Annotated in this window: 49 protein-coding genes (2 of these 49 running past the window's edge); 17 read left to right on the top strand and 32 right to left on the bottom strand. The window is 71.0% G+C overall.

What is annotated here, in order from left to right; all coding sequences use genetic code 11:
* The 3 genes in view from ACLBXX_RS07165 to ACLBXX_RS07155 are tightly spaced (each overlapping or abutting the next) and all read right to left on the bottom strand, a layout consistent with a single transcriptional unit that may run on beyond the window.
* A protein-coding gene (locus ACLBXX_RS07165) for a phosphotransferase family protein (protein WP_447657471.1) crosses the window boundary here: on the bottom strand, positions 1-558 show its 5' portion. 531 nt of this gene lie to the left of the window's left edge; the window shows 558 of its 1,089 coding nt (coding positions 1-558); its start codon is at positions 556-558; its stop codon lies beyond the left edge, outside the window.
* The gene (locus ACLBXX_RS07160; RefSeq protein ID WP_447657470.1) at positions 555-1,763 is read right to left on the bottom strand and encodes an acyl-CoA dehydrogenase family protein; all 1,209 of its coding nucleotides are present in this window, start codon (positions 1,761-1,763) and stop codon (positions 555-557) included. Before ACLBXX_RS07160 ends, ACLBXX_RS07165 begins: the two co-directional genes overlap by 4 nt.
* Complete coding sequence (locus ACLBXX_RS07155; RefSeq protein ID WP_447657469.1) at positions 1,760-2,521, bottom strand: SDR family oxidoreductase; 762 nt, start codon at positions 2,519-2,521, stop codon at positions 1,760-1,762. The genes ACLBXX_RS07160 and ACLBXX_RS07155 overlap by 4 nt, the downstream gene beginning before the upstream one ends.
* 193 nt (positions 2,522-2,714) lie before the next feature.
* Between ACLBXX_RS07155 and ACLBXX_RS07150 the strand changes: the two genes are divergently transcribed.
* From ACLBXX_RS07150 to ACLBXX_RS07130, 5 genes are all read left to right on the top strand, one after another.
* Entirely contained in the window at positions 2,715-3,866 is a 1,152-nt protein-coding gene (locus ACLBXX_RS07150) for an acyl-CoA dehydrogenase family protein (protein ID WP_447657468.1), read from the top strand.
* Between the two features lie 11 nt (positions 3,867-3,877).
* Entirely contained in the window at positions 3,878-5,080 is a 1,203-nt protein-coding gene (locus tag ACLBXX_RS07145) for an acetyl-CoA C-acetyltransferase (RefSeq protein WP_447657467.1), read from the top strand.
* A 42-nt stretch (positions 5,081-5,122) separates the two neighbouring features.
* Positions 5,123-7,333 carry a 3-hydroxyacyl-CoA dehydrogenase NAD-binding domain-containing protein gene (locus ACLBXX_RS07140; protein ID WP_447657466.1) on the top strand — a complete coding sequence of 737 codons (2,211 nt, stop codon included), beginning with the start codon at positions 5,123-5,125 and terminating at the stop codon, positions 7,331-7,333.
* Positions 7,326-8,324 (top strand): NAD(P)H-dependent flavin oxidoreductase, encoded by a 999-nt coding sequence (locus tag ACLBXX_RS07135; RefSeq protein ID WP_447657484.1) that lies wholly within the window; start codon positions 7,326-7,328, stop codon positions 8,322-8,324. Before ACLBXX_RS07140 ends, ACLBXX_RS07135 begins: the two co-directional genes overlap by 8 nt.
* A 798-nt stretch (positions 8,325-9,122) precedes the next feature.
* Positions 9,123-9,431 carry an endonuclease domain-containing protein gene (locus ACLBXX_RS07130; RefSeq protein WP_447657465.1) on the top strand — a complete coding sequence of 103 codons (309 nt, stop codon included), beginning with the start codon at positions 9,123-9,125 and terminating at the stop codon, positions 9,429-9,431.
* Between the two features lie 112 nt (positions 9,432-9,543).
* Here the strand turns inward: ACLBXX_RS07130 and ACLBXX_RS07125 are convergent, their stop codons facing one another.
* Entirely contained in the window at positions 9,544-10,155 is a 612-nt protein-coding gene (locus ACLBXX_RS07125; protein WP_447657464.1) for a TetR/AcrR family transcriptional regulator, read from the bottom strand.
* Between the two features lie 150 nt (positions 10,156-10,305).
* Between ACLBXX_RS07125 and ACLBXX_RS07120 the strand changes: the two genes are divergently transcribed.
* Positions 10,306-11,796 carry an aldehyde dehydrogenase family protein gene (locus ACLBXX_RS07120; RefSeq protein ID WP_447657463.1) on the top strand — a complete coding sequence of 497 codons (1,491 nt, stop codon included), beginning with the start codon at positions 10,306-10,308 and terminating at the stop codon, positions 11,794-11,796.
* A gap of 15 nt (positions 11,797-11,811) precedes the next feature.
* Here ACLBXX_RS07120 and ACLBXX_RS07115 read toward each other — a convergent pair whose 3' ends face one another.
* Positions 11,812-13,041, bottom strand: a complete 1,230-nt coding sequence (locus ACLBXX_RS07115) for a TetR/AcrR family transcriptional regulator (RefSeq protein ID WP_447657462.1) — start codon at positions 13,039-13,041, stop codon at positions 11,812-11,814.
* A gap of 195 nt (positions 13,042-13,236) precedes the next feature.
* Between ACLBXX_RS07115 and ACLBXX_RS07110 the strand changes: the two genes are divergently transcribed.
* The 3 genes from ACLBXX_RS07110 to ACLBXX_RS07100 all read left to right on the top strand — a co-directional run bounded on the left by ACLBXX_RS07110 (position 13,237) and on the right by ACLBXX_RS07100 (position 17,342).
* On the top strand, positions 13,237-14,814 hold the full coding sequence (locus tag ACLBXX_RS07110) for a long-chain-fatty-acid--CoA ligase (RefSeq protein WP_447657461.1): 1,578 nt from the start codon (positions 13,237-13,239) through the stop codon (positions 14,812-14,814).
* 3 nt (positions 14,815-14,817) lie between these two features.
* Entirely contained in the window at positions 14,818-16,416 is a 1,599-nt protein-coding gene (locus ACLBXX_RS07105; RefSeq protein WP_447657460.1) for an alcohol dehydrogenase catalytic domain-containing protein, read from the top strand.
* A 113-nt stretch (positions 16,417-16,529) separates the two neighbouring features.
* Positions 16,530-17,342, top strand: a complete 813-nt coding sequence (locus ACLBXX_RS07100) for a hypothetical protein (protein WP_447657459.1) — start codon at positions 16,530-16,532, stop codon at positions 17,340-17,342.
* Positions 17,343-17,506: 164 nt separating this feature from the next.
* Here ACLBXX_RS07100 and ACLBXX_RS07095 read toward each other — a convergent pair whose 3' ends face one another.
* The 9 genes from ACLBXX_RS07095 to ACLBXX_RS07055 form a co-directional block, all read right to left on the bottom strand.
* Positions 17,507-17,962: a hotdog fold thioesterase gene (locus ACLBXX_RS07095; protein ID WP_447657458.1), complete on the bottom strand. Its 456-nt coding sequence runs from the start codon at positions 17,960-17,962 to the stop codon at positions 17,507-17,509.
* Between the two features lie 4 nt (positions 17,963-17,966).
* Positions 17,967-19,157 (bottom strand): bifunctional 2-methylcitrate synthase/citrate synthase, encoded by a 1,191-nt coding sequence (locus ACLBXX_RS07090; protein ID WP_447657457.1) that lies wholly within the window; start codon positions 19,155-19,157, stop codon positions 17,967-17,969.
* A gap of 23 nt (positions 19,158-19,180) precedes the next feature.
* On the bottom strand, positions 19,181-20,080 hold the full coding sequence (gene prpB / locus ACLBXX_RS07085) for a methylisocitrate lyase (protein WP_447657456.1): 900 nt from the start codon (positions 20,078-20,080) through the stop codon (positions 19,181-19,183).
* Complete coding sequence (locus ACLBXX_RS07080; protein ID WP_447657455.1) at positions 20,080-21,606, bottom strand: MmgE/PrpD family protein; 1,527 nt, start codon at positions 21,604-21,606, stop codon at positions 20,080-20,082. Before ACLBXX_RS07080 ends, prpB begins: the two co-directional genes overlap by 1 nt.
* Positions 21,607-21,616: 10 nt before the next feature.
* On the bottom strand, positions 21,617-22,327 hold the full coding sequence (locus tag ACLBXX_RS07075; RefSeq protein WP_447657454.1) for a GntR family transcriptional regulator: 711 nt from the start codon (positions 22,325-22,327) through the stop codon (positions 21,617-21,619).
* Between the two features lie 106 nt (positions 22,328-22,433).
* Positions 22,434-23,240: an ABC transporter ATP-binding protein gene (locus ACLBXX_RS07070; RefSeq protein ID WP_447657453.1), complete on the bottom strand. Its 807-nt coding sequence runs from the start codon at positions 23,238-23,240 to the stop codon at positions 22,434-22,436.
* Positions 23,237-24,220 carry an ABC transporter ATP-binding protein gene (locus ACLBXX_RS07065; protein WP_447657452.1) on the bottom strand — a complete coding sequence of 328 codons (984 nt, stop codon included), beginning with the start codon at positions 24,218-24,220 and terminating at the stop codon, positions 23,237-23,239. The genes ACLBXX_RS07070 and ACLBXX_RS07065 overlap by 4 nt, the downstream gene beginning before the upstream one ends.
* The gene (locus ACLBXX_RS07060; RefSeq protein WP_447657451.1) at positions 24,217-26,988 is read right to left on the bottom strand and encodes an FtsX-like permease family protein; all 2,772 of its coding nucleotides are present in this window, start codon (positions 26,986-26,988) and stop codon (positions 24,217-24,219) included. Before ACLBXX_RS07060 ends, ACLBXX_RS07065 begins: the two co-directional genes overlap by 4 nt.
* The gene (locus tag ACLBXX_RS07055; protein ID WP_447657450.1) at positions 26,985-29,702 is read right to left on the bottom strand and encodes an FtsX-like permease family protein; all 2,718 of its coding nucleotides are present in this window, start codon (positions 29,700-29,702) and stop codon (positions 26,985-26,987) included. The genes ACLBXX_RS07060 and ACLBXX_RS07055 overlap by 4 nt, the downstream gene beginning before the upstream one ends.
* A 234-nt stretch (positions 29,703-29,936) precedes the next feature.
* Here ACLBXX_RS07055 and ACLBXX_RS07050 point away from each other — a divergent pair, with 234 nt between their 5' ends.
* The 5 genes from ACLBXX_RS07050 (at position 29,937) to ACLBXX_RS07030 (ending at position 34,169) form a co-directional block, all read left to right on the top strand.
* Entirely contained in the window at positions 29,937-30,515 is a 579-nt protein-coding gene (locus ACLBXX_RS07050; protein ID WP_447657449.1) for a hypothetical protein, read from the top strand.
* Positions 30,516-30,593: 78 nt separating this feature from the next.
* Complete coding sequence (locus tag ACLBXX_RS07045) at positions 30,594-31,517, top strand: ATP-binding cassette domain-containing protein (RefSeq protein ID WP_447657448.1); 924 nt, start codon at positions 30,594-30,596, stop codon at positions 31,515-31,517.
* Positions 31,514-33,133 carry an ABC transporter permease gene (locus ACLBXX_RS07040; RefSeq protein WP_447657447.1) on the top strand — a complete coding sequence of 540 codons (1,620 nt, stop codon included), beginning with the start codon at positions 31,514-31,516 and terminating at the stop codon, positions 33,131-33,133. Before ACLBXX_RS07045 ends, ACLBXX_RS07040 begins: the two co-directional genes overlap by 4 nt.
* A 9-nt stretch (positions 33,134-33,142) precedes the next feature.
* On the top strand, positions 33,143-33,628 hold the full coding sequence (locus ACLBXX_RS07035) for a GbsR/MarR family transcriptional regulator (protein ID WP_387141175.1): 486 nt from the start codon (positions 33,143-33,145) through the stop codon (positions 33,626-33,628).
* Positions 33,629-33,638: 10 nt separating this feature from the next.
* Complete coding sequence (locus ACLBXX_RS07030) at positions 33,639-34,169, top strand: ribonuclease H family protein (protein WP_387141179.1); 531 nt, start codon at positions 33,639-33,641, stop codon at positions 34,167-34,169.
* Between the two features lie 3 nt (positions 34,170-34,172).
* Here the strand turns inward: ACLBXX_RS07030 and ACLBXX_RS07025 are convergent, their stop codons facing one another.
* Positions 34,173-35,639 carry an aminotransferase-like domain-containing protein gene (locus ACLBXX_RS07025; protein ID WP_447657446.1) on the bottom strand — a complete coding sequence of 489 codons (1,467 nt, stop codon included), beginning with the start codon at positions 35,637-35,639 and terminating at the stop codon, positions 34,173-34,175.
* A 19-nt stretch (positions 35,640-35,658) separates the two neighbouring features.
* On the opposite strand from ACLBXX_RS07025, the gene ACLBXX_RS07020 reads away from it, so the two are divergent.
* Positions 35,659-36,045, top strand: a complete 387-nt coding sequence (locus tag ACLBXX_RS07020; RefSeq protein WP_447657445.1) for a hypothetical protein — start codon at positions 35,659-35,661, stop codon at positions 36,043-36,045.
* Positions 36,046-36,088: 43 nt separating this feature from the next.
* Here the strand turns inward: ACLBXX_RS07020 and ACLBXX_RS07015 are convergent, their stop codons facing one another.
* The 7 genes from ACLBXX_RS07015 to rlmN all read right to left on the bottom strand — a co-directional run bounded on the left by ACLBXX_RS07015 (position 36,089) and on the right by rlmN (position 45,267).
* Positions 36,089-36,451 carry a VOC family protein gene (locus ACLBXX_RS07015; RefSeq protein ID WP_447657444.1) on the bottom strand — a complete coding sequence of 121 codons (363 nt, stop codon included), beginning with the start codon at positions 36,449-36,451 and terminating at the stop codon, positions 36,089-36,091.
* A gap of 149 nt (positions 36,452-36,600) precedes the next feature.
* A complete protein-coding gene (locus ACLBXX_RS07010; protein ID WP_447657443.1) occupies positions 36,601-37,080 on the bottom strand; it encodes an NUDIX domain-containing protein in 480 nt (159 codons plus the stop codon).
* Positions 37,081-37,083: 3 nt separating this feature from the next.
* On the bottom strand, positions 37,084-38,097 hold the full coding sequence (locus ACLBXX_RS07005; RefSeq protein ID WP_447657442.1) for an aldo/keto reductase family protein: 1,014 nt from the start codon (positions 38,095-38,097) through the stop codon (positions 37,084-37,086).
* Positions 38,098-38,151: 54 nt separating this feature from the next.
* A complete protein-coding gene (locus tag ACLBXX_RS07000) occupies positions 38,152-40,275 on the bottom strand; it encodes an ABC transporter ATP-binding protein (RefSeq protein WP_447657441.1) in 2,124 nt (707 codons plus the stop codon).
* Positions 40,272-42,005: an ABC transporter ATP-binding protein gene (locus ACLBXX_RS06995; RefSeq protein ID WP_387141201.1), complete on the bottom strand. Its 1,734-nt coding sequence runs from the start codon at positions 42,003-42,005 to the stop codon at positions 40,272-40,274. Before ACLBXX_RS06995 ends, ACLBXX_RS07000 begins: the two co-directional genes overlap by 4 nt.
* A gap of 242 nt (positions 42,006-42,247) precedes the next feature.
* On the bottom strand, positions 42,248-43,864 hold the full coding sequence (locus tag ACLBXX_RS06990; protein WP_447657440.1) for a DUF4407 domain-containing protein: 1,617 nt from the start codon (positions 43,862-43,864) through the stop codon (positions 42,248-42,250).
* 161 nt (positions 43,865-44,025) lie between these two features.
* Positions 44,026-45,267: a 23S rRNA (adenine(2503)-C(2))-methyltransferase RlmN gene (gene rlmN / locus ACLBXX_RS06985; protein ID WP_447657439.1), complete on the bottom strand. Its 1,242-nt coding sequence runs from the start codon at positions 45,265-45,267 to the stop codon at positions 44,026-44,028.
* Between the two features lie 65 nt (positions 45,268-45,332).
* On the opposite strand from rlmN, the gene ACLBXX_RS06980 reads away from it, so the two are divergent.
* Positions 45,333-45,971 (top strand): LysE family translocator, encoded by a 639-nt coding sequence (locus ACLBXX_RS06980; RefSeq protein WP_447657438.1) that lies wholly within the window; start codon positions 45,333-45,335, stop codon positions 45,969-45,971.
* 1 nt (position 45,972) lies between these two features.
* Positions 45,973-46,848, top strand: a complete 876-nt coding sequence (locus ACLBXX_RS06975; RefSeq protein ID WP_447657437.1) for an HAD family hydrolase — start codon at positions 45,973-45,975, stop codon at positions 46,846-46,848.
* Positions 46,849-46,860: 12 nt separating this feature from the next.
* Here the strand turns inward: ACLBXX_RS06975 and ACLBXX_RS06970 are convergent, their stop codons facing one another.
* The 10 genes from ACLBXX_RS06970 to ACLBXX_RS06925 form a co-directional block, all read right to left on the bottom strand.
* Entirely contained in the window at positions 46,861-47,862 is a 1,002-nt protein-coding gene (locus ACLBXX_RS06970; protein WP_387141216.1) for a LacI family DNA-binding transcriptional regulator, read from the bottom strand.
* 2 nt (positions 47,863-47,864) lie between these two features.
* A complete protein-coding gene (locus ACLBXX_RS06965; RefSeq protein WP_447657436.1) occupies positions 47,865-50,924 on the bottom strand; it encodes a glycoside hydrolase family 2 TIM barrel-domain containing protein in 3,060 nt (1,019 codons plus the stop codon).
* Positions 50,921-51,739, bottom strand: a complete 819-nt coding sequence (locus tag ACLBXX_RS06960; RefSeq protein ID WP_447657435.1) for a carbohydrate ABC transporter permease — start codon at positions 51,737-51,739, stop codon at positions 50,921-50,923. The genes ACLBXX_RS06965 and ACLBXX_RS06960 overlap by 4 nt, the downstream gene beginning before the upstream one ends.
* Positions 51,723-52,694 (bottom strand): carbohydrate ABC transporter permease, encoded by a 972-nt coding sequence (locus tag ACLBXX_RS06955; RefSeq protein WP_447657434.1) that lies wholly within the window; start codon positions 52,692-52,694, stop codon positions 51,723-51,725. Before ACLBXX_RS06955 ends, ACLBXX_RS06960 begins: the two co-directional genes overlap by 17 nt.
* Positions 52,695-52,781: 87 nt before the next feature.
* Positions 52,782-54,083 (bottom strand): ABC transporter substrate-binding protein, encoded by a 1,302-nt coding sequence (locus ACLBXX_RS06950; protein ID WP_447657433.1) that lies wholly within the window; start codon positions 54,081-54,083, stop codon positions 52,782-52,784.
* Positions 54,084-54,450: 367 nt separating this feature from the next.
* Positions 54,451-54,837, bottom strand: a complete 387-nt coding sequence (locus ACLBXX_RS06945) for a VOC family protein (RefSeq protein ID WP_447657432.1) — start codon at positions 54,835-54,837, stop codon at positions 54,451-54,453.
* Between the two features lie 122 nt (positions 54,838-54,959).
* Entirely contained in the window at positions 54,960-55,799 is an 840-nt protein-coding gene (locus ACLBXX_RS06940; protein ID WP_447657431.1) for an SDR family oxidoreductase, read from the bottom strand.
* 24 nt (positions 55,800-55,823) lie between these two features.
* Positions 55,824-56,600, bottom strand: coding sequence for an enoyl-CoA hydratase/isomerase family protein (locus tag ACLBXX_RS06935; RefSeq protein ID WP_447657430.1), 777 nt, complete (start codon positions 56,598-56,600; stop codon positions 55,824-55,826).
* Positions 56,601-56,609: 9 nt separating this feature from the next.
* Positions 56,610-57,371 (bottom strand): SDR family NAD(P)-dependent oxidoreductase, encoded by a 762-nt coding sequence (locus tag ACLBXX_RS06930; RefSeq protein WP_447657429.1) that lies wholly within the window; start codon positions 57,369-57,371, stop codon positions 56,610-56,612.
* Positions 57,372-57,491: 120 nt separating this feature from the next.
* A protein-coding gene (locus ACLBXX_RS06925) for a hypothetical protein (RefSeq protein WP_387141346.1) crosses the window boundary here: on the bottom strand, positions 57,492-57,671 show its 3' end. It continues 336 nt past the right edge of the window; only the last 180 of its 516 coding nucleotides appear in the window; the start codon falls outside the window, past its right edge — the gene reads right to left on this strand; the stop codon is at positions 57,492-57,494.

Genomic DNA, 57,671 nt, shown 5'->3' with positions numbered 1-57,671 from the left:
CGCGAAGCGGCCGACCTGGCGCGCGAGGTAGCCGTCGGGTCGTCCGAGCGCGGCGACCTCGCCGGCGTCGACGGGCACGGCGTGCAGGTCGGCGAGCGCGTCGACGGCGGCGAAGCCGATGCCGCGACGACCGTCGGCGTCGTCGAGTGGTGGGGGCACAGCATCCGTGATGACCTCCCCGTCCACGCGCTCCATGACGTAGAACGGCACGCCCAGCACGGCGGGGTCGTCGCACTCGGCGACGATCACCGGCACCGGCGCGCCCGCCGCGCCGAGCACGCGCTGCACGCGCGCCTCGCGGGCCATGTCGTGGGTGGACGGCGGATGCGGCGGGCGCGGCCCGCGCCGCAGCACGAGGTCGCGGCCCGCGTAGGCGATGGCATACGTGACGTTGGAATGCCCCTCGCCGATCCGCTCCCACGCGAGCGCTCCGTCGCCGAACCCGAGACTCCGCAGGTACTCCTCGACCGCGTCGACCACGAGCAGCGGCGGGCGCTCGAGCCCGGCCGCGTCGGCCCAGGTGTCGACCACTTCGACGCCGTCGGGCACCGCGATCACGGGGTCACCTCGTCGAGCCGGGCCGCGCCCGCCTCGACCTCGCGGGAGCGCGCGGATGCTGCGCGCCGCGCGATCGCCCAGCGGTGGGTCTCGCTCGAGCCGTCGTAGATCCGGAAGGGACGCACCTCGTTCAGGTACTGGATGAGGGGCAGCGCGTCGGTGACGCCGTCGCCGCCGCACAACTGCACCGCCCGGTCGATCACGCGGAACACGGCCTCGGAGCAATGCACCTTGGCGATCGACGACAGCGCCTCTCCCGCGCGGGGGTCGGCGCGCAGCATCCGTGCCGTCTTGTCGATGATCGCGTCGGAGGTCTCGAGGTCGATGACGCTGTCGGCGAGCAGCGCCTGCGCGACGCCGAGGTCGCGCAGACGCGATCCGAAGAGCTCGCGGGCGTTGGCGCGGTCGAGGGCCGTGTCGTGCGCGCGACGCGCGAGGCCGAGCCAGCGCATGCAGTGGGTGAGCCGCGCGGGGCCGAGGCGCACCTGCGCATACCGGAACCCCTGCCCCGGTGCGCCGAGCACGTCGTCGTCGGCAACGAGGCATCCGTCGAAGCTCACGTACGGGTGCCCGCCCGCGATCGCGCCCTCGATCGTGTGGACGTCGGGGCCGACCGTGACGCCCTGCGCGTCGAGTGGGAGCAGGAACATCGTCGCCCCTTCGTCCCAGCCCTCGACCGCCGGCGTGCGCGCCATGACGATCGCGAAGGCTGCGCCGTTCGCCCCGCTGATGAAGCGCTTCTGTCCCGTGATGCGCCAGCCGCCGTCGACCCGCTCCGCAGTGGTCGAGAGCGCGCGAGGGTCTGAGCCGGCACCCGGGTGAGGCTCGGTCATCGCGAAGCTCGAGCGGATGTCGCCGCGCACGAGCGGCGCGAGGTAGCGCTCGTGCTGCGCGGACGTGCCCACCACGTGGAGGAGATGCATGTTGCCTTCGTCGGGCGCCATGATGTTGAGCGCCGCCGGGCCGATGGGCGAGTACCCGGCCTCCTGGAAGATCGGCGACCACTGATCGATCGGGATGCCGCCACCGCCGTACTCGACGGGTGCATGAGGTGCGAACACCCCGGCCTCGCGGGCCTGCGCGCGCAGCCTGTCGAGGGTCGCATCGTCGAGCGGAGCGCCGGGCTTCGGCTCCGCCGGGAGGACGACCTCGCGGATGAAGGCCCGCGTTCGGTCGCGCAGGTCGTCGACTGCCGTCAGGCTCATGCCGTGCCTCCCGCGCCGAGCAGGCCGCCGTCGAGGGTCAGCACCTGGCCGGTGATCCACGAGGCGTCGTCGCCCACCAGGAACGCGACCGCGCCGGCGACGTCCTCGGGAACACCGAGACGCCCGAGCGGATAGCCCGCCGCGACCTGCTCCTCACGCCCCTCGTACAGCGCGCGGGCGAACCGGGTCTTCACCACCGCCGGGGCGACAGCGTTCACGCGCACCCGCGGGGCGAGCTCGACCGACAGCGTCGTCGTCAGGTGCGCGACGGCGGCCTTCGTGACGCCGTACCAGCCGATGCCGGGCGAGGGCATCGCACCCGTCACCGACGAAAGGTTCACGATGCTGCCGCCGTGCGCGCCTTCACCGAGGCCGCGGCGCACCGCCTCCTGCGTCCACGCGAGCGTCGAGACGACGTTGACCTCGAGGATCTTGCGGGCAGCACCGAGATCGAGCTCGGCCAGCGGGCCGTAGACCGGATTGATGCCCGCGTTGTTCACGAGGATGTCGATGCCGCCGAACTCCCGGACGACGCGGTCGAGCGTCTCGGCCCGGTGATCGGGGTCGTCGGCGCCGCCCGCGACGCCGATCGCGGAGCCCGTCGGCAGTGATGCGACGGCCTCCTCGAGCTCCTCGGGGTGGCGGGCCGTCAGGCATACGCGCGCCCCCTCGGCAGCCAGCCGCGACGCGATCGCGAGGCCGATGCCACGGCTCGCCCCCGTCACGATCGCGGTGCGTCCGCTCAGCGGTGTGGTCATCGTCGTCCTCACTCTCGGGCGGCGTCGTCGCCGATGGGGCTACGGCGCCTGCGTTTAATCGTGCGTAAGAAATCTCACCGGCACAACCCTGTGATCCGGCGGGAAGCACCGGGTTGCAGCATCCAATTTCTAATGCATAATAAAAACATGCTTCGCGGCGAGGACGCCGCATCCGCGACACGGAGGTTCGGCGATGACGCTGAAGAGAGACATCTACGACGAGGACCACGAGCAGTTCCGCGAGGTGGTGCGGGCGTTCGTCGAGCAGCACGCGCGACCGAACGCCGACCGCTGGAGCGCCGAGGGCAAGGTGGACCGCTGGCTGTTCACGAAGGCGGCGGAGGCGGGCATCCTGGGCTTCGCCATCCCGGAGGAGTACGGCGGCGGCGGAGCCGATGACTTCCGCTTCCACGCGATCATGGGCGAGGAACTCGCGCACAACCCGGTGTCGGACGGCATGGCGGGCATCGCGCTGTCGAACGACATCGTGATCCCGTACTTCACCGACCTCACGAACGACGAGCAGAAGCAGCGGTGGCTGCCCGGCATCGCGGCCGGCGAGCTCATCGTCGCGGTGGCGATGACCGAGCCCGGCACCGGCAGCGACCTGGCGGGCATCCGCACCTCCGCGGTGCGCGACGGCGATGACTACATCGTCAACGGCACGAAGATCTTCATCTCGAACGGACAGAACGCCGACCTGGTCGTGACCGCTGTGCGCACGAGCGACGACCCCCACCGCGGGCTCAGCCTGCTGGTGATCGAGACCGACGCCCCCGGGTTCTCGCGCGGCCGCAACCTCGAGAAGGTCGGGCTGCATGCCCAGGACACGAGCGAGCTCGTCTTCGAAGACGTCCGTGTGCCGGCCGCGAACCTGCTCGGCGCCGAGGGTGCCGGCTTCATCGGGCTGATGCGCAACCTGCCGCAGGAGCGCCTGTCGATCGCGGCCGCCGCGGTCGCCGCCAGCGAGGGTGTGCTCGAGCGCACGCTCACCTACGTCACCGATCGCAAGGCGTTCGGCAAGCCGATCGGCTCCTTCCAGAACACCCGGTTCGAGCTGGCCGACATGGTGACGGCGACCGACGTCAGCCGCGCGTACATCGACCGCTGCATCCGACTGCACTCCGACGGGCAGCTCTCGGCCGAGGACGCGGCGGCCGCCAAGTTCTGGACCACCGAGCAGCTCGTGCAGGTGGTGAACCGCTGCCTGCAGCTCCACGGCGGCTACGGCTACATGCGGGAGTACCGCATCGCGCGCGACTACGAAGACGCGCGCATCACGACCATCTACGGCGGCACGACCGAGATCATGAAAGAGATCGTCGGCCGGGGCCTCGGACTGTGAGGAGCTCACCCATGCCTGACGCATACATCTACGACGCCGTGCGCACCCCGCGCGGCAAGAACCGCGGCGGCGCGCTGCACGGCACCAAGCCCGTAGACCTCGTCGTGGGGCTCATCCACGCGGTCCTCGAGCGCAACCCCGGGGTCGACCCCGCCCTCATCGACGACATCGTGCTCGGTGTGGTGTCGCCCATCGGCGAGCAGGGCGGCGACATCGCCCGCACGGCCGCGCTCGTCGCGGGACTGCCCGAGACGGTGGCGGGCGTGCAGCTCAACCGCTTCTGCGCGTCGGGCCTCGAGGCCGTCAACGTGGCGGCGCAGAAGGTCGCCTCCGGCTTCGAGGACCTCGTGCTCGCCGGCGGCGTCGAGTCCATGTCGCGCGTGCCGATCGGCTCGGACGGCGGTGCCTACGCGCAGGACCCGACCACCAACTACGACCTCTACTTCGTGCCGCAGGGCATCGGCGCCGACCTCATCGCCACCCTCGAGGGCTTCTCGCGCGACGACGTCGACGCGTACGCCGCCGAGTCGCAGCGCCGTGCCGACACCGCATGGCGCGAGGGGCGGTTCGAAGGATCCGTCGTGCCGGTGCGGGACCAGAACGGCGTGACGCTGCTCGACACCGACGAGCACCGCCGCCCCGACACGTCCGGGCTGGGCAACCTGCCCGCCGCCTTCGCGGCTCTCGGCGAGAGCGCCGGCTTCGACGCCGTCGCGACGCAGAAGTACCACGCCGTCGAGCGCATCGACCACGTCCACACCGCGGGCAACTCGTCGGGCATCGTCGACGGCGCCGCGCTCATGCTCATCGGCAGCAAGGAGGCCGGCGAGCGGCTCGGACTGACTCCGCGTGCGCGCATCGTGTCGACCGCCGTCACCGGCTCGGAGCCGACGATCATGCTCACCGGCCCGACGCCGGCGACGCTCAAGGCGCTCGAGCGGGCGGGGCTCGCAGCATCCGATATCGATCTCTTCGAACTCAACGAGGCGTTCGCCGCCGTCGTCATGAAGTGGATGAAGGACCTCGACATCCCGCACGACAAGGTCAACGTCAACGGCGGGGCGATCGCGCTCGGCCACCCCCTGGGTGCGACCGGCGCCATGATCCTCGGCACCCTCCTCGACGAGCTCGAGCGCCGCGACCAGAAGCGCGGTCTCGCGACGCTGTGCGTCGGCGCCGGCATGGGCATCGCCACCGTCATCGAGCGGGTCTGAGCCCGCGGCATCCGTCTGAACCGACTTGAGAAGAGAACACCTATGAGCACCACGATCGACGACACGACCGTGTACCAGGGGTACGCGTGGGAGCAGGATGCCGACGGCGACGTCGTCATCACCCTCGACGACCCCGGCAGCAGCGTCAACACCATGAACCCGCACTTCGTGGCGGCGCTGAAGGCGACGGCCGACCGGCTCGAAGCGGAGCGCGACGACATCCGCGGGGTCATCCTGGTGTCGGCGAAGAAGAGCTGGTTCGCCGGCGGCGACCTCAACCTGCTGCGGGCCGCCGACCCCTCCCGGGCAGCGGAGGAGACGGCCCACATCGACGCCGTCAAGGCCGACATGCGCCGGCTCGAGGTGCTCGGCAAGCCCGTGGTCGCGGCCATGAACGGCACGGCGCTCGGCGGCGGCCTCGAGGTCGCCCTCGCGGCGCACCACCGCATCGCCGCCGACGTGCGCGGCGCGCAGTTCGGCGTGCCCGAGGTGTCGCTCGGCCTCCTGCCGGGCGGCGGCGGCATCACACGCCTGGTGCGCATGCTCGGACTGCAGAAGGCACTGACCGACGTCATCCTGCCGGCGACGAAGTTCTCGCCGTCGGACGCCCTCGCGGTGGGCATCGTCGACGAGCTCGTGCCGACGACTTCGGACCTCGTCGCCGCCGCGAAGCTGTGGATCGCCGCGAACCCCGCACCCGTGAAGCCGTGGGATGTGAAGGGCTTCCGCATCCCCGGCGGTGCGCCGAACTCGCCGTCACTCGCGAGCGCGTTGCCGGCGTTCCCGGCCTCGCTGCGCAAGCAGCTGAAGGGCGCGCCGCTGCCCGCGCCGCGCGCGGCGATGGCCGCGGCGGTCGAGGGCGCCTACGTCGATTTCGAGACAGCGTCGAAGGTCGAGACCCGCTACCTCGTCGAGCTCACCCACGGCCAGGTCGCGAAGAACATGATCAAGGCGTTCTTCTTCGATCTGGGGCACATCAACGCCGGGGGGTCGCGCCCTTCGACGAGCTCAGGGACCGGGCAGCCGCTCCCGAAGTACCAGGCGAAGAAGGTCGGCGTGATCGGCGCGGGCATGATGGGCGCCGCGATCGCGTACGTGTCGGCGAAGGCCGGCATCGAGGTGGTCCTGAAGGACGTCACGCTCGAGGCCGCGGAGAAGGGGAAGGACTACTCCCGGGCACTGGAGGACAAGGCGCTCGCGCGAGGGCGCACGACGGCCGCGAAGTCAGAGGCGCTGCTGGCGCGCATCACGCCGACCGCCGACCCCGCCGACTTCGCCGGCGTGGACTTCGTGATCGAGGCCGTGTTCGAATCGGTGCCCGTCAAGCAGGGCGTGTTCCAGGAGATCCAGCACCTCGTCGAGCCCGACGCGGTGCTCGGCTCGAACACCTCGACGCTGCCGATCACGCTGCTCGCCGAGGGCGTCGAGCGCACCGACGATTTCATCGGCATCCACTTCTTCTCCCCCGTCGACAAGATGCCGCTCGTCGAGATCGTCCGCGGCGAGCGCACCAGCGACGAGGTGCTCGCCAAGACGTTCGACTACGTCCAGCAGATCCGCAAGACGCCGATCGTCGTCAACGACGCCCGCGGCTTCTTCACGTCCCGCGTCATCGGCCGGTTCATCGCCGAGGCGGTGGCCGCGGTCGGCGAAGGCGTCGAGCCCGCGTCGGTCGAGCAGGCGGCGCTGCAGGCCGGATACCCGGCGGGCGCGCTGCAGCTCCTCGACGAGCTGACCATCTCGCTCTCGCGCAAGATCCGCCTCGAGACGCGCGCCGCCGAAGAGGCCGAGGGCGGCACCTGGGTCGAGCACCCGTCGGAGGCCGTCATGGACTGGATGGTCGTCGACGCCGAACGCCCCGGGCGGCGCGCCGGCGGCGGCTTCTACGAGTACGACGAGTCGGGCAGGCGAGTGGGCATCTGGCCCGGCCTGCGCGAGAAGTACGGCTCGGGGCGCACGGTGCTCCCCTTCGAGGACCTGCAGGAACGGATGCTGTTCGCCGAGGCCCTCGACACCATCGCGTGCCTCGACGCCGGCGTGCTCACGTCGGTGCCCGACGCCAACATCGGGTCGATCTACGGCATCGGGTTCCCGGCGTGGACAGGAGGCGTGCTGCAGTACATCAATCAGTACGAGGGCGGGCTGGACGGCTTCATCGCCCGGTCCCGCGAGCTCGCCGAGCGGTACGGCGACCGGTTCCTGCCGCCGGCATCGCTCATCGCCAAGGCGGAGGCGGGTGAGACGTATGAGTGAGTCGACGGTGGCGACAGCCCCGAAGCTGCGGACGCGGTTCACCGAGGCGCTCGGCATCGAGCACCCGGTCGTGCAGGGCGGCATGATGTGGGTCGGCCGCGCCGAACTCGCCGCCGCGGTCTCGGAAGCGGGCGGCCTCGGCATGATCACCGCCCTGACCCAGCCGACGCCGGCCGATCTCGTGCACGAGATCGAGCGCGCGCGGACGCTGACCGACAAGCCGTTCGGCGTGAACCTCACCATCCTGCCGTCGATCAGCCCGCCGCCGTACGACGAGTACCGCCGCGCCATCATCGACGCGGGCGTGATGATCGTCGAGACGGCGGGCGCCAACCCCGAGCCGCACATGGACATGTTCCGCGAACACGGAGTGCGGGTGATCCACAAGTGCACGTCGGTGCGGCACGCCCTCAAGGCCGAGAAGGTCGGGGTCACGGCGGTCTCCATCGACGGGTTCGAGTGCGCCGGACATCCTGGTGAAGACGATGTGCCGGGACTCGTGCTGATCCCGGCCGCGGCCGATGCCCTCAGCATCCCGTTCATCGCCTCCGGAGGGTTCGCCGACGGCCGGGGTCTCGCGGCGGCGCTCGTGCTCGGTGCGGACGGCGTGAACATGGGCTCGCGGTTCATGTGCACCGAGGAGTCGCCCGTGTCGCAGGCGGTGAAGGAGCGCATCGTCGAGGCGAGCGAGCTCGACACGAACCTCATCTTCCGGTCGCTGCGCAACACCGCGCGCGTCGCGAAGAACTCCGTGTCGGACGAAGTGGTGCGCATCCTCGCCGACGGCGGCCAGTTCCCCGACGTGCGCGAGCTCGTCGCCGGTGCCCGCGGCCGCAAGGTCTTCGAGAACGGCGACCTCGACGCCGGCATCTGGACCGTGGGCCAGGTGCAGGGCCTGATCCACGACGTCCCGCCCGCCGGCGAGGTCGTCCGCCGCACGGTGTCGCAGGCCCACGAGGTCCTCTCGCAGCGCCTGTCGCTGTTCGCCTGACGGCGGAATCCCCCGGGGGACGGATGCCTCGACCCGAGGCATCCGTCCCGCCCGCCTGTCCCGATCCGTGTCTCCCACCGCGCGGACCGGGGCAGGCGACGATCGGAGATCCCGGGAAGATCGGACGGATGCCGCGTCCCCGGCCGAATCTCGCGGGAACTCCGCGTCTCACCACCGACACAGTCACGCTGGCCTGTCCTCCCCGGGCCGCCCTCACGACGATCTGTTCACAGATGCGGCGACACACCGCGCGCGGCCGGGCCGGACGCATCAGGCTCGCATCGTGCATCAGGCCGTGGAGATCCTTCGTTCCCTGGGCGGGATAGCCCGCACTAGCACCTTGGAGACGCACGGCATCAGCGAGCACACGCGCTCGCGTCTGGTGGCGGGCGGTGTGCTCGAGCGGGTCGGCCGCAGCTGGCTGGCTCTTCCCGGGACGGATCCAGAACTGTGCGCTGCCGCCGAGGCGGGAGCAGTGCTCACCTGCATCACGGCCGCGCGACGGCTCGGGCTCTGGCAGGTCGCCGAGCTCATGCCGCACCTCGCGGTGCCGGCGGGTGGGCGACGCCGCATCGCGCGGGCTCACCTGCACTGGGCGAGCCCCGCTGTGCCGAGGCATCCGGATACCCTCATCGACACGATCGAGAACGTCCTGGTGCTCGTCGCGCAGTGCCGGCCGTACGAGGAAGCGCTGGCGATCTGGGAGTCCGCGCTGCGGCGTGGAGTGGCCGCGAAGCAGGCTCTGGAGAGGCTGGCACTGCCGCCCGCCGCGCGGAGGCTGTGTGCCGAAGCGAGCGCGTGGTCGGATTCGGGGCTCGAGTCGCCGTCATCCCCCGATTGCGCTGGTTGCGGCTGCCCATCCGGCAGCAGATCTGGATCGCCGGCCACCGGGTGGACTTCCTCATCGGCGACCGCCTCGTCCTGCAGGTCGACGGCGGCACTCACGTCGGCCCGCAGCGCGAGGAGGACATCCGCCACGACGCCGAACTCGCCTTGCTGGGCTACCACGTGATCCGCGTCGGCCGCGGGCAGGTCGTGAACCGCTGGCATGAAGTGCAGGACCTGATCATGCGGGCCGTCGCCCAGGGGCTGCACCTGGTCGCGTGAGAGTCGGAAATTCCGCGGAAGCCGGATGGATGCTGCGCATCCGGCCGATTCTCGCGGGATCTCCGATCCTCGCGGCGAGGTCGACGAAGGGCTGCGAGGACGACGGGGCGGGTCAGGCGCCGGCGCCGTGGCGGACGAGGTCCTGGGTCTGGCGGACGAGGTCGTCGAGGCTGCGGGTGCGGGGATTCCACCACTCCACGGCCCAGTTCATCGAGCCCAGCAGCAGCAGGCGGAAGATGTTGATGTCGAGGTCGGCGCGGAGCTGGCCGGCATCTTGGGCGGCGTGGAAGAGGTCGCGCCAGATGCGGCTGTAGGACGCCTCTTCGGCAGCGGGGCGCACACGGAGGTGCTCGGGCACCTGCCCGGCGTTGCGGACGGATGCCGTCGTGTAGTCGGAGATCTGCAGCTCGTAGCGCAGGTGCGCGTCGACCGCGGCGAGGATGCGGTCGAGGGCCGTGGCGTCGTCGGGCAGCGCCGCGATCACCTCTTCGACGTGCACGCGCACGCGGTGCGCGCCGGCCCACATGACCTCTTCGACGAGGTCGTCGCGCGAGCCGAAGTAGTAGTAGATCGCGGGGGCCTGCACGCCGGCGACGTCGGCGACGTCGGTGAGCCGCGTGCCGGCGTAGCCCTTGCGGCTGAGCACCTGGGCGGCGGCGTCGAGGATGCGCTGACGCGTGCGCTGCGATTTCGCCGTCGCGCCGTCCTCGCTGCTCTGCGACACCCGGACCCCTCTCGTTCCTCACATTCTAACCAGGATTCGAAAATCTTCGCGCGGACCCTTGCGGCGCGAACACGGCGGCGATACTGTGAATCACCATTCACTTCCCGCCCTCAATGACGAGTCTCGGCGACGAGATGGAAATGGCCCGACATGACCCTCCTGCACGACGACAGCACGTCCGTCCTCACCACCACCGATCCCCGCGACGGCAGCCCGATCGCCTCGTACCCCGTGGCGTCCACCGACGACGTGCGGCGCACCGTCGATCGCGCCCGCGAAGCAGGGGCGTGGTGGGCGGGTCTCTCGTTCTCCGAGCGCCGGCGCGTGCTGATCGCGTTCAAGGCCGCCATCGCGCGCGACGCGAAAGCGCTGGCCGGGATGATCGCGCGCGAGACCGGCAAGCCCGACGGCGATGCCCTCCTCGAGGTGATGCTCACGCTCGGCCACCTCGACTGGGCGGCGAAGAACGCGGAGCCGGTGCTCAAGAGGCGCAAGGTCAAGGCGGGGCTCGTCAACTACAACCAGCACGCGACGCTCGGGTACGTGCCTTACGGCGTGGTCGGCGTGATCGGCCCGTGGAACTACCCGTTCTACACGCCGATGGGCTCGATCTCGTACGCGCTCGCAGCGGGCAACGCCGTCGTCTTCAAGCCGAGCGAGCTGACGCCCGGCACCGCCGTGTGGGTCGCCGACAAGTGGCGCGAGGTGTGCGACCGCCCGGTGCTCCAGGTCGTGACCGGCGGCCGGGCGACCGGCGCCGATCTGGTGCGGTCCGGCGTCGACAAGGTCGCGTTCACCGGCTCGACCGCCAGCGCGAAGAAGGTCATGGCCGCGTGCTCCGAGACTCTCACCCCCCTGGTCGCCGAGTGCGGCGGCAAGGACGCGCTGATCGTCGCGACGGATGCCGACCTCGACGCCGCGGCCGACTTCATCGCGTTCGGCGCTCTCGGCAACGCGGGTCAGACGTGCGTGGGCGTCGAGCGCGTCTACGTCGAGCAGCGGGTGCGCGATGCGCTCGTCGACAAGGTCGTCGAGCGAGCGAAGCGCATCGTCGTCACCGGCGACGCCCCGACGTACGGGCCGATGACCCTCGCCACGCAGACGGATGTCGTCTCCGCCCACGTCGAGGACGCCCTCGCGCGCGGCGGCACGGCGGTGTTCGGCGGCCCCGAGTCGGTCGCCGACCGCACGGTGTCGCCGATCGTGCTCGTCGACGTCCCCGAGGACTCCGACGCCGTGCAGAGCGAGACCTTCGGACCGACCGTGGTCATCAACGCCGTCGCCGACCTCGACGAAGCCGTCGCCCGCGCCAACGCGACCGAGTACGGACTCGGCGCCGCCGTCTTCACGAAGCACGCGAAGAAGGGCGAGCGCATCGCGGCGCAGCTGCGCGCCGGCGTCGTCACGATCAACTCCGTGCTCGGCTTCGCGGCGATCGGCGCCCTCCCGTTCGGCGGCGTCAAGGGGTCAGGCTTCGGCCGCATCCACGGCGCCGACGGCCTGCGCGAGTTCAGTGTGCCGAAGTCGATCGCGCGCCAGACCCGCAAGGCGGCCCTCAACCTCCTGACGCTCGAGCGCTCCCCCAAGGACATGCACATGGTCGAGCGCATGATCCCGATGCTCCACGGCAAGGCGCGCTGACCCCACCGCGGGGCGTCAGCGTGCGTCGATGCCCAGCACGATCTCGACCAGGCGCGTCAGCCGCGCTGCCGCCGCGTCGTCGCGCACCGTGAGCAGCGGCGCCTGGTCGGCGACCACGCCCAGCCCGGCATGCACGAGGACGGATGCCTCGCGCCCGCCGAGTTCGGGACGCACGGCCTGCAGCAGCGCCGCCCAGTCCGCGATGTGCGCCCGCTGCATCGCGCGCAGGCGCCGCTGCTCCTCGGGCGCGAGGTTGCCGATCTCGGAGAAGTAGATGCGCATCAGCGCGAGGTGCGAGAACGTGTGGTCGACGTACGCGCGGCAGAGGCGGCGCAGCGCATCCTCGGGCGACGAGGCCGACTCCCGTGCGTGCAGCGCTGCGCGCTCGAGCTCCACCGCGGCCCGATCGCACGCGGCCAGCAGCAGCGCGGACTTGCCGTCGAAGTGGCGGTAGACGCCCGACGGCGTGAGGTCGACCTCGACCGCGACGTCCTCGATGGTGACCTCGTTGTAGCCGCGCGCGGCGAACTGGCGGATCGCGGCGTCGATGAGGCGCGCCCGGCGGCCCTGCTCGGAGGCGGTCTCGTCGTCGGGCGGAGGCGGGGGCGCAGCATCCGTCGCCGTCACCGCGTCGGGAGCCGGAAGCGAGCCGTCGAGCGCGCGCCACGCGGCCCCCGCCAGGAGGCTGCGCAAGGCCCTGGCGCCGACCACCGTGCGATGCGCGGTGATGCTCGCGACCGCGCTCAGTGCCCCGAGGACGAGGAGCCGGCGGTCGGTCTCGTCGACGTCGGGTCGGTAGACGACGTGCGCCGCCTCGAACCGCTGACGGAGCAGGCGGAACTCGGAGGTGAGCAGCTCGCGGTCGTCGTGCTCGAGGTAGCGCCCCTCCCACCGGTAGATCCCGCCCGTCGCGCGGAGCTCGACGGTGGTCGCGATGACCGCGTCGACGAGGGCGTCGAGGGCCGCGTGCGCCTCGTCGGGCGAGTCGAGCGGGAGCGCGGCGGCCGCGTCGGTGTCTTCGATGAGGCGATGCGCGATGGTGAACGCGGTCTGCACGAACAGCGCGTACTTGTTCGGGAAGTGCCGGTACAGGGCGGGCGCCGAGATGCCGACGGCCGCCGCGATGTCCTGCATGGCGACGGCGTGATAGCCGTTCTGCGCGAAGGCGATGGCGGCGGCCTCCTCGATGCGGCGCTTGCGGTCCCGCGGCCTCGTGCGTGAGGCGGGTGGCGCGGCAGCGGGCATGCGGACAGCCTACTCGCGGGCTTCAGCGGGCGGCCTCGATTGCGACGCTCCGTTCACTTCCGACGCAGCGCACGATGTGAATTTCGGTTAACAAAAGCCGTGACATCCGGCGCCGCGCCTGCCATACTCGACACGAGCCACCGGTGCCGCAGGGTCGCGGCATCCGTTGACGATGACGTGACGAGAGGCCACCCGATGAACGACTCCGCCCCCACCGCGATCCCCGCCTCCGCGCGGCGCAACCACTGGATGAACCAGGTCGCGACGCACGCCGAGATGAAGCCGGAGGCCGCAGCCTTCCGCTTCCTCGGCGAGACGACCACCTGGCGCCAGGCCGCGGAGCGCATGGACGCGTTCGCCGCCGCTCTCGCGCGACGCGGCGTCGGCTTCGGCGACCGCGTGCTGCTGCTGACCCTGAACCGGCCCGAGGTCGTGCTCTCGGTGTTCGGCGTCAACCGCCTCGGCGCCATCGCCGTGCCGATCAACATCCGCCTCACACCGCCCGAGATCGCCTACATCGTCGACGACGCCGACGCCGACGTGCTCATCGTCGAGGCACCCCTGGCTCCCCTCGTCGGGGCGGTCGCCCAGATCACCGACCGCATCAAGAAGGTCATCGTGATCGGCGACGCCGGCGAGGGCCAGGAGTCCTGGGCCGACCTCGTCGCCGAGGACCCGGCCGGCTTCGAGGCTCCCGACGTGCCCGAAGACACCACCTGCCTGATCATGTACACGTCCGGCACCACGGGCCGCCCGAAGGGCGCGATGCTCGATCACGTCAACCTCTTCGCGCAGAGTCTCACCCTGCTGCGCGTGAACCAGGTGTTCGGCGAAGACGACATCTCGTTCATGACCGCCCCGCTGTTCCACATCGCGGGCCTCGGGTCGATCGCGCCGAACTTCGTCATCGGCATCGTCACCGTGATCCACCCGCTCGGTGCGTTCAACCCGACGGAACTGCTCGACGCGTGGGAGCAGGAGAAGGCCACGATCGTCTTCAACGTGCCGCAGCAGTGGCAGGTGATCTGCGCCGACCCGACGATCGCCGACCGCGACCTGCACCTGCGCATCATCAGCTGGGGCGCGGCGCCCGCCTCCGACACCCTGCTGCGCCAGATGAGCGACAGCTTCCCACGAGCGATCAACGTCGCGGTGTTCGGCCAGACCGAGATGACCCCCATCACCTGCGCGCTCAGCGGCGAGGACTCGCTGCGCAAGCTCGGATCCGTCGGCCGGCCGATCCCGACGCTGCAGTACCGCGTCGTCGACGACGAGATGAACGACGTCGAACGCGGCGAGGTGGGCGAGATCCTGTACCGCGGGCCCAACCTGATGAAGGGCTACTGGCGCAAGCCCGCCGAGACCGCGGAGGCCTTCGAGGGCGGCTGGTTCCACTCCGGCGACCTCGTCCGCCAGGACGAAGAAGGCTTCGTCTGGGTCGTCGACCGCAAGAAGGACATGATCATCTCCGGCGGCGAGAACATCTACTGCGCCGAGGTCGAGAACGTGCTGTTCGCCCACCCGAAGATCCTCGACGCCGCGATCTACGGTCGCGCCGACGAGCGCTGGGGCGAGGTCCCGGTCGCGGCGGTCGCGCTGGCACCGGGCGAGGAGCTCACGATCGACGAGCTGCAGGCGTGGCTGAGCGACAAGCTCGCGCGCTTCAAGCAGCCCAAGGCGCTGGTCGTCGTGCCGGCCCTCCCCCGCAACGCCGGCGGCAAGGTCAACAAGGTCGCGCTGCGCGCGGCCGACCGCGAGCTGACCCCCGCGTAGGCCATGACAGCTGCTGTGGCCGCGCTCGTCCGTGAGCGCGGCGGATCCGTCGCGCTCGCGGACGTCACCCTGCGATCCCCCGACCCGCGCGAACTCGTCGTCCGGGTGATGGCTTCCGGCGTCTGCCCGACCGACCTGTTCGGCATCGACGGCGGGGCAGGCGACCGCTTCCCCGCGGTCTTCGGCCACGAGGGCGCGGGCGTCGTCGAAGCCGTCGGCGCGGAAGTCACGCGCGTGCGGCCCGGCGACCGGGTCGTGCTCGGCTTCGGCTCGTGCGGCGCGTGCGGCCCGTGCCGCGACGGCCACTCCGCGTACTGCGACCGCTTCGCCGAGCTCAACTACGCCCCGCGCTCCGATGCGGCCGCCGAAGGCGGCGAGCGCGTCACCACCGGGTGGATGGCCCAGTCCTCCTGGGCGACCCGCGTCGTCGTGCACGAGTCGAGCGCGGTGCCGATCGGCGACGACGTGCCCTGGGCGGTGGCCGCGACGCTGGGCTGCGGCATCCTGACCGGCGCCGGCACCGTGCTCAACGTGCTGCGCCCGGCCCCCGGCGATGCGCTTCTCGTGCTGGGCGCCGGCACCACCGGGCTCGCGGCGGTCATGGCTGCGGCGCACCAGGGCGTCACGCGCATCGTCGTGAGCGACCCGGTCGAGGCGCGCCGCGTCCTCGCCCTCGAGGTGGGCGCGACCGAGGCGCTCTCCCCCCATGACCTCGCGGCGCAGCGTCCCGCCCCGTCGTTCAGCCACGTGCTCGACACCGCCGGCACGCAGTCGTCGATCGACGCCGCTCTCGCCCTCGTCGCTCCGCGCGGCATCGCCGCCACCGTCGCGCTCAAGCCGGGCGCCAACCCGGTGACCGTGTCGCAGTCGCGCCTGCTGTGGGGTCGCACTCTCACCGGCGTGATCGAGGGCGACGCCGACGTCGCCCGCGACGTGCCGCTGCTGGCGGCGCTGTGGCGCGCGGGCCGGCTCCCGGTCGAGCGTCTCATCGGCACGTACGCGTTCGCCGACGCGCAGGCGGCGATTGCCGACGCCCGCGCGGGACGCGTCATCAAGCCCGTGCTCGAGATGGAGATGGTGACGGATGCTGCGGCCTCAGCATCCGTCCGTCCTCTGGTCGAGCGGCTCCGCGACGGCGTGCCCGACGACGACCTCGCGGCGCTGTGGCGTTCGCTCCCCCCGGTCCGGACGGCGGAGCTGCGCGGGCTCTGGCGCGGCTGGGCCACGACCCGCGACCATCGCGCCGGGCGACTGCTCGAGCGCGGCCGGTGGTACGGCAAGCTCTTCCGCTCGGACGACGACGTCGCGCCCATCGTGTGCGAGACCGACGACGGTGCCCTCGTCGCCGACGCAGGCCTCGCCCGCGGCGGCGCGACGCTGCGCACCATCGTGCACGACGGCGTCACCACGGCGTCGATGGTCTACGACGGCCAGCCGATCATCGACCACTTCGTGCGGCTCGGGCCCGACACGGTGCTCGGCGTCATGACCGGCCGCGACACCGACGATCGCGGCCGCGCCTTCTACTTCGTCCTCGAGCACGTCGAGGACCTTCCCGTCGCTGAGCGCGACACCACTCCCGCAACAACACACAGCACCTGACGCATTCGAGGAGGAATGCTGCGCGCCCGGCTGGCGCCGTCACGCACGCGTTGATTGTCGATACTCGACAGAGATCTGGCCGCCTCGGTCGACGGCACGACAGAATCGGGCCGATGATCGACCGCAGCCCCGGCACTCCCGGTTCGCCGACCACACCGGCCACTGCGCAGCGAGCGCGCGCCTCCGCCGTCCTCGCGGTCGGGCTGTCGATCGCGCTCGCCGGCTGCGCCGCGGAGCCGACGAGCAGTGGCGATACCCGCGCCCAGCACGCCGCGGAAGCAGCCGCGGCCGAGATCGGGTCGCACTCCGCCAACTCGCCCGAGATCACGCTGCTCGAGATGGTCGCGTGGTGGGTGCCGGAAGGAGCTGTGCCGGCCGGCTCCGGCACCGCCGTCGTCGAACCGCTCGCCTGGTCGGGCGAGTCGGCCGGCAGCAGCGCCACGATCGACATCAGGGTCACCGCCCAGGTCGATGCCACGTCGTCGACGCAGCTCTTCGGCGAGTCGTGGAGCGCCGGATCGGCGACGCGGTGCTTCCGGCTGGAGTGGCAGCAGTACGAAGAGGCGCGCCGGTCGGAGATCCCGTGTCCCGACGGGCCGGCGCCGCCCCGGCCGACCCCGGCACCCCGTCCCGAGCTCACTCAGGCCGACGCAGAACGCGTCGCCGCGATCGTCGCCGCCGGCGCGACGGCCGAAGAGGTCGATCGGTCACTCCGTGACGCCTACCCGCAGGAGCACGTCCGCATCGAGACCGAGGCTGCGGACGGCGGCATCGTGGCGGCCGTCGGCATTCCCGCCGAGCGCGAGTGCGTCCTGGTCTTCCGCGACGCATCCGGTGCGATCACGTTCCCCGACTTCCGGCGGATCTCGCTCGAACCCGGCGAGGTCGGCTGCTCCACGTCCCTCTACACGAGCCCGCCGTTCTGACCCTGCCATGCGGCGACCTGCGGGGATCGGTGATCCCGCGGGACTCGGACGATGCCCATGTTCCGTCCGAATCCCACCGGATCTCCGAGTTTCGCCGCGGGCGGCAAGACACGGATGACGGATGCCTCGACCCACCGCACGCGCGGGGATCGAGGCATCCGGAATCAGGCGCGCGCGTCGGGAGTCGTGTAGGTGCTGCGCTGCTCGATGACCGCGAGCGTGCAGCGGGAGACGCACACGAGGCGCCCGGCCTCGTCGGCGATGCGGATCTCCCACACGTGCACGCGGCGCCCCACGTTGATCGCCGTGACCGTGCCGATGACCCAGCCGGACGAGATCGGGCGCAGGTGGTTGGCGTTGATCTCCATGCCCACGACGTGGAACTGCTCACGGTCCACGGCGAGGTAGCCGGCCCACGACGCGAGCGTCTCGGCGAGCGCGACCGATGCCCCGCCGTGGAGCACACCCGCGGGCTGCACGGAGCGGTGGTCCACCGGCATCCGTCCGACCAGCGCGTCGTCGCGGATCTCGACGATCTCGATGCCGAGGTTCTCGATGAGTGTGCCCGGCGCCATCGCCGAAAGGTCGATCGCGGCGATGTCGCCGAACCAGAGGCTCACGGCCTCACCCCGCGGCTTCCTCTTCACGGTCGGCGGCGGCCAGGTGCGCAGCATCCGCCACGTAGCCCTCGATGTGGCGCTCGTCCGGGCCGTTGTACTCCGACAGCGGGCGGATGAGCGCGTTCGAGGCGAGCTGCTCCATGATGTGGGCGGTCCAGCCGGTGACGCGCGCCGCCACGAACAGCGGCGTGAAGGTCAGCGTGTCGAACCCGATGAGGTTGTACGCCGGGCCTGACGGGTAGTCGAGGTTCGGGTAGATGCCCTTGCGGCTCACGAACTCGCTCTCGAGCGTCTCGTAGAGCGCGGCCACATCGGGTCGGTCGTAGTGCTCGACGAGGGTGTCGAGCGCCGCCTTCATCGTGGGCACGCGCGAGTCGCCCTTCTTGTACACGCGGTGTCCGAAGCCCATGATCTTGCGCTTCTCGGCGAGCGCCTGATCGAGCCACGGCCCGACGTTGTCGGCGGTGCCGATCTCGTCGAAGATGTGCAGCACGGCCTCGTTCGCCCCGCCGTGCAGCGGGCCCTTGAGCGCGCCGATCGCCGCGACGACCGCCGAGTAGAGGTCGCTGAGGGTCGACGTCACGACGCGCGCCGTGAACGTCGATGCGTTGAACGAGTGCTCGGCGTACAGGATCATCGAGCGGTTGAAGGCGTCGACGACGACGTCGTCGGCCGTCTCGTCGAACGTCATCCAGAGGAAGTTCGCGGCGTAATCGAGGTCGTCGCGCGGTGCCACGGGCTGCAGGCCCCGACGGCGGCGCTGACCGTAGGCGACGATGGCGGGGAGCATGGCGAAGAGTCGGATGCTGCGCGCCAGGTTCTCCTCCTCGCTCCCGCTCACCTCGAGCACCGAGCCGGTGCCGGCGAGGTCGCGCGCGCCGATGAGGCTGACCGCGGTGCGCACCTCGTCCATCGGGTGCGCGTCGATCGGCACGAGGTCGATCGCGGCGCGCACGTCGGCGGGCAGGTGCCGGTACGCGCGCTCGGTCGCGCGCAGCTGCGCGAGCTGCACGTCGGTCGGCAGCTCGCCGTGCCACAGCAGGTAGGCGACGGCCTCGAACGGCTGGGTCGCGGCGAGCTCCTGAACGGGGTAGCCGCGGTACAGCAGCGAGTTCGTCTCGGGGTTGACCTTCGAGACCGCCGTGTAGTCCACGACGACGCCGGCGAGGCCCTTCTTGATGTCGGGTTCGGTCATGACTGCTCCTTCGGGTCAGTGACTCAGCGCTGGATCTGGAAGTTGAAGACGTCCTGGTCGAAGTGGTTGTAGTGCTCGTAGTCGATGAGGTCGTAGAGGTCGGCGCGGTGCTGCATCTCGCCGAGCTTGGACGTGAGGTGTCCGTCGTCGATGAGCGTATCGAGAGCGCGGGATGCTGCGCCCATCGCGATCCGCAGGAGTGAGACCGGCCAGATCACGATGTTGACGCCGACGCTCTGCAGCTGGTCGATCGAGAAGAGCTCCGACTTCCCGAACTCGGTCATATTGGCGAGGATCGGCACGTCCACGGCGGCGCGGATCGCGGCGAACTCCTCGAGCGTGCGCATCGCCTCGGGGAAGATCGCATCGGCCCCCGCGTCCACGAGCGCCTTCGCACGGTCGATCGCGGCATCCATCCCCTCCACGGCGCGGATGTCCGTCCGGGCCATGATGAGGAAGTTCGGGTCGCGGCGCGCGTCGGCCGCCGCCCGGATGCGCTTGATCGCGGTGTCCTCGTCGACCACGGCCTTGCCGTCGAGGTGACCGCACCGCTTCGGGTTGATCTGGTCCTCGATGTGGGTGCCGGCCAGGCCCGCGTCTTCGAGCGTCTGGATCGTGCGGGCGACGTTCATCGGCTCGCCGAACCCGGTGTCGGCGTCGATGATCGCCGGCAGATCGGTCATCCGCGCGATCTGCTGGCCGCGGGCAGCGACCTCGGTGAGGGTCGTCAGGCCGATGTCGGGCAGGCCCAGGTCGGCGCTGAGCACGGCGCCCGAGATGTACACGCCCTCGAAGCCCTTGCGCTCGATGAGCCGGGCGCTCAGCGGATTGAACGCGCCGGGGAACCGCAGCAACTCACCGCTCGCGAGCCGCTCGCGGAACAGCCGCCGCTTCTCATGCGCGGGGATGGTGGAGTACAGCATCAGAACAGGCCCTTCGGGGCCGGGGCGGCGGCGAGCACGCCGAACTCGGCGACGATCGAGAGCTGCTGCACCTCTTCGGCCGTCAGCTCCGGCAGGCGCTGGGCGAGGTCGAGGAAGCGCTCGATCTCATCGGCCGAGAGCACGGGCTCGGCCAGCAGCCGGAACTTGCGGACGTAGTCCTCGCGGACGAAGGGCCGGGCGCCGAGCGGGTGTGCGTCGGCGACGGCGATCTCGTCCTCGATCGTCTCGCCGTTGGTCAGGCGGATCTCGACGCGGCCGCCGAACGCCTTCTCGTCCGGGTCCTCCGAGTGGTACCGGCGGGTCCACTCCTCATCCTCGGCCGTCGTGATCTTTTGCCACAGCGCGACCGTGTCTTCACGCCCTGCCCGCGCGGGCAGGTACGAGTCGACGTGGTGCCAGCCGCCGTCCTGCAGCGCGACCGCGAAGATGTACGGGATCGAGTGGTCGAGCGTCTCGCGGGATGCGGTGGGGTCGTACTTCTGCGGGTCGTTCGCGCCCGAGCCGATGACGTAGTGCGTGTGGTGCGACGTGTGGAGCACGATCGCCTCGACGTTGGCCGGGTCGGTGAGCTCCGGGTGCTCGCCGTGGAGCTTGCGCGCCAGGTCGATCCACGCCTGCGCCTGGTACTCGGCCGAGTGCTCCTTCGTGTACGAGTCGAGGATCGCCCGCTTGGGCTCGCCCTGACCCGGCAGCGGGACCTCGTACGAGGCATCCGGTCCGTCCAGCAGCCAGGCGATGACGCCGTCCTCGCCCTCGTAGATCGGGCTCGGCGATGTTTCGCCGCGCATCGCGCGGTCGACGGCCTCGACCGCCATCTTGCCCGCGAACGCGGGAGCGTGCGCCTTCCACGTCGAGATCTCGCCCTTGCGGGACTGGCGCGTGGCCGTCGTGGTGTGCAGCGCCTGGCCGACCGCCTGGTAGATGGTCTCGACATCGAGGCCGAGGAGGGTGCCGATGCCGGCCGCGGCCGACGGGCCGAGGTGGGCGACGTGGTCGATCTTGTGCTTGTGCAGGCTGATGGCGCGCACGAGGTCGATCTGGATCTCGTAGCCCGTCGCGAGGCCGCGCACGAGCGCGGCGCCGTCGGCGCCGACGTGCTGCGCGACCGCGACGATCGGCGGGATGTTGTCGCCCGGGTGCGAGTAGTCGGCCGCGAGGAACGTGTCGTGGTAGTCGAGCTCACGCACCGCGACGCCGTTCGCCCACGCCGCCCACTCCGGGCTCGTCTTGCGGTCGAGCGCGCAGCCGAACACCGTGGCCCCCGAGCCGCCGACCGACACCGCGTGGTCGAGAGCCTGCTGGCGTGCCGCGCTCACGGGAGCACGGGTGAGGGATGCTGCCGCCACGGCCGCGTTGTCGATGACGCGGTTGATGATCATGTCGACGACATCCCCGTCGACATCGACGGGGTCGGCGGCGACTTCGGCGATGTGCCACGCGAGCTGCCCCTCGCGCGCGAGGTGCTCGTCGCTGCGGTGGACGCGGAGGTGGTGGATGACGGTCATGACCGGCCTTTCAGAGTCGGGGGCGCGCTTCGACAGGCTCAGCGACCGGAGCAGCGGGTGCACCGGTCGCGGAGCCTGTCGAGGCGGTGAGGGATTCGAGGATGCTGTGCAGCGCGTTGTGCAGGTGGACGTGCGTCGCGTGGGCGGCGAGATCCGCGTCGCGCGCAGAGATCGCGGCTGCGATCAGCCGGTGCTCGGCGACGGATGCGGCGAGCCGGGCGGGATTGTCGCGTGCGAGCCGTCGCACCCGGACGAGATGCGTGCGCACCGTGCGCAGGGCTGCGGTGAGGTAGTCGTTCGCGACGGCGGCGTCGAGGGCGAGGTCGAAATCTGCGATGAGGGCGTAGTAGGCGTCGCGTCCGTCCGCGCCCGCATCGTGGCCGTCGAGATCGACCCGGGCGAACTCGCGTGCGAGCTCCGCGAAGGCCGCGGCCTCTCCGCGTTCTGCGGCGAGCCGCGCGGCGGACTCCTCGAGGGCGCGGCGCACCTCGAAGATCTCGCGGATGTCGTCGGCGTCGATCGCGGTGACGACGGTGACGCGCGGCGACTGCTGCGCGACGAGCCCGTCGGCCGCGAGCCGGCCCAGCGCTTCACGCAGCGGCGTGCGGCTGACGCCGAGACGAGCGGCCTGCTCGACCTCGCCGAGCACCGCGCCGGGCCGCAGGACGCCGGACTGGATCTCGTCGAGGAGGGTCGCGTATGCGCGGTCACTGGCCCGCATTCGCATCACCTCCTCGTTCGACACCTCGGCCAGTGTATACATAAATGCGGCCAGGGTGTCACCGCGAGGAAGAACCGCGGCTTTAGGTATACATCCTTCTCCGGAGTCAGGATCCGGAGGCGCCCCTGCCGCGACGCGCCTCGGCCCGCGTGCGGGGCGGCTGCCCGTTCGGCTCCGGCACCGCGGAGGGCGCCCGGACGGGGGCCGCGGTCGCAGCATCCGTTTCCCGGTCCGGGGCGCTGCCGACGATCCGGCCGTCGTGGATCTCGACCACGCGATCGGCGCGCGCCACGAGCAGCGGGTCGTGCGTCGAGATGATCGTCGCGAGGCCCTGGCCGTGCGCGAGCTCGCCCAGGAGGTCCATGATCGTCGCGGCCGTGCGCGAGTCGAGCTGGCCGGTCGGCTCGTCGGCGATGAGCACCCGCGGCCGTGCCACGATGGCGCGGGCGATGCCGACGCGCTGCTGCTGGCCGCCCGAGAGCTCCGCCGGTCGCTGCTCGGTGTGCGCCGCGAGCCCGACCATCGCGAGGGCCTCCGTGACCCGCTCGTCGCGCTCGGCGGGGTCGGTGCCCGCGATGCGCAGCGGCAGCTCGACGTTCTCGCGCGCCGACAGCACGGGGATGAGGCCGAAGGACTGGAAGACGAACCCGAGCGCATCGCGGCGGATGAGCGCGAGCTCCGTCTCGGGAAGGTCGGTCGTGTCGACGTCGCCGATCCACACGCGGCCCGACGTCGGCCGGTCGAGCACGCCCAGGAGGTTGAGAAGGGTCGTCTTGCCCGCGCCGGATGCGCCGCGCACGGCGAGCAGCTCGCCGGTGCGCAGCTCAAGGTCGATCCCGTCGCACGCGTGCACGTCGCCCGCCGCCGACGGGAACACCCGCACCAGGTTCTCGGCGCGCAGAGCGATGCTCATGCCTCCCCCTCCTCGTCGTGGTCGGATTCCGCCGCGCCGGCCGGCACGTCCGCCGTCGCCGTCTCGCGGCGATGCCCCGGCCAGACGCCGACGTGGTCGGTCTCGAGAGCCAGACGCACCCGCTGGCGCAGATCGAGCGTCGTGACGAAGTCGTCGGGCAGCTGCAGCCGACCGACCTTGTCGAGCACCGCGTACTCCTCGGCGACGTGGTGCTCGGCGCCGTCCTCGTCCGTCCTGGTCGATCGCAGCACCTCGGTCGCCGTACGCCCGTCGCGGATCTGCACGGTACGGGCGACGTGCTCCGACACGGCCGGGTCGTGCGTCACGATCAGCGTCGTCACCCCCAGCTCTCGGTTCACCACCCGCATCGCCTCGAGCACATGGGCGCTCGTCTCGTCGTCGAGCTCGCCGGTGGGCTCGTCGGCCAGCAGCACTCGGGACTCGTTGGCGATGCCGACCGCGATCGCGACGCGCTGCTGCTCACCGCCCGACATCTCGGTGGGCTTGCGGTCGGCGCAGTGCGACACTTCGAGCAGGTCGAGGAGCGCTGAGACCCGCTCCCCGCGGGCCGCGCCCTTCGCCGCGCCCGTGATCGCCAGGACGGCGGCCACGTTCTCGGCGGCCGTGAGGTACGGCAGCAGGTTGCGCGAGGTCTGCTGCCAGACGAACCCCACGCACTCGCGCCGGAAGCGCACGCGCTCGCGTCGCGACAGCGTGAGGAGATCGCGGCCCGCGACCCGCGCGACGCCCGCCGTGGGCGTGTCGAGGCCCGACAGGATCGACAGCAGCGTGGACTTGCCGGAACCCGATGCCCCGACGACGGCGACCAGCTCCCCCTGCTCGACCACGAGGCTGAGCCCCTGGAGGGCCTGCACCTCGACGGCCTCGGTCGTGAAGATGCGCACCAGGTCTGCGCAGACGATGTCGGGCTCGGCAGCGCGGGCCGCGGCATCCGTGCTCGGAACGGCTGTGGTGGTCATGTCTCCTCCACGGTACGCAGGACGGCGGCGACGCGGGCTCGCCGGCTGATGGCGAGGGCGGCCCACGTGACGAGCAGGGTCACGGCGGCGAAGCCCCCGAGGGTGGCCAGCAGCACGATCGGGTCCACGGAGTACGGCGGCGGGTCGACGCCCCTCGTGAAGGGCCTGAGATCGATGACGGATGCCAGCAGCATCGGCAGCAGCGCACCCAGCAGTCCGCCCACGATCAGCGCCGCGACGGCGGCGGGGGCGAGCTCCCACACGACGAGCCCCCTGCCCGCGCGCGGCGGGGATCCGAGCGTCTGCAGCAGCGCGAGGATCCGGCGGCGCGGGCGCGCACCGAGGACGAGGGTGACGACGACGGCCACGGCGCTCAGCACGGCGCAGACCATGACGCCCGCCGCGAGGGCGCCGCGGAGTCCCGCGAAGGCGGGGTCGGCGTGGACGGCGTCGAGCGTGTCGGCGAGCGTCGTCACGCGCACGCTCGGCCCGAACGTCTCACCGAGCTCGGCGGCGACCGCCTGGACGTCTGCCCCCGCATCGACCCGCACGAGCAGGCGGACGGGGATCGGCGCGTCGTCGGAGATCTGCTCCGCGTACGCCGCGTCGGCGAGCACCCAGGTCGAGGACGACGTGAACGGCACGGCCTCACGTACGGAGCCGGCGAACTCGGCCTCGGTCATGACGATGTGCAGCGATCCGTCGGCGGCGTCCGTCTTCTCGGCCTCCGCCTGCGAGAACAGCAGCCGCGGAGTGCCGGAGCCGTCGCCGAGCGAGACATCGGCGGGGACGATCCGCGGGAAGTCGCCCTGCACGTCGTCGAGCCGATCCCGGTCGACGAGGTAGAGCGAGACCCGGGACAGGCGTTCGTCGACCTTGAGCTGCGCCGAGCGCAGCAGGTCGATGCGGGCGACGGCCGCGACGCCCGGCACGCTCTCGGCGGTCTGGACGGCCTGGTCGTCGAACCGGCTCGCCGACAGCTGCACGTCGGCGCCCGCGGTCGCCCGCGCCGCGTCGACGGCGCCCGTCTGCACGGTCGACAGCACGACGGCGCTCGCCACGGCGAACGAGACCCCCACGATCAGTGCGAGGACCGGGGCCACGCCCGTCGCCGGATCACGCAGTGCCCGGGCGGCGCCGAGCAGGCCGACGAAGCCGCTCCGCGCGCGTTCACGGGCGAGCACCGCCCGCAGCGCCGGCGGGTAGGCGCGCAGCGTCAGGATGCACGCGACCAGAGCGAGGAGGAGAGGCGCCGCGACGGCGAGCGCGTCCACATCGGCGGTCGCGTCGGTGCCGCGCATCACGAGCAGCGCGGTGGCGAGCACCGCCAGGAGCACGACCACGCCCTCGACGACCGGGCGCCAGCGGGAGCGGGTGGCCGGGGCATCCGCTCGCCCGCGCGCTCGCGATCGCGTCGCCGTGGCAGCGCCCACCGCGGCGGGCACGAGGGCCAGGGCGGCCGGGGCGAGGAAGAGGACCGGCGCCGGAACCGCTTCCGGCAGCACAGCCGCGGCGAGGGCGATGCCGAGGCCGGCGCCGACCGCTGCCGGGACGATGCCGGCGAGCAGGCCTTCGAGCCCGAGCACGCCGCGCAGCTGCGCCGGAGCCGCGCCGCGCGCCGCGAGGAGGTCGAGGGCGGCGCGGCGGTTCTCGTGCATGAGGCGGCAGCCCAGCACGAGCACGGCCAGCGCGACGCCGACCGGACCGGCGATCAGCATCGCGAGAACCGACACCAGGGCATGGTTCTGAGCGATGGCGGACTCGAGGGCCGGGATGAGCCCGGTCTGGAAGCTCATCTGCGGTCCTGCGCCGGGGACGCCGTATCCGGACACCGGGTAGGACTTCGCGGTGAACCCGCGCAGGTCCGCCAGCAGCTCGGATGCACCGTCGGCCGTCACGGCGTCGGGGTCCAGGGGGTACCACGCTTCGGTCGTGGCCGCACCGTTGAGCCACGAGAAGTATCCGTACACCTCGGGCGGTCCGAGCGCCACGGTCCGGACGTAGGGCACACCATCGGGGTCGGACGCGATCGACGGCTCGAGCACGCCGACCTGTCGGGACCACTGGGGATCGGCCGCGTCTTTCGCCTCGAACGTGCCCACCAGCGTCAGCGGAACGGGCAGCATCCACCCGACCTCGTCCCCCGAGACGCGCGTCTCGCCGATCTTCCACGACAGCTCCTCCGCCGAGGCGGCGGAGAGGACGACCTCCGTGGCAGGGAGTGGGTCCGCACCCGGCACCGCACGCCCGTTGTCGGTGCCGGCCTCGATCGCGGCGTTCCAGTCCTGCTCGGTCGCGGTCGCCCGCGGCAGACTCCCGTCGACGACCGTGATCCGCGACGCGTACCGCGGATCGAAGTCCAGGCTCGTGGCCGAGGAGTACTGCGCCGGCTCGCCGAAGCGCACGTAGTAGTCGGCGTCGCCGTACACCTCGCGGATCGATGCGGGCGACTGGGTGAGGATGTTGCGCAGGCCGGAGTCGAGCCCACCCCAGGTGTCGAGGTACTCGTCGGGCAGCGACGCACTCGGTGCCGGCCCTGCGCCGGGGTAGGGCGGCCAGGGGATCGAGGTGCTCAGATCGCGCACGGGCTCGCTGAGCGACGACACCCGGTAGCGGGTCGAGGAGTCCAGCATCGCGTCGACCGCGAGCGGGGCGAACACGGCGAGTCCCGCCAGCACGGCGACGACCGCCGCGACCGTCGCGGTCGCACCCCTGCCGGACGCGAGATGCGCCCGCAGCAGGCGGCTCGTGCGCAGTCGCCCGGTCACGGTGCCGTCTCCTCGATGCGGGTCGGAGCGCCCTGCTGTCTTACCGCGAGCCAGGATCCGAGCACGGCTACGGCCAGGGCGACGCCGATCACCGCGATCGCGGCGACGATGGGCCACGGCGAGAAGGCCAGGCTCGGCGCCAGCTGGGCGTCGGGGATCGCGCGTTGCGCGAGGTGCGGCACGAGGAACGCGGAGAGCACGATGCCGCCGATCACTCCCAGAGCCGTGGCCAGCGCCACGACGAGCGCGATCTCGACGGCGCGCATGCGCGCCTGGGCAGCCGGCGGAACACCCAGCGCGCGCATCACGAGCACCTCGCCCGCGCGCTGCGTGGTGAGGGCGGCGAGGAGAGCGACCAAGGCGACCCCGGCAAGGAGCGCACCGCCGATGGCCGCCGCATCCCACAGCATCACCACCTCGCCCGCGACCGCGGAGCCCGCCGAACCGGCAGCTGTCACCGGGGCGTCGAGCGCGGCGCCGAGGGCCCCGGCTGCCGAGTCCTGACCCGCCGCCCACACCTCGTTCGCGAGAGGCGGCGTCGTGACGGCGCCGCCGGCGGTCGCGCTCGTCGATGACGAGGAGTCCACCACCGCGTCGAGCGACACCAGGACGCCGGCGCCGGAGCCCGTGCCCGGCAGCGCCGAGACGATCGAGGCCACGGTCGCCGCGATCGTGCGCCCCTCGCCGTCGAAGCGCAGATCCACCTGGTCATCGACCGCGAGCCCGAGGGGCTCGGCGAAAGCCGCGGTCACGACGGCGGGCACGCGCGGCGGCGCCTCGCCTCCGGCCGCCCACACCATCGCCGATCGGACCGCGGGCCCGCCGGACGCACCCGGGTGAAGTCGTTCGTTCGGGAGGGGTTCGACGAGTTCGACGGGACTCCCGTCGTCGGCCACCGACTGCACCTGCATCCCGGTCAGGACGAGCTCCGCGCCCAGCCACCCGCGGCCCTGGGCGACCTCCACCGCGACGATGCGCCACGGCGTCGTCCCGGCCGGCAGGTCCGCCGATCCGGTCACCTGCAGCGCGCCGTCGGCGTCCTCGGCCGACACGTCCAGGGGCACGGCGACGGGCGCGCCGGCCCCATCGTCGAGCCAGAACCGCACCTCCATCGCCTGCGCGGCCTCGCGCTCCGGGGTCGTAACCCGCGCCTCGAACCGCACCGCGGTCGCGTCCGGCGGCAGGTCGACCGCGAGGCGGGTGGTCTCGACATCCGCGGCGAGCGCACCGGGGTCGGGCGCCCCGGGCACCTCGAAGAGGATCTCGGGCATGCTCGCGGGCGGCAGTGCGACGAGGGTCGCGCCGATGCCGCCGGCGACGACCGGCGCAGTGAGGGCCGGGGCCGCAGCATCCACCCCCGCTGCGTCCGTCGCCGCGACGACGTCGCCCGGGGTCACCGGGTCGAGGGCGGCACGAAGGGGTGCGCCGGCGATCATCTGCTGCGAGTCGGTGGATGCCGCGGTCCACGTCGCGTCGTAGGCGCCGGCGAGCACCGCTCCCGCGGCGGCGATCGTGACGAGTGCCACCGCGACGGAGAACGACCTCAGCCGGCGTGCGACCTGACGCGCCGGATACGACGGCGTCACCCCCGGGCGGCGCGCGGCCATCCGCGCCACGAGCGCCGACAGCGGAGCGAAGACGATCACGGCGAGGACGGCGACGCACGCCATCCCGACCGTGGGCGCGAGCACCGTGACGGCCATCGACCACGCGTCCCGGGCTCCCGGGGCGAGCTGGGCGGCCTGCCAGATGAGGACGCCGCCGACGAGCACCAGCAGGACAGCGATGCCCGGTGAGGCGGCGCGGGCGATACGCCCCGCGACCGAGTCGGCGCGGCCGGCGGCCGTGGCCCCACGCAGCTGCGACAGCACGAGCGTCGCACCCAGCACGACGACGATCGTCACCAGCAGGGGCCAGACGCGCGCGAGCGCGGCGATGCCGGGCGCACCCCACACGAGTCCGGCCACCGCGGCCGCGCCGGCGACGCCCGCCAGCGTGCCGGCCGCGACGATCGGGGCGGCCTCGACCACCGCGAGCGCAGCGTCCTGCCCGGGGGCGAGGCCGCGCGCCCGGAGGACGCGGGTCTCGCGACCGCGGGCGGCGCCCAGCAGGCGTGCCAGCTGCAGCACGGCGAACCACGCCAGCACCGCCAGGATCACGATGGGCACGGGCGTGATGGCCGCCGCCGCGATCGCTCCGACGGCGACGCCCGTGACGGCGTCGGCGAGACCGCCGGTGACCACGATCCCGCCCTCTGCGGCATCGGACGCGCGGAGCGCGTCGGGAACCTTCGCCAAGCCACGAGCGAGACGCTCGACCCCGTCGACATTCAGCGCCGAGGGCGCAGGCGTGATGCGCCAGGCAGTCCGCTCGAGGTCGGACCCCGGCTCCCCCACCTGGACCGTCTCGACCTCGACGTCGCCGCCGAGCAGCTCTCCGATCACGGCACGTGCCTCGTCGTCTTGCCCGGCAGCGTCCGCCGCGACCCGCGTGTGCACCTGCAGCCAGCCGTCGGCCGTGGCCGGCTCCGGGATCGCCGCGCTGATCGACGCGGCCGACGCCATCGCCGCGGCGGTGGGAAGGCCGCACAGGAGTCCGACCGCGACCGCGATGGCGGCGGCGATGCTCGCCCCGAGCCCCGCCCTCGAACGCAGGCGCGCGCGCACGAGGCGTCCCGTTGACACCGCGGGGCGGCGGAGGGCGATCGTCGTCATCGGCGTTCTTGGGGGAGGTGGAGCGGCCGCAGCCGCGAGGGCGGATAGGCGTCCCATCCTGCCTGATCCCGGGCGATCTGCGTCCGATCCCGACCGCGGTGCGAGCAGAGAGCGCAGAACGCTGCGGGCTTCGTCGGCCCGGCGTCCGGCCTCCGTAGGGATTTCGCCCGATGTCGGCGCGCGGCCGACAGGTGTAGCTTCCGCATCACCGGGGCGCTGAACGAAGGAGTTGCCATGAAGCACATGCGGGCGGCCGCGACGATCGCCGCCGTATCGGGAGTCGTCCTCGGCCTGGGCGCGACCGCCACCGCGTCCGCCGCACCTGGCCACGTGGATCACTTCGATGGGCTCCATCAGGAGAGCTTCACCGCACACGATCCCGACCTCTGCGACGGCATGCTCGACTTCCCGGTCGAGTGGGTCGAGCACGAGGTCGGCTCGTTCCGGCTCACCGAGCGGCAGGGACAGGAGTACGGCGGATACAACGCGACGCTCGTCGGCTCGTACACGAACGTCGACACCGACCTCGCGTACCACTATGACCAGCGGGTCAACAGCAAGGACCAGAGGCTCGTGCCGAACGACATCGGAGGGCTCACCGTCACGTTCATGGACCGCTTCAACGTCTTCTGGACCGACGATCTGGGTCGGGTCGCGTTCCACGACGCCGGCGCGAACACCGCCACCGTAGAGGTGGACGAGAACGGCGACTTCGTCGAGTTCATCAGCGACCACCCGCGTGGGCGCAGCGACACGATGGGCCGCGACTTCTGCGCCGATCTCATCGAATTCACGACGCCGCCTGCGCCCTGACCCGCCTCCGCACGGGACACCGTGAGGAAAGCGTGAGGAGTATTCATAACTTTGTGAAACCGGCGTAGCTTCAGCGCCATGACCACAGTCATCCGCACGAGCGGCCTCACCAAGCACTACGGCCGCGTCCACGCCCTCGACGGACTCGACCTCGCCGTCGACGAGGGCCAGGTGCACGGGTTCCTCGGACCCAACGGGGCGGGCAAGTCCACCACGATCCGGATCCTGCTGGGACTCGCGCGCAAGACCGGGGGCGAGGCATCCGTCTTCGGTCTCCAGCCATGGCGCGACGCCGTCAAGATCCACCGGCGCGTCGCGTACATCCCCGGCGATGTGAGCGTGTGGCCGAATCTGTCGGGCGGCGAGGCGATCGACCTCCTCGCGCGCCTGCGCGGAGCCGCGCGACACGACAAGGCGTACACCGACGAGAAGGCACGTCTCATGGAGGCGTTCCAGTTCGACCCGCGCAAGAAGGGCCGCGCCTACTCGAAGGGCAACCGGCAGAAGGTGGCGCTCATCGCCGCCTTCGCCGTGCCCGCCGACCTGTACATCCTCGATGAGCCGACGAGCGGTCTCGACCCGCTGATGGACGTGATGTTCCGCCGCGAGGTCTCGCGCGTCCACGCCGCGGGGGCGACCGTGCTGCTGTCGAGCCACATCCTCTCCGAGGTCGAGCAGCTGTGCGACCGCGTCTCGATCATCCGCGCCGGGCGCGTGGTCGAATCGGGCACCCTCGCCGACATGCGTCACCTCACGCGGACGGAGGTCTCGTTCGAGGGGACGGATGCTGCGCCCGTGGCCGCGCTCGCGGCGGCCCACGACACTCTGGTCGAAGACGGCCGTGTGCGCTTCACGGTCGACAGCGATCAGGTCTCGGGTGTCCTCCCCGAGCTCTCGCGCCTCGGGGTGGCGGGATTGCGCGTCGCGCCGCCGTCGCTCGAGGAGCTGTTCCTGCGCCACTACGGCGACGACCTCGCCGTGCTGGAGAGGAACGGACGATGAGCCGACTGTCGACGCTGCTCGCGCAGCGACTGCGGCGGGACTGGCTGCAGCTGACGCTGTGGATCTTCGGCACCATGGCGCTCGCTTTCGCCGGGCTCTCGGGCGCCGCGAACACCTACGGCAGCGAGCAGGAGCGCACGGCGCTGCTCGCCACCGTCATGGCCAACCCGGTGATCCTGCTGTTCCGCGGGCTGCCTTCCGGGCCGGGCGAGCAGGCGTTCATCGTCTTCCTGCTGATGCCCTTCCTCGTGATGATGCCCGCGTTCATGAGCACGTTCCTCGCCGTGCGTCACACGCGTGGCGACGAAGAGGCGGGGCGGCTCGAACCCGTCGCGGCGACGACGGCGGGCAGGGCCGTGCCGACGGTCGCGACGATCGTCCACGGCGTGCTCGCCAACGTCGTGCTGGGCATCCTCGTGGCCGCCGCCTTCCTCGCCGGCGGCTCGCCCGCCGAGGGGTCTTGGCTCGCCGGGTTCACGGCCGCGTGCGGCGGACTGACGTACCTCGGCGTCGCGCTGCTGGCGGCACAGCTCATGCGCACGTCGCGGGGCGCGAACTCCCTCGCGGTGTGGGTGCTCGTCGTCACGTACTTCATCGCCGGGATCGGCAACGCCCTCGGCACCCCGAGCGACGACCTCACCCACATGCAGAGCTCGTGGCTGACGTGGCTCTCGCCCTTCGGCTGGGCCGAGAACACCCGCGCCTTCGACGAGAACCTGTGGTGGCCCGCGTTCCTCTGCCTGGCCGCGTTCGTCGTGCTGGCGGGGGTGGCCCTGGCGCTCCAGACCGTGCGTGACCTCGGCGCGAGCATCGTGCCCGAGCGGCGGGGGCGCGCCGCCGCGGGCGCGACCCTGTCGACGCCGACGGCGCTGGTCACGCGCCTCGCCACCGGATCGACGATCGGCTGGATGGCGGGCGCCTTCTTCGCCGGGGCCCTCTCGACCTCGCTCGGCGCGGTCGTGAACGAGATGGGGTCGGACAACCCGGCCGTCGCCGACATGCTCAAGGCGCTCTCGGCCGAGGCCGACCTCGAGCAGGCGGTCATCGTCGTCTTCTTCACCATGGTGGGGCTCCTCGCCGCCTGCGCCGGCGTGCAGACCGTCGCTCGCGCTCGCCAGGAGGAGGCGCACGGCACGGCCGAGCCGGTCCTCGCGACCCCCGTACAGCGGGTGCGGTGGCTCGCCGACTACGTCGTGGTGGGGTTCATCGCGATCGTCCTGACCTGCGCCGCCGCATTCGTCGGGGCGTGGGCCGGCGCCGCAAACCTCGACAACGGTGCCGCCCTGACCGGCGACGCGTTCGTCGCGGCGTGGGGGCAGGTGATCGCCGCATCCGTGTTCCTCGTCCTCACCGCTCTCGTCTTCGCGATCGCCCCGCGGTGGACGATCCCGCTCGGGTGGACCCTCGTCACCGCCGCGATCGTCTTCGGCCTCTTCGGTCCGCTCCTCGGCCTCCCGGAATGGGTGACGAACCTGTCGCCGTTCTCGGTCGCGCCGGTGCCGAGCGGCAGCGAAGTGGATCTGCGCGGGATGTGGTGGCTCGTGCTCGCCGTCGGAGTCGGGGCGGCAGCATCCCTCACCCTCATGCGGCGGCGCGAGCTGGCCTCGGCCGGGTAGGCGACCGCGATGACGAACGAGCACCCCGGCGCCGAGGCGGCGGAGCAGGCTGCGGCGATGCTCACCGCGGTCGGCATGCCGCGCATGCCGGCGCGGGTCATGATGGCCCTCGCCGGCTCGCCCGATGAGGGGTACACCGCCGCCGACCTCGCCGACCGCCTCGGCGTGTCGGCGGCGGCCGTGTCGGGCGCGGTGCGTTACCTCGTCTCGATGCGCCTCATCCACCGGCTCTCGCGCCCCGGCGATCGGCGCGACCGCTACGATCTCGCCGAGGACTCGTGGTCGGGCATGATCACGGCGAACGCACCGCTCTACGGGACCCTGGCGGCGTCGCTCGACCGCATCGCCGACGAGAACCCCGGGGCTCCGGCGTCAGCCGCGCGGGCGCACGAGATCGCGGACTTCCTCCGCTACCTCGCGGAACGGATGCCGCAGCTCGCGGCCGAGTGGCGGGCGGGGCGCGACGGGTCGGAGGAGGGGACCCCGGCCGGGTAGCCTTGCCCGAGTGACCGACGCGACCCGCTACATCGTTGCCACCGACGGAGCCTGCAAGGGCAACCCCGGACCGACGGGGTGGGCGTGGGTCGGCGAGGACGGGCACTGGGCAGCCGGCGCGATCCCCTCGGGCACCAACAACGTCGGCGAGCTGATGGGCCTGCTCAAGGCCATCGAGGACCATGGCGACGTCGCGAACCTCGTGATCCAGGCCGACTCCAAGTACGCGATCGACACGTACACGAAGTGGATGGACGGCCACCGCCGCCGCGGCTGGAAGACGTCGACGGGCGCGCCCACGAAGAACGTCGACATCCTCGAGCAGCTCATCGTCGCGCGCGACGCCCGCCGGGCGGCCGGCCTCCCCGACGTCGAGCTCGAGCACGTGCGCGGCCACTCCGGTCACGTGCTCAACGCATGGGCCGACGAGCGCGCGGTGCGCGCCTCCGAGCACGCGGCCAAGGGCACGGCGAGCGCATGGTCGTCGCTCGGTGCGCAGGACCGCATCGACGTCTCGACCCGCCCGAAGAACGGGCGCTGACCGCTACAGCTGCGCCCGGTAGTCGCGCCACGCCTCGCCGAGGCGGCGCACGCCCTCCTGCAGCACGGCCTCGGGAGCGGTGTACGGCACGCGGATGTGGTCGTCGTAGACGACGGATGCCGTGAACTCGGTGCCGCCCGCGACTGCGACGCCGCGCATCGCGGCGACGCGCGAGAGGGCCGTCGCCGACCCCACCGGCAGGCGTGCCCAGAACGCGAGACCGCCGCGGGGCGGCGTCACGTCCCAGTCGGGGAGGTGCTCGGCCATCGCCTCGAGGAGGTGCGCGGACGCCGCCGCGTGCGTCTGCGACGTGTCCAGCCGCAGCGCCCGGGCTTCGTCGACCAGATCCAGCGCCAGGAGCTGGGCGGGAACGCTGGTCGACTGGTCGACGAGCTGACGCACGCCGCGCAGGCGCCGGACCAGCACCGGGTCGGCCCGCACCCACCCGATGCGCAGCCCTGACCACGACCACTTCGACAGCGAGTCGACCACGATCACCGGCGCATCCGGCCGTAGGGCGGCGAGCGTCGGCGGCACCACCCCGTCGAACGAGACGTGCGCGAGCACCCGGTCTTCGAGCACCGGCACGCCGTACTCGGCCGAGAGGTCGGCGATGCGCTGACGGGATGCTGCAGGCAGCCGCGTGCCGGTCGGATTGTGGTGGTGCGGGTTGACGGCGATGAGAACCGGCCGCAGCGCCACGATCGCGGCTTCGAGCTCGTCGACGTCGATCCCGTCAGGACCGATGGTGACACCGTGCACACGGCCTCCCCGTCGCCGGACCGAGTCGGCGAGGCCGGGCCACGTCACCGATTCGGTGAGCACGACGTCGCCGGGCGAGACGAGCTCGTCCACGACGAGGCTGATCGCCTGCTGGGCGCCGTGGGTCACGAGGATCTGCGCCGGCGTCGCCGGCGTGCCCTCCTCCTCGAAGAGCGCGGCGAGCCGGGCGCGCAGGACGGGCAGGCCCGCCGGGTCGGTCTCGGCCAGCGTGACCGGGTCGAGCGTGGGCGTGTGGGCTCGGACGAGATCGATGACGAGCTGGGGCATCGCGGGCACGGCGCGCAGCAGGTCGATGCCGGAGGGCGAGGCAGAGAACAGGCCCTCGCCGCGCGCCGTCCGCTCCCGGGAGGGGACAGCGGCGCCGATCGGTCCCGCGACGCGCGTGCCGCTGCCCTGCCGTCGCTCGACGAGCTCGTCGTCGCTGAGCAGCCCGTAGGCGGAGACGACGGTTCCGCGCGAGACGGCGATCGCACCGGCGAGGGCGCGCTCGGCGGGAAGCCGATCGCCCGGGCGCAGCTCGCCGCCTTCGATGAGCGCGGCGATCGCCTGCGCCAGTCGCACCGTCAGCGTGCCGTCGCCGTGCGCCCACCGGCCCAGGCGTCCGGCGAGGCGGGATGCCTCCACCGTGCCACCGAGGGCCACCCTGTGGTCCACCAGCCGCTCATTGGCCCTGTCGACGGTCGTCATAGCATCGCATTCTGGTCCAATGTTCCGCACACTCGCCACCGTTGCCCACGACAGCAGTCCAGTTCTCTCCGATTGGACCATCGGAGAGCTTCTGGAGTGGATCGGGGAAGACGACGCGCGTTGCCACGACGCGACGCTCGTCGGACTGCTCGCTGAGATCGACGAGGCGCTCGCGCCGCGGTCGGGGGCAGAGGCATCCGTCCTCGCGCCGACCTCGCCGGTGCCGCTCGTCCGTTCCCTCACCGCGCGGCTGCGCACCGAGCCCGCGCTGCGCGACGCGCGCGTCGGCGACGTCGTCGAGGTCGGGTCGCCACACCCCGCCGTGATCGTGCGGGGTGACGACGCTCGCGGCGCAGGCGTGCGGGGCGCAGCATCCCTCCGCGCACCGCGGCTCCGCGTCAGCTGACCCGCCACGAGATCTCACGAGAGCGCGGCGGGACGGACCGGTGTCAGCCCTCCATCGTGCCTTCGAAGAGACCGACCGCGTTGCCGTCGGGGTCGCTGATGACGGCCCACCAGCTGGTCGGCGTGATCTCGCCCTTCTCGCGCAGCAGCTCTCCGCCGGCGGCCTTCGCCTTCGCGACGGCGTCGTCGATCGAGTCGACCTCGACGTAGGAGCGGGGCTGGGTGAAGCCGTCCTCGCGCGGGGCGAGGCCGCCGCCCGAGATCTTGTTGGGCGCCTGCCACATCGGATACCCCTCGAACCCGGGGACCTCGGCGATCTGCCACCCGAACAGGTCGGAGTAGAACGCGGTCGCCTTGCCGAAGTCGCTGACCGGGATGTCGATGTGCGTGATGTCGCCGTGAGCCATGGGGGTTCCTCTCGTTCGGGTTCGGACCCGGCCAGTCTCCGCCGCGCTCGCCCGCCCCGCAAGAGACCGCGAGAGTACAGCTGGTGGACGAGAGGTGGGGAAGCACCCACCCTCTCGGCGACCAGCTGCACTCTCGCGGGAAAGGCGGGTCAGCCGGCGGACGCGGCCTCGGCGAGATGGCGCTCGAGAGCGTCGATCGCGGGACGTTGACCTTTCACCAGGCGGTCGCGCGCGGTGCCGAGAGGCGTCCACTCCGCGCGGTCGACCTCGGGGAAGCGCGCCGTCTTGCCGGAGCGCGGCGGCCACTCGAGCTCGAACTCGCCGAACTCGAGGCCGTCGAGCGAGAACCCGGTGCCGTCGGCGATGAACACGGTCACGCGCTTGCTCGACGAATACGCGAACGTGCCGAGCTCGGCGTACGGCGGCTCAGGCGGGTCGATGCCGAGCTCTTCGCGGAACTCGCGGCGCGCAGCATCCAGCGCGCTCTCCTCCCCCTCGGTGAACTCGCCCTTGGGGACGGACCACGCGCCGGCATCCTTGCTGGCCCAGAACGGCCCGCCCATGTGTGCGATGAGCACCTCGGGTTCGGGCGCGATCCGGTAGAGCAGGATGCCGGCGCTGGTGATCACGGCTCAGACGATACGGGTCTTGGGCGAGACCGTGTAGGTGTCTTCGGGGTCGCTGAACACGACGTCGCCAAGGGCGGTGTCGATCGCCGCGAGCGTGTCGGCGTCGAGCACGACGCCCGAGGCCTTGACGGTCTCGGCGAGCTGCTCCGGACGGGATGCCCCCACCAGCGCGGACGCGACGTTCTTGTTCTGCAGCACCCACGCGATCGCGAGCTGCGGCATCGACAGGCCCGCCTGCTCGGCGACGGGCTTCAGGCGCTGGACCGCCTCGAGCACGTCGTCGCGGAGGAAGCTCTGGATGAAACGGGCGCCGCTCTTGTCGTCGGTCGCGCGCGAGCCCTCGGGCACCGGCTGACCCGGCAGGTACTTGCCCGAGAGCACACCCTGCGCCATCGGCGACCACACGATCTGCGAGATGCCGAGCTCCTCCGACGCCGGCACGACCTTGCCCTCGATGACGCGCCACAGCGCCGAGTACTGCGGCTGGTTCGAGATGAGCTGCACTCCGTAGCTCTTGGCGAGGGCGTGGCCCTCACGCAGCTGCTCGGCCGTCCACTCCGAGACGCCGATGTAGAGCGCCTTGCCCTGACGCACGACGTCGGCGAAGGCCTGGAAGGTCTCCTCGAGCGGCGTCTCGTAGTCGAAGCGGTGCGCCTGGTAGAGGTCGACGTAATCCGTGCCGAGGCGCGTGAGCGACCCGTTGATGGACTCGAAGATGTGCTTGCGGCTGAGGCCGGTGTCGTTCGGCCCCTGCGGGCCGGTCGGGAAGTAGACCTTCGTGAAGATCTCGAGGGACTCGCGGCGCTGACCCGAGAGCGCCTTGCCGAGGACCTCCTCGGCAGCCGTGTTGGCGTAGACGTCCGCGGTGTCGAACGTGGTGATGCCGGCGTCGAGCGCCGCGTGGACCGTCGCGATGGCGGCCGAGTCGTCGACCTGCGAGCCGTGGGTGACCCAGTTGCCGTAGGTGATCTCGCTGACCTTGAGACCGCTGTTTCCGAGGTACCGGTAATTGACCATGAGAAAACGCTACCCGCCCCGATGGGTGCATCGGGACGGGCAGCGTCGCTCGGATCAGACGACCGGTGCGGTCTCGTCCTCGGTGGCGTCGTCCTCGGCGGACTCGGTGCGCTCGCCGGACTCCGCGTCGATGGACAGGGCGCGGGCCTCCTCGTCGAGATCGGCCGCGGCCTGCTCGAACTGCGAGTTGTAGAGGCGGAAGTACGCACCCTTCGCCGCGATGAGGTCGTCGTGCGTGCCCTTCTCGACGATCCCGCCGTTCTCCATCACGAGGATGAGGTCGGCGTCGCGGATCGTCGACAGGCGGTGCGCGATCACGAACGACGTGCGTCCTTCGCGGAGCGCCGCCATCGCGTGCTGCAGCAGCAGCTCGGTGCGGGTGTCGACGGAGCTCGTCGCCTCGTCGAGGATGAGCACCGAGGGCTGCGCCACGAACGCGCGCGCGATCGTGATCAGCTGCTTCTCGCCCGCCGAGATGTTCGACGCGTCCTCGTCGAGGAGCGTGTCGTACCCGTCGGGCAGCGAGTGCACGAACCGGTCGACGTAGGTCGCCCGCGCGGCGGCGAGGATCTCGTCGTCGGTGGCGTCGGCCCGGCCGTAGCGGATGTTCTCGCGGATCGTGCCGGCGAACAGCCACGGGTCCTGCAGCACCATGCCGGTCTCGGCGCGGATGTCGCGGCGCGTGAGGTCGGCGATGTTCTGCCCGTTGAGGAGGATGCGACCGCCGTCGAGCTCGTAGAAGCGCATCAGCAGGTTCACGAGTGTCGTCTTGCCTGCGCCGGTCGGACCCACGATCGCGACCGTCTGCCCCGGCTCGACTCGGAACGACAGGTCGTGGATGAGCGGCCGGTCAGGCGAGTAGGAGAACGCGACGTCCTGGAACTCGATCGTGCCGTCGCCCTCGACGAGCGCCGGGGCGTCCTCGGCGTCGGGCTCCTGCTCGGGCTCGTCGAGCAGTTCGAACACGCGCTCGGCCGAGGCCGTGCCCGACTGCACGACCGCCGCCATGCCGCCGAGCTCCGCCAGCGGCTGCGTGAACTGCTGCGAGTACTGGATGAACGCCTGCACGTCGCCGAGGCGCAGCTGGCCGGCCGCGACCATGAGCGCGCCGAAGACCGCGATGCCCACATAGGTGAGGTTCCCGATGAACATCATCGCCGGCATCATGATGTTCGACAGGAACTGCGCCTTGAACGAGGCCTGGTACAGCTCCTCGTTCTCCTCGCGGAATGCCTCGCGCGACGCCTGCTCGCGGCCGAACACCTTGACGAGCGCATGCCCCGAGAACGACTCCTCGACACGCGCGTTGAGCCGGCCGACCTTGCGCCACTGGATGCCGAACGCCTTCTGCGAGCGCGGCCCGATGACGCCGAAAAGGATGCCCATGAGCGGGAAGCTCACCAGCACCACGAGGGTCAGCTGCCACGAGATCGTCAGCATCATGATGAGCACGCCGATCACGGTCAGCACGCTCGTGAGGGCCTGCGACAGCGACTGCTGCATCATCTGCGTGATGTTGTCGATGTCGTTCGTGACGCGCGAGATCAGCTCGCCGCGCTGCACGCGGTCGAAGTAGCGCAGCGGCAGGCGGTTGATCTTCGCCTCGACCTCTTCGCGCAGACGCCACATGACGCGCACCATGATCACGTTGATGACGTAGCCCTGCAGCCACATCAGCAGCGACGACGCGAAGTACAGTCCCAGCACGATGAGCAGCACGCGGCTGAGCGCCATGAAATCGACGCCCGCGCCCGGGACGAAGTGCTCCATGGCCGAGACGATGTTGGCGAGGTCCTGCTGCCCCGAGGCCTCCAGCCCCGCGACGACCTGCTCCTTGGTCATCCCGGCGGGCGCCATCGACGAGACGACGCCCTCGAAGAGGATGTTGGTCGCCTCGCCGAGCACCTTCGGCGAGAGCACCGCGAGCACGACGCCGATCGAGCCGAGGATCGACACGAACACGAACGCCCAGGCGTTCGGGCGCAGCAGCCCGATCAGCCGGCGGAAGGCGGGCCAGAAGTGCGCGGCCTTGCCCGGGGCGACCGCGCCGCTCCAGTCGTCGGCCGCGATGCGCGCCTGCTCGCCGAGTTCGATCTCGGCCTTCTCCTCGGCGCTCAGCTCGGCCACGGCCTGGCGCACGCGTCGACGGGTCTTCTCGGTGTTGTTCTCGTCGCTCATCGCGCGACCTCCGCTCCGAGCTGGGATTCCACGATCTCGCGGTACGTCTGACTGGTCTCGAGCAGCTGCTCGTGCGTGCCGATGCCCACGATGCCGCCGTCGTCGAGCACGACGATGCGATCGGCGTCGGTGATCGTCGAGACGCGCTGCGCGACGACGATCTTGGTGACATCGGGAAGCTCGCGCCACAGCGCCTGCCTCAGCCGCGCATCGGTGGTGAGGTCGAGCGCCGAGAACGAGTCGTCGAACACGAGGACGCGCGGCTGGTGGACGATCGCCCGCGCGATCGCGAGCCGCTGCCGCTGCCCGCCCGAGACGTTCGTGCCTCCCTGGGAGATCGGGGAGTCGAGCCCGGCATCCATCTGGCTCACGAAGTCGCTCGCCTGGGCGATCTCGAGCGCACGCCAGAGCTCGGCGTCGGTCGCTTCCTCGCGGCCGAACCGCAGGTTCGACGCGATGGTGCCCGAGAACAGGAACGGGCGCTGCGGAACGAGCCCGATCGTGCCCCACAGGGCGTCGAGGTCTGCCCGCCGCACATCGACCCCGCCGACCTCGACGACACCGTCGGTGACGTCGAAGAGCCGGGGGATGAGCGAGATCAGGGTGGTCTTGCCCGCGCCGGTCGAGCCGACGATGGCGACGGTCTCGCCCGCGTCGGCGCGGAAGCTGATGCCCGAGAGGATCGGGTGCTCGGCGCCGGGGTAGGTGAAGGCGACGTCGCGGAACTCGACGGCGCCGGGCGCCGGGAACTCGCCGACTGCGTCGGACGGACGCTCGAGCGACGAGTGCGTGTCGAGCACCTCGCCGACGCGCTCGGCCGACACCGCGGCGCGCGGGATCATCAGGGTCATGAAGCTCGCCATCATGACGCCGGAGAGGATGATCATGGCGTACTGCATGAAGGCGAAGAGCGTGCCGATCTGGATCTCGCCGCTGTCGACCTGCATGCCGCCGAACCAGATCACGCCGATGACGGTGACGTTGAGGATCAGCATGACCGCGGGGAAGAGCACCACGAAGAGCGACCCGACCTTGCGGCCGACGACCATGATCTCGGTGTTGGCCTCGCGGAAGCGCTCCTCTTCGATGGGCTCGCGGACGAAGGCGCGGATGACGCGGATGCCGGTGAGCTGCTCGCGCATCACGCGGTTCACGCCGTCGAGCTTGCCCTGGTAGCTGCGGAACAGCGGCACCATGCGGGCGATGACGATGCCCGCCACGACGAGCAGCACCGGCACGGCGATCGCGATGATCCAGGCGAGGCTGGCGGCCTGCTCGATCGCGAGCACGATGCCGCCGATCGCGAGCAGCGGCGCCGTGACGAGGAACGTCGCGCCCATCATCGCGAGCATCTGCACCTGCTGCACGTCGTTCGTGTTGCGGGTGATGAGCGAGCCGGCGCCGAAGCCGGTGACCTCGCGCTCGGAGAAGCCCGAGACGCGCTCGAAGATGTCGTCGCGGATGTCGCGACCGAGGCTCATCGCGGCGCGCGCCGCGAAGAAGGTCGCGATGATCGACGCGACGATCTGACCGAGCGACACCGTCAGCATGACGATGCCGGTGCGCCAGATGTAGTCGGTGTCGCCCTTGGAGACGCCGTTGTCGATGATGTCGGCGTTGAGGCTCGGCAGGTACAGCGAGGCGACGGCGGAGGCCGACTGGAACAGCAGCACGCCGAGCAGCAGCCAGCCATACGGTTTGAGATATCGGACGAGGAGTTTTGCCAGCACGAGAGTTCTCCCGGACGCGGCGAAGCCATGGCAAGGCTCCGCCTCTGCGGATCTGAGGGTGCCGACCCACCTTCGCACGGGCCGCCGACATCGCGGCAGTCCCGGTCACTGAGGGCGGAACGGGGGGCGTGGCCGCCTCCCACTGGCGACCCGCCGGTCACTCTAACACGATATATCGCGACGCACGAGACCGCTCCCACCCCGTGCGCCCACGACGCCGGGAGGGACAGCGGATGCTGCGGCTAGGCCTCAGCGCCCTGCGCGATGTCGGCCCGCTCGCGCCAGCTGCGCGCTGTGACACGGTCGAGCGCCACCTGGCGACGCAGCGCGTCGGCCTTCTCGTAGAGCGAGGGCTCACCCCAGCTCGTGAGCACCTTCACGAGCACCGGCAGCAGCTCGATCATGAAGAACAGCCCGGCGATGAGCCAGTGGGCCCACGCGAGGATCGGCTCACGGTCCGACAGCCGCTCGAGCCCGCTGATCTGGCTCAGGAGGCCCACCGCACCGGAGTTGCCCCCGGCGATCTCCGCCGCACGGGCGTCGTACGCGGCGAGCGCGGCCTGGTACTGCTCGCGCGCGCCGGGCAGCTCGTCCTTGGCCTGCTGCTTGTTGGTCGCCTCCGATGCGCCGGCGTCCGCCGTGCCCGCGGCCTGCGCGGCGGCGAGATCCGCCTGGGCCGCCGTCAGCTGCGAGTTCAGGTCGTCGTACGCCGACTGGGCGGCCGCGAGCTGCGCCTCGGCGGCATCCGAGCTCGCGCCTTCGCCGGCGACGCCGCTGCATCCCTGCACCTCACCGGCACCCTGTCCGGTGAGCTCGCACTGGTAGATCGCGCGCGCCTGGTCGATCACCTGCTGCTGCGCCGCGAGCTTCGCGGTCAGGTCGTCCACGGTCTGCTGCGCCGACGCCGCCGACGCCGACGTGGTGTCTGCGCCCGCCACGACACCGCTGGCCGCCTGGCTCTCGAGCGCCGCGACACGGTCGCTCGCAGCATCCAGCGCCTGCTTCTCGGGGCCGGCGGTGACGGCATCCTGATCCGACTGCGCCTGGGTGATGTTGGTCGCGTTCACCTCGCGCGCGATGTCGTTGTGGAAGATCTGCAGCACGAGCGGCTCGGCCACCACGATGCCGATGACGGCGGCCATGATGACGCGAGGGATCGCGAGCGCGATCAGCCGCCCGATGCTCTGCGAGGAGCGCATCGTGGAGGTGAGGAAGCGGTCCAGGTTGAAGATGATGAGCGCCCACACGATCGCGAGCGGCAGGGCGCCCCATGCGACGATCCGCACACCGGTGGTGAGCGCGAAGTACATCGAGATCGCCGAGATCAGGGCGGTGCCCGCGATCACGAAGAACATCTGCACGAAGCGGGGCGTCTCGGTCGGCACCTCGTCGAGGACCGATCCGTCGGCGCCGCCGAGGATCGCGAGCTTGCGCCACCCCGAGGTCCGCTCTCGACGCGGACGCTTCGCACGCTTCGCGCGTACGGGAGGAACGGATGCCTCGGCCACGGGCTCTTCGTCGCGCACGGGCTCGTCGGTGACGGGCTCATCCGCACGCGGCTCTTCGATCGCGCCCCACTCGCCGATCGTCGTGGTCTGCTCCGCCACGACGGGCTCGGCGACGGCCACCGGCTGCGTCGGGTTCATCGCGAGGGCGTCCTCGAGGAGGTCCTTGGTCACCGGGAACGGGTCCTCGGGGCCGTCGTCGTCGGCGCGCTGGTCGGCCCCGGGCTCACCGGCTGCCTGCTCGGCGCGCACGTCGTCGAGGTACAGATCCTCGGTCTGCTCGTCGCCCGCCTCGAACTCGATCCGGCCGTCGGAGCCGAACCGGCCCGGCCGGTGTGCGGAGTAAGAAGACATCCGCACAGGCTAGAGGGCGCTTCCTGTGCGGCAGGTGTATTAGAGGCGCGTGAGATCGAGGATGCCGCAGGGTCGCAGCATCCCTCATCTCAGTCCTCGCCGCCTGCGAAGTCCGGACTTCGCGCGATCCGGAGGTCGAAACGCAGCGTTTCCCGGACGGGTCAGTCCTCGAGCGGGGTGGCCGCCGCGACCGCCTCGTCCTCCTCGGTGGCGACGAGCTGGCCGCACGCGCCGTCGATCTCCTTGCCGCGGGTGTCGCGGAGGGTCGTCGGGATGCCGGCCTCGTTGAGGCGCCGCACGAACTCGTTCTGCACCGAGACCTCGGACGCGGTCCAGATCGAGCCGGGCGTGGGGTTCAGCGGGATGGGGTTCACGTGCACCCAGCCGTGACCCCGGTCGTTGAGCTTCTTGGCCAGGAGATCGGCGCGCCAGCCGTGGTCGTTCATGTCCTTGATGAGCGCGTACTCGATCGAGACGCGGCGGCCGGTCTTGTCGAAGTAGGCGCGCGCGGCGTCGAGCGCCTCGTCGACCTTCCAGCGGGAGTTCACCGGGATGAGCTCGTCGCGCAGCTTGTCGTCGGGCGCGTGCAGCGAGAGGGCGAACGTGACGGGGATGTCTTCGTTCGCGAGCTTCGTGATCGCGGGCACGAGGCCGACGGTCGAGACCGTGATGCCGCGGGCGCTCATGCCGAGGCCGTGCTGCTTGTCGGTCATCACGCGCACCGCCTGCATGACGCGCGCGTAGTTGGCGAGCGGCTCGCCCATGCCCATGAAGACGATGTTCGAGACGCGCTCGGCCGAGTGGTCGTCCTTCTTCTTGCCGCCGAGGCCCCCGTCGGCGATGAGCCGGTTGGCGCGAACGACCTGCTCGACGATCTCGGCCGCCGACATGTTGCGGGTGAGGCCGGCCTGTCCGGTCGCGCAGAACGGGCAGTTCATGCCGCAGCCGGCCTGCGACGAGACGCACAGCGTGATGCGCCCCGGGTAGCGCATGAGCACCGACTCGACGAGCGCGCCGTCATGCAGCTTCCACAGGAACTTGATGGTGTCGCCGCGGTCGGTCTCGAGGCGGCGCACCTCGGTGAGAAGCGGCGGCAGCATGCCGTGCACGAACTCGTCGCGGCCGTCGGCCGGAAGGTCCGTCATGTCGGCGGGGTTGTGCGTCCAGTGCTGGAAGTAGTGCTTCTCGAGCTGCTTCGCGCGGAAGCCCGGAAGCCCGAGCTCCTTGACCTTCTCGACGCGCTGCTCGGGGGTGAAGTCGGCCATGTGCACCGGCGGCTTGCCGCGCTTCGGGCTCGCGAACTGCAGGAGGGGCCGGCCCTCGGCATCCTTCTTCTGCGTCCAGCCTTCGGTCGCCGGACGCACCTGGCGTGGTTTCGTGGTGCGGACAGGCGAATCGGTCATGCGTCCAGGGTACGCGGAGACGTCTGGACAGAGGCCGATCCACCCGCCCGGACTAGGCTCACCCTGTGGTCCCCGTCGAGAACCTTCTCGCCTTCACGCTCGCCGCCCTCGTCCTGATCGTGATCCCGGGTCCGAGCGTGCTCTTCACGATCGGGCGCGCGCTCGCCCTCGGCCGCATCGGCGGGCTGCTCAGCGTGCTCGGCAACGCGCTCGGTCTGCTGCCGATCATCGGCCTCGTCGCCATCGGCGTCGGCGGCATCGTCGCGCAGTCGGTCGTGCTCTTCACGATCGTCAAGGTCGCCGGCGCGGTGTACCTCATGTACCTCGGCGTGCAGGCGATCCGCCATCGCCGACGGGCTGCCGCCGAGGCGAACGGCGGCGCACTCCCCCGCTCGGCGTGGCGCCAGCTCGGCGAAGGCTTCGTCGTCGGAATCACGAACCCCAAGACGATCGCGTTCTTCGTCGCGGTGCTCCCCCAGTTCGTCGACCTGAACGCGGGCATGGTGCCGCTGCAGATGATCGAGCTCGGACTCGTCTTCTTCGTCATCGCCCTCATCTCCGACGGCATCTGGGCGCTGATCGCGGCCGGCGCGCGCGAGTGGTTCGGGCGCTCCCCGAAGCGCATCTCCACCCTGTCGGCGACGGGCGGCGGCCTCATGATCGGCCTCGGCGGGATCCTCCTCTTCACCGGGAACAAGCACTGACATGGATGCTGCGACCCCGCCCCCTGCCGACCGCCGCCGGATCATCTTCCTCGACGTCGACGGCACCCTCCTCGAGCACGGCTCGCACGTGTCGCCCTCGACCGGCCCGGCCATCCGCGCGGTGCGCGAGGCCGGACACCTGGTGTACCTGAGCACGGGCCGCTCGGCCTCCGACATCCATCCCGATGTCGCCGAGATCGGCTTCGACGGCGCAGTCACCAACTCCGGCGCGCTGGTCGTGTCGGGCGGAGAGGTGGTCGTCGACCGCCCGCTGTCGCCCGCCGCGACGGACCGCATGCTCACGGCGCTGCAGAGCCGAGGCATCCGCTACTTCCTGCAGACCCGCGATGCGGTCTACGCGAGCGACGACATGGCCGAGCTGATGCGCGACTACGCGGCGGCGCTCGAGGCGCGTGAGGCGGCGGGCCAGCGGGTGCGGCCCGAGGACTCGCTCGTCGGCCTCGCGCAGCGCACGTTCCCCAGCGTCGACGAGGCGGACCTCACCCGCATCGACAAGGCCGTCTTCGTGAGCGACCACCCCGAAGGCCTCGAGGAGCTGCGGGAGGACCTCGGCGACGAGTTCCTGATCGTGCCGGGGAGCATGCCGCTGCCGGGCGGCTCGAACGGCGAGATCAGCGAGCGCGAGACGACGAAGGGCTCGGCGATCGAGCTGCTCCTGGCACATTTGGGCATGGACGCCGCCGACGCGATCGCGGTGGGCGACAGCTGGAACGACATCGAGATGTTCCAGGTGTGCGGCGTCTCGGTGGCGATGGGCAACGCCCAGCCCGAACTCAAGGAGCTCGCCGACTTCGTCACGACCGACGTGCTCGACGACGGCATCGCGAACGCGTTCCGCCGCCTCGGCCTGATCTGAGGCCCTGACCGCTCAGCCCGCGGGCGCGGCCGTCGATGCGCGCAGAACCAGCTTCGTCGCCAGCTGGACCTGCTCCGGAGGCGCGCCGCGCTCCATCTCGAGTGCGACGCGCAGCGACTCGCGGCCGAGCAGCCCCCAGTCCTGACGCACGGTCGTGAGAGGAGGCGCGAACATCTCGGCCTCGTCGATGTCGTCGAATCCGAGGACCGACACGTCCTGCGGAATCCGCAGGCCGGCCTCGATGATCGCGCGGTAGGCGCCCAGCGCCATCTGGTCGTTGGCCGCGAAGACCGCGGTGGGGCGCTCCTCGGCGAGCAGCTGCCGCATCGCGCGGTAACCCGACCCGGGACTCCAGTCCCCGGGTCGAGCAGCGGGGAGCGCGCGTCCGCGTTCGGTGACCACGTCGCGCCACGCGTCGAGACGCGACGCCGCGGAGAACGAGCCGGGCGGGCCGGTGATGTGGTGCACCGTCTGGTGGCCGAGGTCGAGCAGGTACCCCACCGCTTGGCGCGCGCCGACGAGCTGATCGAAGTCGACGGTGGCGACGCCGTCGACGAGGGGCGGGCCGAGGATCACCGCCGGCACCCCCTCGGGCAGGTGCAGCGCCTCATCGACCCCGAACGGGGCCGGGAGGATGACGATCAGCACGTCGACCGCCATCTCGCCCAGTCGTGTGAAGGCCCCGTTGGCCGCCTGCCCGGAGGAGGCGGCCAACGGCATGAGCGTCGTCGCGTAGCCGCGCTCGGCGGCCCGCTCGGAGATCTCCTCGAGCGAGCGGTGCGTGCCCACGGAGTGCAGGCTGTGATAGACGACACCGACCGTGCGGAACGACCCGCGCCGGATGGCGCGGGCCGCCGCATTGGGGCGGTAGCCCAGCTCACGCATCTTCGCGAGCACGAGCTCGCGCTTCACGGGCGCCACGTTCGGCTCACCGTTCGCGACGCGGGACACCGTCTGCACCGATACGCCGACGGCCTGCGCCACGTCACGCAGCGAGGTGCGGCGTTCCTGCACTCTCAGACCCCTCGGAAGGCGAAGTCGAACACGAGGTCCCCGCTGGTCGGCAGGTGGTACTGCGCGAGCGTGCGCGCACCCCATGCGTCGTCGCCGCCCACGCCGCGCCGCATGAGCGCGGGCCGCAGCACGGTGCGGTGGATCGGCGGCAGCTCGGTCTGGTGCAGGGCGTTCTCCACTTCGTCCGGCGTCCACGGCAGTGCCGAGAACTCCATGCCCCCGGCGGATTCGACGCGGAGACCGGCTCCCCTGCCGTCGGTGACCTCGGCCCACCGCACGCCGGTGCGGCTCCCCGCCTCCTGCGGACGCAGATAGGGGGTGAGCTCCGTCGTCACGTCGCGATCGTACACGCCCAGGCGTGCCCCGCCGCGGCGGTCGACGTAGCACTCCTCGGGCCCGTCGCCGTACCAGCGCAGCCGGCGGAACTCCGGCAGCGTGGTGAGCAGCATCCCGAACTCGGGCAGGCTCGGCAGGCCCTCGACGAGGTGAAGCGTCTGCGTCACCTCGACCCTGCCGGCGCCGTCGACGCGGTACGAGACGTCGCACGTCGTGGCCGGCCGCGTGGGCAGCTCGTACTCGTACGTCACGGTCACGGCAGTGCCGTCCTGCTCGACCCGCGTGCGGGTCAGCGGCTCGCGCACGCGCCCGTAGCGGCTGGCGAGCAGCCACTGGCCGTCCTCGAAGGGCGCCTCCCACCCGCGTTCGTTCGACGTCGGCGCGTGCCAGAAGTGCGGCCGCGGCATCCCCGTGAGCAGCTCCCGCCCGCCGTCCGACGTCATGCCGAACCGATAAGAGGTGAGCCCGCCGTACAGCGTCGAGAACAGGGCGCTGAAGCCGGCACTGCGCACCCCGATGTTGTGCGCGCCGCGGATGAGCTCGGGCGCCGGCGCCGCGACCCGCGCGGGCGGCGCTCCGACCCGGACGACCCGCTGCTCGTACGCGACCTCGTGCCCTTCCTCGGCCCACGCCGTCGCCGCCCGCAGGCGGAACGACACGTCGATCGCGTACTCCCCCGGCGCGGTCGGCACCGCGATGGGGAGGGCGACGCGACCGGTGTCGCCGGCGGCGATGTCGGTCTCGACCTCTTCGCGGCGCAGCATCCGTCCCTCGCGCGAGAGCGTGATGACGCACCGGTACGCGGCGCTGGACGTCGAGACCAGTCGGTTGTGCACCGTGAAGCCGTCGTCGTCGATGCGGATCTTGAAGCCCTGGTAGAGGTATGCGACCTCCTGGAGCTTCGGCGTCGGCGAGTGGTCGGTGAAGAAGATGCCGTTGCCGCAGAACTCGGCGTCGTTCGGGGAGTCGCCGAAGTCGCCGCCGTACCCGTAGTACTCCTTGCCGTAGCGGTCGGTCAGGGCGATCGCCTGGTCGGCGAAGTCCCAGATGAACCCGCCCTGGAACAGCGGCTCGCGGTAGGCCAGCTCGATGTACTCGTCGACGGCGCCGAACGAGTTGCCCATGGCGTGGGCGTACTCGCACAGGATGAACGGCTTGTCGCGGCGGTGGCGCAGGTAATCCTCCACCTCCGCGGCGGGGGTGTACATCTGGCTCGCGACGTCGGTCGTCTCCTCGTAGCGCGGGTCCCAGAACACGCCCTCGTAGTGCACCGGGCGGCTGTCGACCCCGCGGAAGTACGCCGCGACGTCGCGCAGGTTGGTGCCGCCGAACGACTCGTTGCCGCACGACCACATCACGACGCTCGGGTGATTCTTGTCGCGCTCGAACATGCTCGCCGCACGGTCCATGAGCGCCGGCCGCCACTCGGGGCGGTCGCCCGGGACGGCGTCCTCGACCGGCGCGCCGAGCTTGCGGATGCGGTCCCAGACGCCGTGGCTCTCGAGGTTCATCTCGTCGATGACCATGAGCCCGTGCCGGTCCGCGAGCTCGTAGAACACCGTGCTGTTCGGGTAGTGGCTGGTGCGCACGGCGTTCACGCCGACGGCCTTGAGCGCGAGCAGATCCGCCTCGATCTCGCCCGCGGTCTGGACGCGCCCGGCGAGACCGAACTCGTGCCGATTCACGCCGAAGAAGACCACACGCCGCCCGTTGAGCTTCATCAGCCCGTCCTCGATCGCGAAGCGCCGCACGCCGACGCGCTGCACGATGACTTCGGTCACCTCGCCCGCGGCGTCCCGCACCTCGATCTCGAGGTCGTACAGCCACGGATCCTCGGGGCTCCACAGCCGGGGATTCTCGAGATGGATGCTGAAGCCGCCGCCGCCGCGGGGCTCGAGCGGTCCGACCCCGGCGAGGCGGGCGGCGACGCTCCCCTCCCCGCGCAGATCGACGCGCAGGGCGATGTCTGCGGTCGCGGCGTCGGAAGCGAGGTCGACGTCGACCCGGAGGTCTTCGACGTGCGCACGGGGACGGCGGAACAGGACGACGTCGCGGAACAGCCCCGAGAACCGGAAGAAGTCCTGGTCCTCGAGCCACGAACCGCTGGAGAACTTGAACACCTGCGCGGCGAGCTTGTTCTCCCCCTCGACCAGGGCGTCGGTCACGTCGAACTCCGACGGTGTGAAGCTGTCGGTGGCGTACCCGAGGTAGCGCCCGTTCAGCCAGACCGCGATCGCGCTCTCGGCGCCCAGGAAGCTGATGCTCACCGTCTCGCCGTCCTCGACCGGACGGTCGAGGACGAAGCTCTTCACGTACGAGGCGACCGGGTTGTAGCGCTCGGGCACCTCGCCCGGGTCGATCTGCTCGACGCCGTCCCAGGGGTACTGGACGTTGACGTACTGCGGGCGGTCGTAGCCGTGCAGCTGGATGTGCGCGGGGACCGGGATGTCGTCCCAGCTCTCGCAGTCGTACTCCGGGTGGAAGAAGCCGGCCGGCGCGGCGGCGGGGTTCTTCGCGTAGTGGATCTTCCAGCGGCCGCTGAGCGACTGCTCGCAGCCGCTGTCGCCGTCCGCCGCCTCGGCCGCCGTCCGGAACCAGCGATGGTCCGAGTGGGCCGGCCGGCGATTCTCCTGGACGAAGCGGGGATCCGCGATCCGCATGGCGTCGAACATCACGCCCTGCGCTCCGAAGCGCTCGGTGTCGATGTCGATGGTGTCGAGAGTCACTTGACCGCCCCCGTGATGCCCTGTGCGAACTGCCGCTGCAGGAGGAAGAACACGATCATCGTCGGCAGCGACGACAGCAGCACGGCGAGCATCAGCACGCCGTAGTCGGTGACGTACCCGGCGCTGATGTTGGCGGTGAGCATCGGCATCGTCAGCACACTGTTGTTGACGAGGATCACCTTGGGCCACAGGAAGTTGTTCCACGCCATCATGAACGTGATGACGGCGGCGGCCGCGAAGGTCGACTTCATCGTGGGGACGTAGATCCGCGCGAAGATCGACAGCTCGCTCAGCCCGTCGATGCGCGCCGCCTCGATGATCTCGTGCGGGAACGACCGGGATGCCTGCCGGAACAGCAGGATGAGGAACGGGGTCGAGATCATGGGGATGACGACGGCCCACAGCGAGTTGACCATCCCGACGCGCGCGAACAGCTGGAACAGCGGGATCATCGTCGCGGCGAACGGGATCATCATCGCGAGCAGCAGGATCGCCATGACGACGTCCTTGCCCTTGGAGTGATAGACCTCGAAGCCGTAGCCGGCGATGGAGCACACCGTCAGCGCGAGGATCGTCGTGCCCACCGCGATGAGGAACGAGTTCGTCATCGCGCCCACGACGTCCTGCGTCGAGAAGAGCACCGCGATGTTCTCGAAGAGAGCGGTGCCCGGCAGCATCCGTGACGACAGCACGTCCTTGCTGGTGTTCGTGGCCGAGACGGCCATGAAGTACAGCGGGAAAACGGAGAACAGGGCCCAGATCGCTAGCAGGGCGTACCCGGGAAGACTGCGGAGCTTGTTAATCACGCTTGTCACCGACCTTCATCTGGATGAACGAGAGGATGGCGACGAGCATGAGGATCACGTACGAGATCGCCGCGGCATAGCCGAAGTTGGGGTTCTTCTGGAACGACACCTCGTAGAGGTAGTGCGCCATCGACATGGTCTGGTGGGCGGGGCCGCCCTGGGTCAGCGCCCATGACTCGTCGAACATCTGCAGGGTGCCGTTGATCGACAGGATCGCCGTGAGCACGATCATGGGCTTGAGCTGCGGCACGGTGACGTACCAGAAGGTCTGGAAGGCGTTGGCGCCGTCCATGCGGGCGGCCTCGATGCTGGACTGGTCGATGTTCTGCAGGGCTGCGAGGTAGAAGACCATGTTGTAGCCGGTCCAGCGCCACAGCAGGCCCAGGATGATGACGAACCGGGCGGTCTCGGGCTGGCCGAGCCAGTTGATCGGGCTGCCGATGGCGCCGAGCGACATCAGCGCATCGTTGACGAAGCCGTCGTTCGCGAAGAGCGTCCGGAACACCAGCGAGTACGACACGAGCGACACGGCGCAGGGCAGGAAGATGGCCGTCCGCCACACCGCCTTGAAGCGGAGCTTCGGGTTGTTGAGCAGATTCGCCAGCACCAGTGCCAGCGTCAGCATGATCGGCACCTGGATGATCAGGTAGATGAACGTGTTCGTCAGCGTGAGGCGGAAGACGTCGTCGTTCAGCAGGCGCTCGTAGTTGTACCAGAGCGGATCGGCGAACTCGAGGCGCGTGCCGCGTCCCGTCTGCAGCGACAGGACGAAGGCCTGCGCCATCGGGATGAAGCTCATGAAGAGGATGAGCAGGGCGGCGGGGAGCAGGAACCCCCAGCCGGTGAGGCTTCGGCGGCGGGCGTTGTTGAGCCACGGCTTGCGGTCGCCGATGTAGTTGTCCAGCGGCGGCGGCTGATTGCGCCTGCTCGCGGTCTTGGTGCGCGTCTTCACGTCGGAGGCCACGGCGTCGTCTCTTTTCCTTGGGCGGTCAGGGCCACGGTGACGGTCCGGCGGGGCGGGCTCGCCGCCCCGCCGGACCGTCTCGCGTGGTTACTCCATCGCGAACTCGACGTTGGCCTGCGCCTCTTCGAGCGCCGTCGTCATGTCGGTGCCGCCCATGATCTGCGTCATGGCCGTGCTCACCGCGTCGCGCGCCTCGTAGTAGTACGCGCCCGTGTTGTTCGACGGGACCTCCGGGCCGAACTTCACGACGTCGGCGAAGATCGGCTGACCGCCGAAGAACGCGATCGGCTCGTTGTAGACGTCGCTGTCACCGGCCGGGATCCAGTTCGCGACCGCGCCGGCCTTCGGCAGGATCGTGTCGTACAGCTCGGTCGAGCCGGCGAAGGTCGCGGCGAGGAAGTCCGACGCGAGGTCGACGTCTGCCGTCGACGAGATGGCCCACGACGAGCCGCCGTTGGCGGAGTAGTTCGTCGCGCCCGATACGCCGTCGAGCTTCGGGAGGTTGGTGACGGCCCACTTGCCGTCCTGGTCCTCCGCGGTCTGGATCGAGCCGACGATCCACACGCCGTTGATCGTGCCGCCGACGGTGCCGTTGACGAGCGTGCCGATGTACTCGTCCCACGAGTTGACCTCGACGAGCACCCCCGCCTCGACGAGCTGCGTGTACATGTCGATCGCGTCCTCGAGCGCGGCGTTGTCGACGATCGTGGGGTTGCCCTCGTCGTCGAACAGGCTGGCGCCGGCCGACTGCAGCATCATCATCGGGATGTCGGCGGAGCCGGCCTGGCCCGACAGCAGCGGCTGCCCGGTCTTGGCGAGCACGTCCTTGCCGATCGTGAGGTACTCGTCCCACGTGATGTCGGTGAAGTCGTCGACGGTGTAACCGGCCTGCTCGAGCACGTCGGTGCGCAGCGCCGTGATCGCGGTGCCCGCGTCGAACGGCACGCCGTAGTTGACGTCGTCGATGGTGGAGTAGTCGACGACCGACTGCGGGAACTCCGAGAAGTCGATGTCGGAGTCGCTGAAGTCGGAGAACAGGTCGGGGTAGTTGATCCCGTTCTTCTGGAACGCGTTGTTCTGCATCAGGAAGATGTCGGGCAGCTCGTCGAACGCCTGCGACTGCGCGATCGTCGTGAGCTTGGTCTGGAGGTCGTCCCACGGCACCTCGACGATGTCGAGCTTGAAGTCGGGGTGGTCCTCCTGGTAGACCTTCTCGGCCTCCTCCATCGCGTAGATATTGAAGGCGGGGTCCCAGGTCCAGACGGTGAGCGTCTCGTCTCCGTCTCCCTCGCCGGAGCCGCCGCCCGACCCGCTGCAGGAGGTCAGGGTCAGCGCGAGGGGAACGGCGAGCACGAGGGCTCCCGCGGTCAGCTTGGTGAAGCGCTTCATGGGATTGCAGATCCTTCCATGGATTCCGTGACACCCCGCACGTGGTGCCGTGCAGAGCGTGGTGCGGATCAGTCGTCGGCGCGTCGGTACGCGCGTCGGAGCGAACAGAGACACATCCGGAAGTACCGCGGCGATGCGGCGTCGCATCGTGGTGCTCTCCGGTGAGCACGCCGTCCTCTGATTCCGAAGGAAAGCTAACACTGGTAACGTCACCACGCCAGTGTTTTAGCGGATTTTCATTTTTTGAGAATCATCCTCGCCAGCGCCGTCGCGCAGTGTCGCCGACGGCACCTTCGGCGTGCATGCCGAAGGCGGGGAGGGCGGACGGATGCTGCGGCGCCGGCGTCGCAGCCGTGCGCCGCGTGTCTCAGGCCTCGGCCGCGGGCGGCTCCGCGCCGAGGTTCACGAGGTTGCCGGCGGGATCGCGCACCTGCGCGACGCGCTCCCCCCACGGCATGTCGGCGGGCGGCTGGATGGGGTGGCCGCCGGCGGCGACCCACGCCGAGTACGCGCGGTCGACGTCGTCGACGTAGAACCACAGCCCCACCCGTTCGCCCGCACCGGGCGGCAGCGCGTCGTCGTCGCGGCCGATGCCGAGGGCGACCCCGTCGATCCTCAGCGACACGTAGGCGTCCGCGCCGTGCTCGTCGGGGAATCGGTAGTCGACCGTCCCGCCGAGCGCCCGCTCGTAGAACCTCACGAGCTCGGGGAGCTCACGAGTCAGCAGGATCGGGAACAGGCTCCGCACCGCCATGGTCCCCACGCTACGCCGCCGCACCCGCGCGAGACAGAGGATCCTCACCGAGACCGAGGGCGACGCCCCCGGTCTCACGGCGAATCCCCGGTCTCAGCGAGACCTGGGATTCGCCGGCGAGGTCAGTGCAGGAAGATGTCGGGGAACAGCGCCTCGTCGGGGGTACCGGGAACCGCGGCGTAGCCGGAGAAGTCGGTGACGCCGGAGGCCTCGAGCACGTCCTCGACGATGAGCGTCTGCCCGGTGTACTCGCGCGAAGGCCGGGTGAAGACCTCGTACGCCGCGTCGGCGTAGATCTCGGGGGTGCGGCTGACCTTCATCATGCGGTCGCCGCCGAGTGCGAACTTCACGGCCGCCGTGGCGATCGTGGTGCGCGGCCACAGCGTGTTCGCGGCGATCCCCGCTTCGGCGAACTCCGCCGCCATCCCCAGTGTGACCATCGTCATGCCGTACTTCGCCAGGGTGTACCCGGTGTGTCCGCCGAGCCACTTCGGCGACAGGTTGAGCGGCGGCGAGAGCGACAGGATGTGCGGGTTCGCAGCATCCTTCAGGATCGGCACCGCGGCTCGCGAGAGCATGAAGGTGCCGCGCACGTTGACGTCCTGCATGAGGTCGTACTTCTTGGCGTCGAGGTCGAGCGAGCGCGACAGGTCGATGACCGACGCGTTGTTCACGACGATGTCGATGCCGCCGAACTCGCCCTGCGTCTTGAGCACGGCCTCGGTGACGTCGTCGTCGTTGCGCACGTCGCCGACGATCGGGAGCGCGTTGCCGCCGGCGGCGCGGATCTCGTCGGCCGCCGAGTGCACGGTGCCCTCGAGCTTCGGGTGAGGGGTGTCGGTCTTCGCCAGCAGGGCGATGTTCGCACCGTCGCGCGCCGCGCGCAGCGCGATCGCGAGGCCGATGCCGCGGCTGCCGCCCGACATCAGGATGGTCTTGCCGGCGAGGGGCTTGTCGCTCATCTCGGGATCTCCTCGGTCTGGAAGTCAGGAACGGGACTTGGCGGATGCCGCGGCGAAGGCCGCGACGCGCGCCTTCGCCTCGTCGGTGTCGAAGCGGGCGCCGATGGATCGGGCTTCGTCGTCGAGGTTCTCGGCGAACGAGCGCCCGGCTCCGGTGCGGACGAGGCGCTTGGCCTGCCCGAAGGCACCGGCGGCGTTGTCGAGCCAGAACCGCGCCACCGCTTCTGCGCGCGCCGCGACGTCGGCGGCCGGGACGACCTCGGTCACGAGGCCCCAGTCGAGGGCGGTCGGGGCGTCGATGGTGAGGTCCTGCAGCAGGAGCTGCAGCGCTCGCCGCTGCCCGACCGCAGCCGGCAGCAGCGTCGAGACGCCGAGGTCGGGGGTGAGCCCGATGTTGGCGTACTTGCTGACGAACTTCGAGTGCTCGGACGCGACGATGTAGTCGGCGGCGAGCATCAGGCCCAGACCTCCGCCCGCCACGGCGCCCTGCACAGCGGCGACGATGGGCGTGTCGGACTCGACGAACGTGCGGATGCCGTCGTGGATCGTGTGGGCCGCTCCGGTCACGTCGGCGCCGGAGGCTCCGGAGGTCGCCATCTCGATGACGTCGCCGCCGGCGCAGAAGGCCGGGCCCGCAGCATCCAGGATGATGGCCCCCACCGACGCGTCGGTGGTGAGCTCGTGCGCGACGTCGCGCCAGCGGGCGCCCATCTCGAAGCCCACGGCGTTGAGGAACGCCGGCCGGTTGAGGGTCACGCGCGCGAGGGCGCCGTCGCGCGTGACGAGGATCGAGTCGCTCATGCGGTCTCCTTACTTCGGGGCCATGCGAATGGCGCCGTCGAGGCGGATGGTCTCGCCGTTGAGGTAGCCGTTGTCGACGATCGACATCACCAGGCGGGCGTACTCGTCGGGCTTTCCGAGGCGCTGCGGGTACGGCACCTGCTCGCCGAGGGAGTCCTGCGCGGCCTGCGGCAGGCCCATCAGCATGGGGGTCTCCATGATGCCGGGCGCGATCGTCACGACGCGGATGCCGTAGCGCGCGAGCTCACGGGCGATCGGCAGGGTCATGGCGTGCACGCCGCCCTTGGACGCCGAGTACGCGGGCTGGCCGATCTGGCCGTCGAACGCGGCGACGCTGGCCGTGTTGACGATGACGCCGCGGTCGCCGTCGGCGGTGGGCTCGGTCGTCGCGATGACGGCGGAGGCCTGCGAGATGACGTTGTACGTGCCGATGAGGTTCACGCGGATGATGCGCTCGAAGCCCTCCAGCGGCGACGGGTCGCCCTCGCGGTCGAGCACCTTGGCGGGCGGGGCGATCCCCGCGCAGTTCACGACGACGCGGAGGGGACCGGATGCCGCGGCTGTGGCGACGGCGGCCGCCACCTGCTCCGGGCTCGTGACGTCGGCCGGCGCGAACGAACCCCCGAGCTCTGCGGCGAGGTCGGCGCCCGCCGAGGTCGGCAGGTCGACGATCGTGACGGTCGCGCCCGCGGCGGTGAGCCGCCGGGCCGTGGCGAGGCCGAGTCCGCTCGCGCCACCGGTGACGAGTGCGGCGGTGCCCGTGAGGTCCATGGATTCTCCTTCGAAGTCCGGATTCTGCGGAACCGCGTATCAGCATACGCGGGACTGAGTCCCATCGCTCACCGGCCGGCGACGCGACGGGACCAGGCTAACGGGCCGTCGTGAAGACCGTCACGGTCCGATCTGCGGGCCGATGCGCGTCAGCGCCGAGATGCGATCGATGAGCTCGGCGGGCCGCGCCAGGAGCAGACGCGCCTCACCACGGGCGGTCAGGTACTCGACCAGCCGGGTGGTCGCCTGCGCGTCGCCTCGGCGGTACCCCGAGAGGTAGTGCTGCGTGGCGCGCCATTC

This window comes from Microbacterium sp. C23T, assembly GCF_053345975.1.
Note: the sequence above shows the minus strand (reverse complement) of the source record. Positions and strands in the feature narration are given on the sequence as shown.

Bases quoted from the DNA above. Each gene is read 5' to 3' on its own strand.
- ACLBXX_RS07155 (WP_447657469.1), bottom strand. From the start codon at position 2,521: ATGACCACACCGCTGAGCGGACGCACCGCGATCGTGACGGGGGCGAGC.
- ACLBXX_RS07160 (WP_447657470.1), bottom strand. From the start codon at position 1,763: ATGAGCCTGACGGCAGTCGACGACCTGCGCGACCGAACGCGGGCCTTC.
- ACLBXX_RS07050 (WP_447657449.1), top strand. From the start codon at position 29,937: ATGAAGCACATGCGGGCGGCCGCGACGATCGCCGCCGTATCGGGAGTC.
- ACLBXX_RS07000 (WP_447657441.1), bottom strand. From the start codon at position 40,275: ATGAGCGACGAGAACAACACCGAGAAGACCCGTCGACGCGTGCGCCAG.
- rlmN (WP_447657439.1), bottom strand. From the start codon at position 45,267: ATGACCGATTCGCCTGTCCGCACCACGAAACCACGCCAGGTGCGTCCG.
- ACLBXX_RS07100 (WP_447657459.1), top strand. From the start codon at position 16,530: ATGATCGACCGCAGCCCCGGCACTCCCGGTTCGCCGACCACACCGGCC.
- ACLBXX_RS06990 (WP_447657440.1), bottom strand. From the start codon at position 43,864: ATGTCTTCTTACTCCGCACACCGGCCGGGCCGGTTCGGCTCCGACGGC.
- ACLBXX_RS07035 (WP_387141175.1), top strand. From the start codon at position 33,143: ATGACGAACGAGCACCCCGGCGCCGAGGCGGCGGAGCAGGCTGCGGCG.
- ACLBXX_RS07080 (WP_447657455.1), bottom strand. From the start codon at position 21,606: ATGACCGTCATCCACCACCTCCGCGTCCACCGCAGCGACGAGCACCTC.
- ACLBXX_RS07025 (WP_447657446.1), bottom strand. From the start codon at position 35,639: ATGACGACCGTCGACAGGGCCAATGAGCGGCTGGTGGACCACAGGGTG.
- ACLBXX_RS07090 (WP_447657457.1), bottom strand. From the start codon at position 19,157: ATGACCGAACCCGACATCAAGAAGGGCCTCGCCGGCGTCGTCGTGGAC.
- ACLBXX_RS07115 (WP_447657462.1), bottom strand. From the start codon at position 13,041: ATGCCCGCTGCCGCGCCACCCGCCTCACGCACGAGGCCGCGGGACCGC.
- prpB (WP_447657456.1), bottom strand. From the start codon at position 20,080: ATGCTGTACTCCACCATCCCCGCGCATGAGAAGCGGCGGCTGTTCCGC.
- ACLBXX_RS07135 (WP_447657484.1), top strand. From the start codon at position 7,326: ATGAGTGAGTCGACGGTGGCGACAGCCCCGAAGCTGCGGACGCGGTTC.
- ACLBXX_RS07150 (WP_447657468.1), top strand. From the start codon at position 2,715: ATGACGCTGAAGAGAGACATCTACGACGAGGACCACGAGCAGTTCCGC.
- ACLBXX_RS07045 (WP_447657448.1), top strand. From the start codon at position 30,594: ATGACCACAGTCATCCGCACGAGCGGCCTCACCAAGCACTACGGCCGC.
- ACLBXX_RS07005 (WP_447657442.1), bottom strand. From the start codon at position 38,097: ATGGTCAATTACCGGTACCTCGGAAACAGCGGTCTCAAGGTCAGCGAG.
- ACLBXX_RS07070 (WP_447657453.1), bottom strand. From the start codon at position 23,240: ATGAGCATCGCTCTGCGCGCCGAGAACCTGGTGCGGGTGTTCCCGTCG.
- ACLBXX_RS07055 (WP_447657450.1), bottom strand. From the start codon at position 29,702: ATGACGACGATCGCCCTCCGCCGCCCCGCGGTGTCAACGGGACGCCTC.
- ACLBXX_RS07020 (WP_447657445.1), top strand. From the start codon at position 35,659: ATGTTCCGCACACTCGCCACCGTTGCCCACGACAGCAGTCCAGTTCTC.
- ACLBXX_RS07105 (WP_447657460.1), top strand. From the start codon at position 14,818: ATGACAGCTGCTGTGGCCGCGCTCGTCCGTGAGCGCGGCGGATCCGTC.
- ACLBXX_RS07140 (WP_447657466.1), top strand. From the start codon at position 5,123: ATGAGCACCACGATCGACGACACGACCGTGTACCAGGGGTACGCGTGG.
- ACLBXX_RS06935 (WP_447657430.1), bottom strand. From the start codon at position 56,600: ATGAGCGACTCGATCCTCGTCACGCGCGACGGCGCCCTCGCGCGCGTG.
- ACLBXX_RS06940 (WP_447657431.1), bottom strand. From the start codon at position 55,799: ATGAGCGACAAGCCCCTCGCCGGCAAGACCATCCTGATGTCGGGCGGC.
- ACLBXX_RS06975 (WP_447657437.1), top strand. From the start codon at position 45,973: ATGGATGCTGCGACCCCGCCCCCTGCCGACCGCCGCCGGATCATCTTC.
- ACLBXX_RS06950 (WP_447657433.1), bottom strand. From the start codon at position 54,083: ATGAAGCGCTTCACCAAGCTGACCGCGGGAGCCCTCGTGCTCGCCGTT.
- ACLBXX_RS06945 (WP_447657432.1), bottom strand. From the start codon at position 54,837: ATGGCGGTGCGGAGCCTGTTCCCGATCCTGCTGACTCGTGAGCTCCCC.
- ACLBXX_RS07110 (WP_447657461.1), top strand. From the start codon at position 13,237: ATGAACGACTCCGCCCCCACCGCGATCCCCGCCTCCGCGCGGCGCAAC.
- ACLBXX_RS07075 (WP_447657454.1), bottom strand. From the start codon at position 22,327: ATGCGGGCCAGTGACCGCGCATACGCGACCCTCCTCGACGAGATCCAG.
- ACLBXX_RS07120 (WP_447657463.1), top strand. From the start codon at position 10,306: ATGACCCTCCTGCACGACGACAGCACGTCCGTCCTCACCACCACCGAT.
- ACLBXX_RS07015 (WP_447657444.1), bottom strand. From the start codon at position 36,451: ATGGCTCACGGCGACATCACGCACATCGACATCCCGGTCAGCGACTTC.
- ACLBXX_RS07040 (WP_447657447.1), top strand. From the start codon at position 31,514: ATGAGCCGACTGTCGACGCTGCTCGCGCAGCGACTGCGGCGGGACTGG.
- ACLBXX_RS07145 (WP_447657467.1), top strand. From the start codon at position 3,878: ATGCCTGACGCATACATCTACGACGCCGTGCGCACCCCGCGCGGCAAG.
- ACLBXX_RS07065 (WP_447657452.1), bottom strand. From the start codon at position 24,220: ATGACCACCACAGCCGTTCCGAGCACGGATGCCGCGGCCCGCGCTGCC.
- ACLBXX_RS06930 (WP_447657429.1), bottom strand. From the start codon at position 57,371: ATGGACCTCACGGGCACCGCCGCACTCGTCACCGGTGGCGCGAGCGGA.